Source organism: Campylobacter showae CC57C (genome assembly GCF_000344295.2).
Classification (GTDB): domain Bacteria; phylum Campylobacterota; class Campylobacteria; order Campylobacterales; family Campylobacteraceae; genus Campylobacter_A; species Campylobacter_A showae_B.
Genome location: NZ_AOTD01000211.1, coordinates 1 through 55,973, shown reverse-complemented (window position 1 = coordinate 55,973; position 55,973 = coordinate 1). Strand labels below are relative to the sequence as shown.

At 44.5% G+C, this 55,973-nt stretch carries 64 protein-coding genes, 1 other RNA gene and 2 pseudogenes (1 of these 67 running past the window's edge); 38 read left to right on the top strand and 29 right to left on the bottom strand.

Annotation, left to right across the window (positions count from 1 at the left end):
- From H740_RS08200 to H740_RS08170, 7 genes and pseudogenes are all read left to right on the top strand, one after another.
- Positions 1-281 carry the 3' end of an ABC transporter substrate-binding protein gene (locus H740_RS08200; protein ID WP_002953165.1) on the top strand. The gene continues 541 nt to the left of window position 1, outside the view, so 281 of the gene's 822 nt are visible here — the last part of the coding sequence; the start codon falls outside the window, past its left edge; it ends in the stop codon at positions 279-281.
- Entirely contained in the window at positions 281-1,054 is a 774-nt protein-coding gene (locus H740_RS08195) for an energy transducer TonB (RefSeq protein ID WP_002953163.1), read from the top strand. Before H740_RS08200 ends, H740_RS08195 begins: the two co-directional genes overlap by 1 nt.
- Positions 1,055-2,278 carry a radical SAM protein gene (locus H740_RS08190; RefSeq protein WP_002953161.1) on the top strand — a complete coding sequence of 408 codons (1,224 nt, stop codon included), beginning with the start codon at positions 1,055-1,057 and terminating at the stop codon, positions 2,276-2,278. It begins immediately after the preceding gene.
- On the top strand, positions 2,275-2,784 hold the full coding sequence (locus tag H740_RS08185) for a flavodoxin family protein (RefSeq protein WP_002953158.1): 510 nt from the start codon (positions 2,275-2,277) through the stop codon (positions 2,782-2,784). Before H740_RS08190 ends, H740_RS08185 begins: the two co-directional genes overlap by 4 nt.
- Positions 2,785-3,328: 544 nt before the next feature.
- Positions 3,329-4,162, top strand: a complete 834-nt coding sequence (gene galU / locus H740_RS08180) for a UTP--glucose-1-phosphate uridylyltransferase GalU (RefSeq protein ID WP_002953156.1) — start codon at positions 3,329-3,331, stop codon at positions 4,160-4,162.
- Positions 4,149-5,385, top strand: a pseudogene (locus H740_RS08175) (glucose-6-phosphate isomerase). The gene galU and the pseudogene H740_RS08175 overlap by 14 nt, the downstream one beginning before the upstream one ends.
- Positions 5,386-6,158: 773 nt before the next feature.
- Complete coding sequence (locus H740_RS08170) at positions 6,159-6,596, top strand: Dps family protein (protein WP_002953154.1); 438 nt, start codon at positions 6,159-6,161, stop codon at positions 6,594-6,596.
- Between the two features lie 248 nt (positions 6,597-6,844).
- Here the strand turns inward: H740_RS08170 and H740_RS08165 are convergent, their stop codons facing one another.
- From H740_RS08165 to napA, 12 genes are all read right to left on the bottom strand, one after another.
- Positions 6,845-8,035, bottom strand: coding sequence for a major outer membrane protein (locus H740_RS08165; RefSeq protein ID WP_002953151.1), 1,191 nt, complete (start codon positions 8,033-8,035; stop codon positions 6,845-6,847).
- Positions 8,036-8,216: 181 nt separating this feature from the next.
- Positions 8,217-8,813 carry a cytochrome c4 gene (locus tag H740_RS08160; RefSeq protein WP_051052718.1) on the bottom strand — a complete coding sequence of 199 codons (597 nt, stop codon included), beginning with the start codon at positions 8,811-8,813 and terminating at the stop codon, positions 8,217-8,219.
- A 48-nt stretch (positions 8,814-8,861) separates the two neighbouring features.
- A complete protein-coding gene (locus H740_RS08155) occupies positions 8,862-10,049 on the bottom strand; it encodes a porin (RefSeq protein WP_002949637.1) in 1,188 nt (395 codons plus the stop codon).
- A gap of 304 nt (positions 10,050-10,353) precedes the next feature.
- Positions 10,354-10,821, bottom strand: a complete 468-nt coding sequence (locus H740_RS08150) for a hypothetical protein (RefSeq protein WP_002953141.1) — start codon at positions 10,819-10,821, stop codon at positions 10,354-10,356.
- Positions 10,808-11,443, bottom strand: a complete 636-nt coding sequence (locus H740_RS08145; RefSeq protein ID WP_002953139.1) for a hypothetical protein — start codon at positions 11,441-11,443, stop codon at positions 10,808-10,810. The genes H740_RS08150 and H740_RS08145 overlap by 14 nt, the downstream gene beginning before the upstream one ends.
- Before the next feature lie 69 nt (positions 11,444-11,512).
- Positions 11,513-11,860: a chaperone NapD gene (locus tag H740_RS08140; protein ID WP_002953138.1), complete on the bottom strand. Its 348-nt coding sequence runs from the start codon at positions 11,858-11,860 to the stop codon at positions 11,513-11,515.
- Positions 11,857-12,828 carry a WD40 repeat domain-containing protein gene (locus H740_RS08135; protein ID WP_002953137.1) on the bottom strand — a complete coding sequence of 324 codons (972 nt, stop codon included), beginning with the start codon at positions 12,826-12,828 and terminating at the stop codon, positions 11,857-11,859. Before H740_RS08135 ends, H740_RS08140 begins: the two co-directional genes overlap by 4 nt.
- Entirely contained in the window at positions 12,825-13,295 is a 471-nt protein-coding gene (locus H740_RS08130) for a 4Fe-4S dicluster domain-containing protein (RefSeq protein WP_002953136.1), read from the bottom strand. Before H740_RS08130 ends, H740_RS08135 begins: the two co-directional genes overlap by 4 nt.
- Entirely contained in the window at positions 13,292-13,891 is a 600-nt protein-coding gene (locus H740_RS08125) for a nitrate reductase cytochrome c-type subunit (RefSeq protein WP_002953135.1), read from the bottom strand. Before H740_RS08125 ends, H740_RS08130 begins: the two co-directional genes overlap by 4 nt.
- Positions 13,888-14,688 carry a quinol dehydrogenase ferredoxin subunit NapH gene (gene napH, locus H740_RS08120; protein WP_002953132.1) on the bottom strand — a complete coding sequence of 267 codons (801 nt, stop codon included), beginning with the start codon at positions 14,686-14,688 and terminating at the stop codon, positions 13,888-13,890. The genes H740_RS08125 and napH overlap by 4 nt, the downstream gene beginning before the upstream one ends.
- A complete protein-coding gene (napG, locus tag H740_RS08115; protein ID WP_002953129.1) occupies positions 14,685-15,449 on the bottom strand; it encodes a ferredoxin-type protein NapG in 765 nt (254 codons plus the stop codon). Before napG ends, napH begins: the two co-directional genes overlap by 4 nt.
- A 2-nt stretch (positions 15,450-15,451) precedes the next feature.
- The gene (gene napA / locus H740_RS08110) at positions 15,452-18,238 is read right to left on the bottom strand and encodes a nitrate reductase catalytic subunit NapA (RefSeq protein ID WP_002953128.1); all 2,787 of its coding nucleotides are present in this window, start codon (positions 18,236-18,238) and stop codon (positions 15,452-15,454) included.
- 598 nt (positions 18,239-18,836) lie between these two features.
- On the opposite strand from napA, the gene H740_RS08105 reads away from it, so the two are divergent.
- A complete protein-coding gene (locus tag H740_RS08105) occupies positions 18,837-19,316 on the top strand; it encodes a ClbS/DfsB family four-helix bundle protein (RefSeq protein WP_002953124.1) in 480 nt (159 codons plus the stop codon).
- A gap of 161 nt (positions 19,317-19,477) precedes the next feature.
- Positions 19,478-20,233 carry a hypothetical protein gene (locus H740_RS08100; protein ID WP_002953122.1) on the top strand — a complete coding sequence of 252 codons (756 nt, stop codon included), beginning with the start codon at positions 19,478-19,480 and terminating at the stop codon, positions 20,231-20,233.
- Positions 20,234-20,551: 318 nt separating this feature from the next.
- On the opposite strand, the gene H740_RS08095 is transcribed toward H740_RS08100, so the two are convergent.
- Both H740_RS08095 and H740_RS08090 read right to left on the bottom strand, forming a co-directional pair.
- On the bottom strand, positions 20,552-21,886 hold the full coding sequence (locus H740_RS08095; protein WP_002953120.1) for an OprD family outer membrane porin: 1,335 nt from the start codon (positions 21,884-21,886) through the stop codon (positions 20,552-20,554).
- Positions 21,887-22,037: 151 nt separating this feature from the next.
- A complete protein-coding gene (locus tag H740_RS08090; RefSeq protein WP_002953119.1) occupies positions 22,038-23,078 on the bottom strand; it encodes an AI-2E family transporter in 1,041 nt (346 codons plus the stop codon).
- Between the two features lie 277 nt (positions 23,079-23,355).
- On the opposite strand from H740_RS08090, the gene H740_RS08085 reads away from it, so the two are divergent.
- Together H740_RS08085 and H740_RS08080 are read left to right on the top strand one after the other, a co-directional pair.
- Complete coding sequence (locus tag H740_RS08085; protein WP_002953117.1) at positions 23,356-23,649, top strand: hypothetical protein; 294 nt, start codon at positions 23,356-23,358, stop codon at positions 23,647-23,649.
- Positions 23,646-24,089: a hypothetical protein gene (locus H740_RS08080; RefSeq protein ID WP_002953115.1), complete on the top strand. Its 444-nt coding sequence runs from the start codon at positions 23,646-23,648 to the stop codon at positions 24,087-24,089. Before H740_RS08085 ends, H740_RS08080 begins: the two co-directional genes overlap by 4 nt.
- A gap of 331 nt (positions 24,090-24,420) precedes the next feature.
- Here H740_RS08080 and ruvB read toward each other — a convergent pair whose 3' ends face one another.
- The 3 genes from ruvB to panB form a co-directional block, all read right to left on the bottom strand.
- A complete protein-coding gene (ruvB, locus tag H740_RS08075) occupies positions 24,421-25,440 on the bottom strand; it encodes a Holliday junction branch migration DNA helicase RuvB (RefSeq protein ID WP_002953114.1) in 1,020 nt (339 codons plus the stop codon).
- A 299-nt stretch (positions 25,441-25,739) separates the two neighbouring features.
- Complete coding sequence (locus tag H740_RS08070; protein WP_002953111.1) at positions 25,740-26,627, bottom strand: tetratricopeptide repeat protein; 888 nt, start codon at positions 26,625-26,627, stop codon at positions 25,740-25,742.
- A gap of 183 nt (positions 26,628-26,810) precedes the next feature.
- Positions 26,811-27,614 (bottom strand): 3-methyl-2-oxobutanoate hydroxymethyltransferase, encoded by an 804-nt coding sequence (gene panB / locus H740_RS08065; protein WP_002953108.1) that lies wholly within the window; start codon positions 27,612-27,614, stop codon positions 26,811-26,813.
- 85 nt (positions 27,615-27,699) lie between these two features.
- Between panB and H740_RS08060 the strand changes: the two genes are divergently transcribed.
- The 12 genes from H740_RS08060 (at position 27,700) to H740_RS08015 (ending at position 33,962) form a co-directional block, all read left to right on the top strand.
- Entirely contained in the window at positions 27,700-28,107 is a 408-nt protein-coding gene (locus tag H740_RS08060; protein WP_002953104.1) for an Hpt domain-containing protein, read from the top strand.
- A gap of 66 nt (positions 28,108-28,173) precedes the next feature.
- Positions 28,174-28,531, top strand: a transfer-messenger RNA (tmRNA) gene (gene ssrA, locus H740_RS11545).
- Positions 28,532-28,813: 282 nt separating this feature from the next.
- A complete protein-coding gene (locus H740_RS08055; protein ID WP_002953103.1) occupies positions 28,814-30,031 on the top strand; it encodes a tyrosine-type recombinase/integrase in 1,218 nt (405 codons plus the stop codon).
- A complete protein-coding gene (locus H740_RS08050; RefSeq protein WP_002953101.1) occupies positions 30,032-30,841 on the top strand; it encodes a hypothetical protein in 810 nt (269 codons plus the stop codon).
- Positions 30,842-30,999: 158 nt separating this feature from the next.
- Positions 31,000-31,191 carry a helix-turn-helix transcriptional regulator gene (locus H740_RS08045; protein WP_002953098.1) on the top strand — a complete coding sequence of 64 codons (192 nt, stop codon included), beginning with the start codon at positions 31,000-31,002 and terminating at the stop codon, positions 31,189-31,191.
- Position 31,192: 1 nt separating this feature from the next.
- Entirely contained in the window at positions 31,193-31,453 is a 261-nt protein-coding gene (locus tag H740_RS08040) for a hypothetical protein (protein ID WP_002953095.1), read from the top strand.
- Positions 31,446-31,676, top strand: a complete 231-nt coding sequence (locus H740_RS08035; protein ID WP_002953093.1) for a hypothetical protein — start codon at positions 31,446-31,448, stop codon at positions 31,674-31,676. The genes H740_RS08040 and H740_RS08035 overlap by 8 nt, the downstream gene beginning before the upstream one ends.
- Positions 31,673-31,909: a hypothetical protein gene (locus H740_RS08030; RefSeq protein WP_002953090.1), complete on the top strand. Its 237-nt coding sequence runs from the start codon at positions 31,673-31,675 to the stop codon at positions 31,907-31,909. Before H740_RS08035 ends, H740_RS08030 begins: the two co-directional genes overlap by 4 nt.
- On the top strand, positions 31,906-32,679 hold the full coding sequence (locus tag H740_RS08025) for a phage antirepressor KilAC domain-containing protein (RefSeq protein WP_002953089.1): 774 nt from the start codon (positions 31,906-31,908) through the stop codon (positions 32,677-32,679). The genes H740_RS08030 and H740_RS08025 overlap by 4 nt, the downstream gene beginning before the upstream one ends.
- Positions 32,680-32,741: 62 nt before the next feature.
- Positions 32,742-33,104: a hypothetical protein gene (locus H740_RS12225; protein ID WP_002953087.1), complete on the top strand. Its 363-nt coding sequence runs from the start codon at positions 32,742-32,744 to the stop codon at positions 33,102-33,104.
- 242 nt (positions 33,105-33,346) lie between these two features.
- On the top strand, positions 33,347-33,487 hold the full coding sequence (locus H740_RS12220; protein ID WP_231679335.1) for a hypothetical protein: 141 nt from the start codon (positions 33,347-33,349) through the stop codon (positions 33,485-33,487).
- Between the two features lie 76 nt (positions 33,488-33,563).
- Complete coding sequence (locus H740_RS08015) at positions 33,564-33,962, top strand: type II toxin-antitoxin system PemK/MazF family toxin (protein ID WP_002953085.1); 399 nt, start codon at positions 33,564-33,566, stop codon at positions 33,960-33,962.
- A gap of 1,430 nt (positions 33,963-35,392) precedes the next feature.
- Here the strand turns inward: H740_RS08015 and H740_RS08010 are convergent.
- Entirely contained in the window at positions 35,393-35,608 is a 216-nt protein-coding gene (locus H740_RS08010) for a helix-turn-helix domain-containing protein (protein ID WP_002953083.1), read from the bottom strand.
- Positions 35,609-35,754: 146 nt separating this feature from the next.
- Between H740_RS08010 and H740_RS08005 the strand changes: the two genes are divergently transcribed.
- The 10 genes from H740_RS08005 (at position 35,755) to H740_RS07960 (ending at position 39,563) form a co-directional block, all read left to right on the top strand.
- Entirely contained in the window at positions 35,755-36,027 is a 273-nt protein-coding gene (locus H740_RS08005; protein WP_002953081.1) for a hypothetical protein, read from the top strand.
- A 12-nt stretch (positions 36,028-36,039) separates the two neighbouring features.
- On the top strand, positions 36,040-36,285 hold the full coding sequence (locus tag H740_RS08000) for a hypothetical protein (RefSeq protein WP_002953079.1): 246 nt from the start codon (positions 36,040-36,042) through the stop codon (positions 36,283-36,285).
- Positions 36,279-36,626, top strand: coding sequence for a hypothetical protein (locus H740_RS07995; protein WP_002953077.1), 348 nt, complete (start codon positions 36,279-36,281; stop codon positions 36,624-36,626). The genes H740_RS08000 and H740_RS07995 overlap by 7 nt, the downstream gene beginning before the upstream one ends.
- Positions 36,623-37,000: a hypothetical protein gene (locus H740_RS07990; RefSeq protein ID WP_002953075.1), complete on the top strand. Its 378-nt coding sequence runs from the start codon at positions 36,623-36,625 to the stop codon at positions 36,998-37,000. Before H740_RS07995 ends, H740_RS07990 begins: the two co-directional genes overlap by 4 nt.
- Before the next feature lie 239 nt (positions 37,001-37,239).
- Complete coding sequence (locus H740_RS07985) at positions 37,240-37,431, top strand: helix-turn-helix domain-containing protein (RefSeq protein ID WP_002953074.1); 192 nt, start codon at positions 37,240-37,242, stop codon at positions 37,429-37,431.
- Positions 37,428-37,874 carry a hypothetical protein gene (locus H740_RS07980; RefSeq protein ID WP_002953073.1) on the top strand — a complete coding sequence of 149 codons (447 nt, stop codon included), beginning with the start codon at positions 37,428-37,430 and terminating at the stop codon, positions 37,872-37,874. Before H740_RS07985 ends, H740_RS07980 begins: the two co-directional genes overlap by 4 nt.
- Entirely contained in the window at positions 37,871-38,176 is a 306-nt protein-coding gene (locus tag H740_RS07975) for a hypothetical protein (RefSeq protein WP_002953072.1), read from the top strand. Before H740_RS07980 ends, H740_RS07975 begins: the two co-directional genes overlap by 4 nt.
- Before the next feature lie 298 nt (positions 38,177-38,474).
- The gene (locus H740_RS07970; RefSeq protein ID WP_002953071.1) at positions 38,475-38,840 is read left to right on the top strand and encodes a hypothetical protein; all 366 of its coding nucleotides are present in this window, start codon (positions 38,475-38,477) and stop codon (positions 38,838-38,840) included.
- A 151-nt stretch (positions 38,841-38,991) separates the two neighbouring features.
- Complete coding sequence (locus tag H740_RS07965) at positions 38,992-39,291, top strand: hypothetical protein (RefSeq protein ID WP_002953070.1); 300 nt, start codon at positions 38,992-38,994, stop codon at positions 39,289-39,291.
- On the top strand, positions 39,285-39,563 hold the full coding sequence (locus H740_RS07960) for a type II toxin-antitoxin system RelE/ParE family toxin (protein WP_002953069.1): 279 nt from the start codon (positions 39,285-39,287) through the stop codon (positions 39,561-39,563). The genes H740_RS07965 and H740_RS07960 overlap by 7 nt, the downstream gene beginning before the upstream one ends.
- 636 nt (positions 39,564-40,199) lie before the next feature.
- Here H740_RS07960 and H740_RS07955 read toward each other — a convergent pair.
- The 8 genes and pseudogenes from H740_RS07955 to H740_RS07920 all read right to left on the bottom strand — a co-directional run bounded on the left by H740_RS07955 (position 40,200) and on the right by H740_RS07920 (position 48,086).
- A complete protein-coding gene (locus tag H740_RS07955) occupies positions 40,200-40,919 on the bottom strand; it encodes a fumarate reductase iron-sulfur subunit (RefSeq protein ID WP_002953066.1) in 720 nt (239 codons plus the stop codon).
- Positions 40,912-42,930 (bottom strand): fumarate reductase flavoprotein subunit, encoded by a 2,019-nt coding sequence (locus H740_RS07950; RefSeq protein WP_002953065.1) that lies wholly within the window; start codon positions 42,928-42,930, stop codon positions 40,912-40,914. The genes H740_RS07955 and H740_RS07950 overlap by 8 nt, the downstream gene beginning before the upstream one ends.
- Before the next feature lie 18 nt (positions 42,931-42,948).
- Positions 42,949-43,647, bottom strand: coding sequence for a fumarate reductase cytochrome b subunit (locus tag H740_RS07945; RefSeq protein ID WP_002953063.1), 699 nt, complete (start codon positions 43,645-43,647; stop codon positions 42,949-42,951).
- Between the two features lie 105 nt (positions 43,648-43,752).
- Positions 43,753-44,568: a prolipoprotein diacylglyceryl transferase gene (lgt, locus tag H740_RS07940; RefSeq protein ID WP_002953062.1), complete on the bottom strand. Its 816-nt coding sequence runs from the start codon at positions 44,566-44,568 to the stop codon at positions 43,753-43,755.
- Positions 44,565-45,122 (bottom strand): hypothetical protein, encoded by a 558-nt coding sequence (locus H740_RS07935; protein ID WP_002953061.1) that lies wholly within the window; start codon positions 45,120-45,122, stop codon positions 44,565-44,567. The genes lgt and H740_RS07935 overlap by 4 nt, the downstream gene beginning before the upstream one ends.
- 50 nt (positions 45,123-45,172) lie before the next feature.
- Positions 45,173-47,332: pseudogene (locus tag H740_RS07930) on the bottom strand (heavy metal translocating P-type ATPase).
- Positions 47,332-47,535: a heavy-metal-associated domain-containing protein gene (locus H740_RS07925; RefSeq protein WP_002953060.1), complete on the bottom strand. Its 204-nt coding sequence runs from the start codon at positions 47,533-47,535 to the stop codon at positions 47,332-47,334. The pseudogene H740_RS07930 and the gene H740_RS07925 overlap by 1 nt, the downstream one beginning before the upstream one ends.
- Positions 47,532-48,086: a GNAT family N-acetyltransferase gene (locus H740_RS07920; RefSeq protein ID WP_002953059.1), complete on the bottom strand. Its 555-nt coding sequence runs from the start codon at positions 48,084-48,086 to the stop codon at positions 47,532-47,534. The genes H740_RS07925 and H740_RS07920 overlap by 4 nt, the downstream gene beginning before the upstream one ends.
- Before the next feature lie 117 nt (positions 48,087-48,203).
- On the opposite strand from H740_RS07920, the gene H740_RS07915 reads away from it, so the two are divergent.
- The 3 genes from H740_RS07915 (at position 48,204) to H740_RS07905 (ending at position 50,907) form a co-directional block, all read left to right on the top strand.
- Positions 48,204-48,911, top strand: coding sequence for a YebC/PmpR family DNA-binding transcriptional regulator (locus H740_RS07915; protein ID WP_002953058.1), 708 nt, complete (start codon positions 48,204-48,206; stop codon positions 48,909-48,911).
- A 14-nt stretch (positions 48,912-48,925) separates the two neighbouring features.
- On the top strand, positions 48,926-49,420 hold the full coding sequence (locus tag H740_RS07910; RefSeq protein WP_002953057.1) for a peptidylprolyl isomerase: 495 nt from the start codon (positions 48,926-48,928) through the stop codon (positions 49,418-49,420).
- A 116-nt stretch (positions 49,421-49,536) separates the two neighbouring features.
- Positions 49,537-50,907 carry a cation:dicarboxylate symporter family transporter gene (locus H740_RS07905; RefSeq protein WP_002953056.1) on the top strand — a complete coding sequence of 457 codons (1,371 nt, stop codon included), beginning with the start codon at positions 49,537-49,539 and terminating at the stop codon, positions 50,905-50,907.
- A 49-nt stretch (positions 50,908-50,956) separates the two neighbouring features.
- Here the strand turns inward: H740_RS07905 and H740_RS07900 are convergent, their stop codons facing one another.
- A complete protein-coding gene (locus tag H740_RS07900) occupies positions 50,957-51,667 on the bottom strand; it encodes a DUF6882 domain-containing protein (protein WP_002953055.1) in 711 nt (236 codons plus the stop codon).
- A gap of 136 nt (positions 51,668-51,803) precedes the next feature.
- On the opposite strand from H740_RS07900, the gene pepT reads away from it, so the two are divergent.
- Positions 51,804-53,039, top strand: coding sequence for a peptidase T (gene pepT / locus H740_RS07895; protein ID WP_002953054.1), 1,236 nt, complete (start codon positions 51,804-51,806; stop codon positions 53,037-53,039).
- A gap of 208 nt (positions 53,040-53,247) precedes the next feature.
- The gene (locus H740_RS07890; protein ID WP_002953053.1) at positions 53,248-53,817 is read left to right on the top strand and encodes a tetratricopeptide repeat protein; all 570 of its coding nucleotides are present in this window, start codon (positions 53,248-53,250) and stop codon (positions 53,815-53,817) included.
- Positions 53,818-54,002: 185 nt separating this feature from the next.
- On the opposite strand, the gene dcuC is transcribed toward H740_RS07890, so the two are convergent.
- Positions 54,003-55,310, bottom strand: coding sequence for a C4-dicarboxylate transporter DcuC (gene dcuC / locus H740_RS07885; protein ID WP_002953052.1), 1,308 nt, complete (start codon positions 55,308-55,310; stop codon positions 54,003-54,005).
- 193 nt (positions 55,311-55,503) lie between these two features.
- A partial coding sequence (gene pepE / locus H740_RS07880) for a dipeptidase PepE (protein ID WP_002953051.1) occupies positions 55,504-55,973 on the bottom strand: 470 nt, incomplete at its 5' end.

Sequence of the window (55,973 nt, the reverse complement as noted above, 5' to 3'; positions counted from 1 at the left end):
TCTTTACCAAACTCGGACTAAAAAACATCGCCGATAGCGTAGAGGGCTCAACTCCGATCGTCTCGACCGAGTTTATCTTATCGCAAAATCCAGACTACATCGTCGTTATCGGCGGTATGGGCGGCGACGGCGAAAATTTCCTAAAACAAAATCCGGTGCTTAAAAAAACGACCGCCGCAAAAAACGGCAAAGTACTCACCGTGCCCTCCTCGCTGCTACTTAGAGGAACGCCTCGCATAGGCGAAGCCGTAGATAAATTTTACGAGATGCTAAGCAAATAATGCGTTATTTTCTAGTCTCGCTCGTCTTAAATTTAGCTCTGCTTTTTTTGCCGTTAAACTCGCGCCCAATAGAGAGCGCAAAACCGCAAGAAACGATAAATATAAAGCTAAATTTGACGCAAGAAGAGCCTAGTAAAGAGACTAGAGAGTACGTGCCGCCTCAAAGCGCCGAGCCATTTGAAAGGCCGAAAGAAACGCAGCCCGAGCCGGTCAAATTTGAGCCCGAGCCGCAACCAGAAATTTTACGACCCGAGCCAAAGCCGGTAAAGAGCGAACCCATAAAACCCAAGGAGGAGAAAAAGCAACCGCCAAAACCGAAAATAAAAAAACAAATCTCGCCAAAGCCCGCGCAAGCGGTAAAAGACGAGCCTAAATTTGAACCCACACTCGCGCCCGCGCCGACTCAAAATTTACCCGCCGAGCAAAGCGCGCAGCCTAGCTCAAATTTAACTCCCGCAAAGCAACCCGCCGCGCAAAATAACGGCGAAGCAAAAGAGCAAAACGCGTGCAAAGAGGGCGTCGGCTTTACCGTGGCGCGCGAGCCTGAGGCCAAATACCCCAAAAAAGCGATCATGCTGCGGCTAAGCGGGACGTTTAAGGTCGAGGTCGATTTTAAATTTGACGGACAGATACAGATCGTCGCCGTTCGCGGGAAAAACAAAATTTTTAACGACGAAGCGGTGAAAATAACAAAGGAATTAGAAATTAAAGCATTAAAAAATATTTCGCATTGTATAATTACCAAACCTTACGAGTTCAAAACGGAGGAATAGATGTTTGAAACCAGGCAAAAAGGGCACGCCGGACCGACGCGTCCTAAAAAGATAAAGATGGCGACTAACGCCGAGGTCGAGAAATTTTTAACCGAGGAGCTACCGACGCAAAAGGACGGCGTGATATACATCCACGTGCCTTTTTGCGATAATATCTGCTCGTTTTGCTCGATGAACCGCACGAAGCTAGAAGACGAGCTAGACAGCTACACGCAGTATCTGCTGGGCGAGATCGAGAAATACGGTAAATTCCCGTATCTACAAGCTAAAAATATCCGCAGCGTCTATTTTGGCGGCGGGACTCCGACGATACTAAAAGAAAAGCACCTAGAGCCGGTTATCACGGCTCTGCGCTCAAATTTTAATATCTCGGACGACTGCGAATTTAGTCTAGAAACCACGCTGCATAATCTAAATTTGAGCAAAGTGCGCCTACTAGAAAGCCTAGGCGTAAACCGCTTTAGCATCGGCGTGCAGACATTTTCGGACAAAGGTCGCAAACTGCTAAACCGCGTCCACGACAAAAAAGGCGCGATAGAGCATCTAAAAATGATCAGGCAAAATTTTAGCGGCATGGTTTGCACGGACGTTATCTTTAACTACCCTGAGCAAACGATAGACGAAGTGCTAGAAGACGCTCGCCTAGTAGACGAGCTAAAGATCGACAGCACGAGCTTTTATTCGCTTCAGCTTTTTGAGAAATCAGAGCTCGCAAAGACGGTCTCGCAGGACTACTACGACGTGAACTACGAGCATAAGCTGCACAACGCTTTCTTTGAAAAGCTGCTAGGCACGGGCAACTACGAGGTGCTAGAGCATACTAAATTTAACCGCATCGGCCGCGACCGCTATCAATATATCCGCCTAAGCCACGAGGGCGCCGATATACTGCCGCTAGGAAGAGGCTCTGGCGGAAGGCGAGGCTACTACGACATATATAACGCTAAAGAAAAAATGCGTATGATAAACAAAGTAGACGATAAACAGCGTGCCGAAGCGCGGCTAAAAAGCCTCTTTATGTACCCAAAAATCGACCTCGCGCAGGTAAAAAGCCTAGTTAGCGACGAGACCTTTAGCGCGCTAATGGAGTTTTTCAAAAAATGCGAAAGCAAAGGCTATATGCACATAGAAAACGGCTTTTTAAACTACACGACCGACGGCGTATTTTGGGGTATGTCGATCGGCACCGAAGTAGCAAATATCTCACAAAAGGACTTTGAATGAAAAAAATAGTTATCTACACGAGCGCGACTGGAAATACCGAGAAAGTCGGTCTTGCCATCGCAAACGAGCTTGGCTGCGAGGCGGTCAAATTTAGCGAGAATCTACACCTAAATTTGGACGGCTACGACTTTATCGCGCTTGGATTTTACGTCGATAAGGGCGATGCCGAGCCTAAATTTAAACGCTTTTTGCGAGAGATAAAGGGCAAAAAAGTCGGCCTGTTCATGACGCTAGGGATGGATCCTGAGCACGAGCACGCGATGAACTGCCTAGAAAAGGCAAAAGTCGTGCTACGCGAGGGCGAAAATGAAATTTTACGCGAGTTTTACTGTCAAGGCGCGATCGATCCAAAAGTCATCGAGCAGCTACGCAAAATGGGCGAAGCAGCGCCTAACGACCCGCGCTACGCCGTAACTCCAGAGCGCGAAGCCAGATGGGCTAGAGCCGCAACTCACCCTGATGCAAACGACCTAGAAAATGCGAAGGCGGCGTTTAAAGGGATATAAATTTGCCGCCGCCTGGCGGTCAAATTTGCTAGTCAAATTCGGCGCATTTTAAATTTGTAAATTTGCGCCCTATTTTTGGCTTTACTTTAAATTTTACTCACCCAGACCTGCATCTTGAAAGTGCTAAATTTGGTTTTTAAATTTGATGTCAAACCCTTAACTTGCCTTAAATCTCTTTACTTTTATGTGCCAAGAGGGGGTGCGAGTACAAAACGAGTGCCGTAAAGCAAAAGCTCTCTTTTCTGTCAAGCTTTTTATTTTTTTGGGCGGCGGAAGGGGCTCTACTTACGGTCTGGCTTGTAGCTGCTAGCGCAGCGACGCAGAAAACTCCACCATCCCCACTGTACGTTCAAGGGGTGCGTTAGCGCTGTCGCGCCGCATGTTTGTAAATTTGATGGAGTTAAATTTTACGTTTTCAAGGTGCGGGTCTCGGTAGGTAAAAAGCGCTCAAAAAAGAAGTCGCAAATTTATCGCCAAATCATCCTTAATACTCCAAATAAGCCAAAACTCGCTATAATCTCCTAAAAAATTAAAAGGAAAATTTATGATACAGACTTGTTTATTTCCGGCTGCGGGCTACGGCACGAGATTTTTGCCTGCAACCAAATCGCTACCAAAAGAGATGCTGCCGATCCTCACAAAGCCGCTCATTCACTACGGCGTGGACGAGGCGCTGGAGGCCGGCATGAAAAATATGGCATTCATCACAGGTCGCGGCAAACGCGCGCTGGAGGATTATTTTGATATCAGCTACGAGCTAGAGCATCAAATCTCGGGCACGAACAAAGAGCACCTACTCGTCGATATCCGCGAGCTGATGGCGCGCTGCACGTTTTCATTCACTCGCCAAGAGAGCATGAGAGGCCTAGGCAACGCCATCCACACGGGCAAAGTCCTCGTGCGAGACGAACCATTTGGCGTAGTGCTAGCTGATGACCTCTGCATCAACGAAGAGGGCGAAGGCGTGCTATCTCAAATGGTAAAAATTTACGAAAAATACCGCTGCAGCATCGTTGCCGTAATGGAAGTGCCGATCGAGCAGAGCAAAAACTACGGCATCGTCACGGGCCGCGCGATCGAGGATGATTTGCTCATGGTTAGCGACATGGTCGAAAAACCGGACCCAAAAGAAGCTCCGAGCAACCTAGCCGTCATCGGCCGCTACATCCTGACGCCTGATATTTTCACGATCCTAGAGCGCACCAAGCCCGGCAAGAACGGCGAAGTGCAAATCACCGACGCACTAAAAGAGCAAGCCAAAGACGGCATGGTGCTGGCGTATAAATTTAAAGGTAAACGCTTTGACTGCGGTAGCGTCGATGGCTTCGTGCAGGCGACCAATTTCTTCTACGAGCTAGGCAAAAATGCTAAAAAATGAGCTATTTTTCGAAAAAACGCCGCTAAGCGCAATCGGCTCCTACGCCAAACGCATGAACGACGAGCTAAAAGGCGGCGAGATCGGCTACTATCATTTGCCCGAAATCGGCGCAAATTTACTAAGCGAAATCGCCGAATTTGAAACGACGCTCGCACACGTAAAAAGCGTCGTGCTAGTAGGCATCGGCGGTAGCAGTCTGGGCGTCAAGGCGCTAAAAACGATGTTATCTGGCGCTAAAAGGAACCGCGAGCGTGAGCTTTATTTTCTCGATAACGTCGACGCCTTTAGCTTCGAGCAAGTTTGCGAAAGCATCAAATTTGACGAAACGCTTTTTATCATCTCATCAAAATCAGGCACCACGATCGAGACGATTACTCTGTTTAAGTGCATTTTGGGAGCCCTTTAACCCCTCAAATTTGAGTACAAATTTTATCGTCATAACAGACCCCGCCTCGCCGCTAGAAGCCTACGCCAAGCAAAACGGCATCAAATTTTTTAATATCCCTAAAAACGTCGGCGGCAGATTTAGCGTGCTTAGCGCGATCGGTCTGGTACCGCTAATGCTATGCGGATACGACGCGGCGGCGCTGCTAGAGGGTGCGCGGGCGTGTAAAAAGCGTTTTTTAGAAGACGGCGACGATACGCTGCTACAAAAAGCCTACCACTACGCGACGCATAAAAACGCCAAGATCAACGTGATATTTAGCTACGGCGATAGATTTTTGGAGTTTAACGACTGGTACGTGCAGCTATGGGCGGAGAGCCTGGGTAAGAAAAAGGGCTACAAACGCTACGGACTCACGCCCGTCGGACTCATCGGATCGCGCGATCAGCACAGCTTTTTGCAGCTCATCATGGACGGCGTGAAGGATAAAACGGTAAGCTTCATCAAGGTGGCGGCCGCAGGAGCAAACACTGCGATACCGAGCATTAGCCTAAACGGCCTTGAGGGCTGCGACTTCGTAAACGGGCTAAATTTGGGCGAGCTAATCAACGCCCAGTGTAGCGCCACCATGCATGCGCTCGTGCAAGAAGGCATCAGCGTAGACGTCATCGAGCTTGAGCGGTTAGACGAGGCGAGCGCGGGATTTTTGATTTATTATTTTGAGCTTCTCACGTCAGCTACGGGCATAATGCTAGGCATAAACACTTACGATCAGCCAGGCGTCGAGGTCGGCAAACGCATACTAAAGACGATGCTAACGGCGGGCAAGCAAGACTAAAGTGCGGCTCTAGAGAGTGCAAATTTGACGCGAATTTTGCTTTGTAAAATTACAACGTTAGCTCACGTAAATTTTTAGCCTACAAGATTGTGTTTGCAGTATCGCTAGCAATTTTGGATTTAAATTTGCACAGTTTTGTTTTAGCAAATTTGAGGCGGAAATTTAATGCGTATCCGTCAGTGTTGGCGAACAAAGTAATAAGCCGCCTCGCGACACGACTTTTTTATTTGCTTTTATTTACAGTGCTGCAACGACTCTAACTATAAAATTTGCGTAACATTATGCAACTTTTTAGCACTTTCTAAGGCTAGCAAACTGGCTTGTTTTGCAATAATTTTACCTTGCCTGCTTACCTACGCCAGCAAGCATATCAGAGAGACAGCTTTAACACAAACCAATAGTTAGTCGAATTTGTCTGTAAAATTCTAAAATTTTACTTATCAAAATGGCATTCAACAAACGCAATTGTAAGCAAATTTAGGCTTTCGTCATGTATCATCTTATGATTTTCAAACCCGCGCTATCTAGTTACAAAATTTACATTCTTACATACTCTAAATTTAATGTATGAATTCTCAGAAGAATTAATTTTGCCTGATCAAAAGTTAAACTTGTTTTTTATACCGGATAGCAATGCTTGTCTATATCCAGCAAAACAGTATAAGCAAATTCCAAAATTTACTCACAAATAATAATTTTTGTTATTTGCAAATTATTTTTCTTTAAGTTTTATATGCTATAATTTCATCATAAATCAAATCAAAGGAGACAAAATGTCAAAAGTTGTTACCCAGTTAAATCAGATTCAGGCCGACGCTCATGCGTTATTCGTTAAATTTCACGACTATCACTGGTATGTAAAAGGCATTCAGTTCTTTAGCGTTCACGAATACACCGAAAAAGCTTATGAAGATATGGCGGAGATATTCGACGACGTCGCTGAGCGTGCTATACAACTAGGCGGTAGAGCTATCACCAAAATAGAAAAGCTAAACAAGCTAGCTCATCCAAAAACAGATAACAAAGATAGCTACACTCCGACCGAGGTTTTAAAAGGCGTTTTGGCTGAGTACGAGCACTTGCTGGGCGAATTTAAAAAGCTAGAAGAAGTCGCTGAAGAAGCAAAAGACAGCACGACTGTAACTATGGCGCAAGATCAAATCGCAAAATATGAAAAAGCTATCTGGATGCTAAAGGCTACTTTGGCTTAATTTTTGGGGCGCAAGCCCCTTTCTCTATTCTTTTTTCTTTTAAATTTTAATTTCTACAAAATATCAACTTAGTTATCTTTAACATTTTCAAAATAAGCAGAAACCCAATACTCCGAAAACTAATTCAAATTTAGATTCTAAAGTGGTGATTTAACTGCTTTATCGAGGTATTAAAGAGCGTACTCAAAAAATAAACTTTAAATAGAGAAAAAGAAGAATATCTCGGGATAAACCCGAGATATTTAAAATTAGAATGTGTATTTAGCTTGGAATCTTAGCTGTTTAGTTTTATCTTTTGAGTCATCTTGGTGTTTGTTGATCTCATACGCATAGAAGCTTGAGAACTGAAGTTTAGCACTGTAGTCGTAAGTTAGTCTTGCTACATACTCTTGATATTTCTCTTTATCGCCTGAAGCAAGCTTAACTTTACCGTTAGAGTAATCGCCGCCCACTCTAAATTTCTCAGCAAAAGTGTATCCTGCCTTTAAGAACCAGAAGTTTGCTTTACCCTCAAGAGCAGTATAGTCAAGAGCAGATTTTATCTCGCCTACATCTATAAATGAACCTTGATCCTCTAGGCTTACAAAACCTTTAGCTTTGTCGTGAACCTTGTAGCCTATATAACCGGCAGCTACATCAGCGCCAAATACTTTTGTACCAAGTTCACCTGCATAGAAATCCGTATCTTTAAAGTTAACGCCAACATTATTGTCTATATCAGCATGTGCATATTGAACTTGAGCACCGACATTTACATCATCAGTAACATTAAGACTAAAGTTTACGTCACCTATGATGAGGTTAACGGAATCAACCAAAGATGCATACCATAGTTGGAAGCTTACCGGATCATAAGAGCCGATAGCGGCTACCGCATATAGGTTGTTATTAAAGATACCAGGGACATTAGTGTAAATAGCGCCATCGCTCTCGCCATTATTTTCTAATGCATCAAAAGCAAATGCAGTTAGAGTCAAGCCTGTAATATCTCTATTTTCAACTCTGACGCCAGTGCCTACAGCATCATCAGTAAAGAATGAACCTATGGTTTGCTTGCCTGCAGTTATTGTAGTGTTACCTACGTTATATCCAAGGTAAAATTCTTTTACGTTAAATGGACTTGTTGTATCTGTTCTATCGCTGCGTCCATCTGCATTAAAAGCAGAGCTGTCGTTGGAATTATATCTAAGTGTTAAAACACCAAAGAAATTATCATCTAAAGCAGCTTTAAAAGAAAATTCTGATTTAAATTGATGATGTGCAACAGTATTGTCTTTTTGCCCAGCACTATCTTTGACAGCAATATTATTATATCTATATCTAGCATATCCTGATAGATCTACATTTTTAATAGCTTCTTCAAGCGGTGTAGCGCTCGCTACAGTTGAAAAAGCACCTAGTGCAACCAAAGTTGCCAATGAAATTTTAGCAATTTTCATTATTTTCTCCTTAAGAAAGATTAAATATGTGAGAATAGTAGCATAATATAACCTTTGATAAGCTTAAAAATATATAATTTCAGATGAATTATTACCGAGTGTTTACTAAAATATACTATATGAATTAAATTTTATAGTGCAATTTGGGGATACCGAGTTAAATTTAACTCGGTAAATTTGATTATTTTAGGTAGCTTCCCTGTGTGGGCGTAGTGGAAACGTCGGTATTTTCCTGGACACCATCTTTGTACAATAAAGCATCTTTACCTTTTAAGAAGGCAATGATAGCTCCTAGATCTTTATATGTAGTTTTTGCTGCAACGGTTTTCATTAGATTTCTCATATTTCCGCCGTATTCAGGATCATTTAAATAGCCAGAAAAAGCGGCCTCTATATTCTCTGCGCTTATCTTGGTTAACTTCTCAGATGCACCATAGGCCCTTTTGTTTCCATCTTCACCATGACAAGAGGCGCAATTTTTAGCATATAGCTCGCGACCCCTTTCTACACTATATTTTCTTTTACCGTCTACGCCGATATTTAAAAACTTGCCGCCGCTATCAGTCTCGGGTGCTTTTTCATAAACATTTATACTTATATTTTCGTCTTTAGAATATTTTTCTACCAAGCTTTTTAGCTCTTTTGCAAATTCGCCTTTTGCCTCAAATATGTAGCTCGGCTCATCAGCAGCATTTAAAGAAAAAGTAAAAAGACACGCTAAAAGCGAAAAACGCACAAATTTCATAAAAAACCTTTTTGATAAATTTAAAAATCCCAAGCAAATGGAAATTTGCTTGGGATTATAGCATAAAACTAGCTTTTTTGATTAGAAGCTGTATTTGGCTTCAAATCTTATGCGGTCGTGTTTATTTTTATGATCTCCGTCTTTTTCTTTAGCTGCTGCATAGAATGTAGAGAAATTAAGTTTTTTGCTGTAAGCATAGCTACCGCCGACGTTCCACTCGTCTCTATCAACTCTCTTATTATATCTATAGCTATAGCCCTTACCGTCTATATAGTTAGCATACAAGCCAAACTCGTTAAATTTATATGACGCTCCGACAAACCAATAGTCGTTTTTGTCTTTAATGTTATTATAGTATTGAGCGCTACCGTTCATGACCGAGTTAAGTAGTTTGCCTGGGTTGATTAGTTTGCCGTTATCTTCAACAGTTACGAAAGATGTTTTATCGTCTTTAGCCTTATAGTAGATATAACCTGCATTTAAACCGACTCCGGCAAATCCTACATCACCTTTAGCTGCAAAGAAATTTGCATCACCAAAGTTATTGTCGTCTGACTCATTGTGAACATATTGTGCTTGTAAGCCTAGTTTTACTGCATCTAGGTCAAATTTCAAAGCCGCATCAGCTGCAAATAAATTTGCGGTATCCTCAAGATATGCCCACCAAGCTTTAAAGTTTACAGGATCATAGCTTCCCATTGCACCCACGCCATAGTAGTTAAGGCTTTTTGACCCTGCTAGGCCTGATAGTAGTCGACCGTCATAGTCAATGCTATCTGTTTCAAGTGCGTCAAAAGCAACACCAACCAAAGTAAGACCTGATATATCAGTGTTTTGTACTCTTAAACCAGTTCCTACCAAATCATCGTCAAAATATGTTTTAACAAATTGCTTGCCAGCTGTTATTGTAGTATTGTTTATATTGTAGCCAAGATAAAATTCTCTTACACCAAATGAGCTTGTAGTATTGGTGGTATCGCCATTAAATCCAGAACCGTCATTTGCTGCATATCTTAGACCCAAAACACCAAAGAAGTTATCGTCAAGAGCAGCCTTAAAAGTACCTACGAATCTGAAGTTATGATTTGCATTATTTTTATTGAATGCGCCTGGCATACCATTCCAGCGGACTTTATTGTGAGTATATCTATATCTTGCAAATCCTGAAAAATCTACATCTTTAATAGCTTCTTCAAGTGGAGTAGCATTTAAAGTAGAGAAAGCGCCTAGCGCAACCAAAGCAGCTAAAGAAATTTTAGCGAGTTTCATAAGTTCTCCTTTATAAAAGTTTTATAGGCATAATTTTAGCACAAAATCGGTCGTGGTAAGCTTAATGCAAAAATTTAACATAAATAATCATAAAACACGAATATATCAAGCTATTACAAGGCTATTTTTGATACTTAATATTATTAAAATAAGAATACTACCAACAAAGCTTAAATATGAAAGCTTAATTTCAAGGATTTTCGCGAGATAAAAAGATAAAAAAGGGGACGCACATCCCCTTCTTAAAAGGAGTTCTAACTTTGATTGCTTGTGAGAATTATAAAATATTTCGGTAAATCAACGGCTAATCAAAGCTGATATTTTCACTTTTCGGAACTTCGATTAGAATTTTTTTGTTGCTTTCTTGCTGTTGTGGGCTTTTTGCAGGACTTGTACTTTTAAATTTCGGCGTTTTATTTCCTTTATGCGTAACGTGGTGCGTTCCGCTTTTTATGAGTAGCATCTCAGTGACGAGTCCGCCTGAAACGCTTGCATAGACGGTATCTCCGCTAGAAAAGTAAAATTTATCCGCACAGTACTTGCCGCTAGGCAGTTTGCCGTTTGATACGTCGATTGATTTTATATCGTAACAGTATCTGCTGCCGTCATAGGTTACGTTTGATATTACGCCGCGTAAAGAGCCTTTAATGGGTGCGGGTTTTTGCGCAACGGGTTTTTGGACGACTTTTGGTGGCGGTTTTTTCTCAAAAAATGCACAACCGCTAAAAACCAGCAAAACGGCGGCTAAATTTAAAAACTTAAGCCTGACCACTAAGGACGTTCCCGCCGAGTTCGGCTATTCTTTTATCTACGGCTTGAGTCGCCTTTTCTATCGTTTTTTGCGAAATTTCAGGCAGTTTACCACCCCAAATTTTCTCAGCCTCTTTAAAGCCCCTTAGCATGCCTTCTTTTCCGGCTTCGAGCTTTTGCAAGTCGTCTCCTGCGGCGCTAATAATAAAATTTGAAATCCTATCCGCAGTGTTTGCGATACCGAAAAATCCATTCTCGCTCACTAAATCGCTGGCTTCGCTTTGGCTTAGCTGCGTTATAGGCTTGCCCTCGTAGCCGATAGATTTAAAATCGACGCCCGATAAGATATCGTTTAGAGAATTTATGCTTTTGTTTTGAGCGCCGAAAATGTCGTTAAATTTTGCAGAGCCGTTAAAGGCCGAAACCTGAGACAAGAAATTTGAGCTCGCATTTGAGTCAGCCCTAGCTTGAAAATGCGACAAATAGCTATTTGTTAGCTGTTTTGCGTCGATATTTGCATAGGCTTCTTGCATTCTTTTGATATTTTCATTTTGATCTACGCTTGCCGAGTTTTGGACGTTCTGCACGTCGTAGCGAGGTTGCGGGATGTATGGATTTTGGCTTAAACCGTTGATGCTTTGCATGTTTTATCCTTTAGATTTTACTCTGTATTATATATCGTCAAATTTAGGATAAAGTTAATGGGTAAAAAATTATTTTACCCTATCGCCGACGTGGCCGTTATATACGATGTCCTTGGCATCGACGTTTTCGTCAAGTAAAATTTCGCTTATCTTACCGCTTTTTTTAATGCTTTCGATATCTTGTTGCAAATCCTCTTGATAGCTGTATATCATCGCGGCTCCTGAGACGCCCTCTACGCCCTCTAGCGCCTTAAAGAGCTCTATCTCGCCGTCTAAATTTTCCGCGCTCATCACGACTACGATCTTGCCGTCTTGCGCGGCGATGACCTCGCAGCCTTTTACTTGCTCGATTCTTTTAGCCACCTCGGCGGCTTCGTTTCCGTCTTTGGTATATACTATCGCACTTGATATGTTCATTTTACGCTCCAAAATTTAACCTCTTTTTCGTACGCGACGCTGATTAGCCTGCCGCTATCGGAGAGGTAAATTTCATTTAAAATTTGCTGTCCGGTTTTTACGGTCGCGAGTTTTGTTTTGCTTGCGATGTCGTAGACCAGGATATCGCTCTCTTCGCCGTTCATGTAGGCTAGAGTTTTGGCGTCGTCGCTAAGCCCCGTCGCATAAACGATAAAATCGGACTTAAAATAGCTCACCGAGCCGTTAAAAACACCCGCTTGTTTGTCGATGCAACCCACGGCTACGACGTCATTTTTATAGTCGATGTCATACATATTGTCTTTAAAGAAATTTATAGTTTGTTCGGTTTGGCGAGTTTTTAGATTGTAGATATAAATCACGCCGCTTTCGGCACCGATAGCGATTTTATCGCGGGTTTTGTTGATCTCAAAATCAACGTAAAGCGCGATGGAAAATTTATGTTTAAAGACCGCTTTTTTGCTCTCTAGATCGATGTAGTAAATTTCATTGCCAAAGTCCGATACTACCGCAGTTTTTTCATCTATAAAAAAGGCTTTTTTAGCAGATTTATTGGCTAGGTGCATATTGCTAACCTCGCTCCAGCTATCGTTTTCTTTTTTAAAAACGTACAAATATCGCTCGTTATAGTCCATCTCTGTTAAAACCAAAAGCATATCGCCCAGCCGGTCGATGCTAAAAATTTTTGCTGGCTCTTCGTCGCTAAAGTGTGTTTTGACCGTGCGAAATTTGATCGGTTCTAAAAATTTATCCGCCTTTATGTCGTAGATATCAAGCTCGCTGCCGTCCGTACCCAGATATAAAATTTCATCTATCAAATTTGAGCTTATCACGTTTGCGCCCGCTTTTATGACCTTATCCGGTTGCGAGATCTCAAGCGGTGCCGCCGCTAAATTTGCGGTCAAATTTAAGCAAAAAATCGCCGTAAAAAATAAAATAAATTTTCTCATAACGTCTCCATTTTGATACTATTCGCGAAGCAAACTTCCATACACTGCGCGCAGCCCGTGCATTTTTGATTTACGCTCGGACGAAAAACGCCTAAAAAATCGATCGCTCTAAATTTGCAAATATCCTGACAGCTACAGCAAATCGTGCCGTTCCACGCAAGACAGCTATGCACGTCGATAAAAATTTTAGCTTCTATAGTAGCCGCGAATTTTAAATTTAAAACCTCTCGTCCCGCCTCTTCGCAAGCGAGCGCGCACTCTTTACAAAAGTTGCATCCCAAGGACTTAAATTTAAAATTTATTCTTTCATTTTCAAAGCTTAAAAGCTCTCTATCGCAAGCACTAACGCAAGGCGCTTCGCAATCAGCACAGTTAAATTCTCCACAAAAATAAGGCGGAGCGATAAATTTTTGAGCGGTTTTGCCGCCCAAAAATTTAGTAAATAGCTCGCGTCTGGATACGCTCACCTAACGCCTTCGTTTAGTACGTCTAACAGATTGGAATGCTGAGACGAGTTAGCATCGCGGTACTCCGGCTTAAAGTTATTTTTAAACTTAGCCTCTACGTTCGCCTGCGGCACGTGGCAAACGGTGCAGTTAAAGCGGTCGTCGCTAAGCTTACCGTCGAGGTCTTTTTTGTTTCTTATGCTATAAAGGTGCGATTTTGGGATCGCAGTCGCGCCGACGTCTTTTGCGACTTCAGGCATATGGCACGTAACGCACATATTATTATCCGCAGTTATCGGTATCAAACCCTCTAAATCATGAGGTATCATCGGCGGTGCGTTTTCAAAAGAACGCTCGTATCTTTGCGCTTCGCCCGCGGCAGGTTTCGTCCAGTTGATATCGGCTAGCTTTACCTCTTCTTCGTCCATAACGTCGTTAGCCGAACGCAAAATGTTTAGATCCTTAGCTTCTTTGCTATCGGCTAATTTTGATTTATTTTTTTGCTCTACTTTTTGAGTTTGTACGGAGCTAGAGGTTTTTTGTTCTTCTTTAGCTTCGGCATATCCCGAAAATACGAGGACGGCGCACGCCAATCCCGCCAAAATTCTCGCCTTCATTGATTTTTCTCCTTTAGTAAATTTCTAATGTTAAATTTGAGCGCGTCGTCATCGCAGACGTCGATACAGCGTCCGCAGCTGATGCACTCGCTCGAGGTTATAAGCCCGCTTTGCTTGCCGATGATGCCGAGCACTTGGTTTTCCGGGCAGATTAGCTTGCATTTCATGCAGTTAGTACAGCTAGCCGCGTCGTGCTTTACTCTGATAAGGGCAAATTTGCCTGCTATCGCGTAAAAAGCGCCCAGCGGGCAAAGCTTTGAGCAGACTAATCTATCACCGATAAACGCGTCTATCGCAAACACCCCAAACGCCACGAATAGCCACAGCGTGCCGCCGTAGATGACGCCGCGCTGAATAATGCCGATAAAGCTAATGCCCTCAAACGCCGGAGCCGAAGTGACTAGCGAGATAAAAAGCGTAAATCCCAAAACGTAATATCTCGCGCTTCTCGTGAAATTTACGAATTTTTTATCTTTATCGTAACCAAGCTTTACTCTGACCCAGCGAGCGGTTTCGGTGATGATATTTACCGGGCAAACCCAGCTGCAAAAAGCGCGCGGAGCGACAATCGCGTAAAAAGCAAACACGATAGCAGCTCCCACAAGCGCGCCCGAAGCGATACTAAAACTAGCTAGATATAGCTGCAAAACGGCAAACGGATCGCTAAGAGGAACGACTCCGAAAAGCAAAGACGAACTGAGATTGCCCTGTAAAATTTTAACTCCGTAGTAGTTGCTCGCAAAAAACAGCCCTAGGATTAAAATTTGACTTATCCTTCTTAAAATCAAATATTTCATAGCAAATCTCCGCTATTTAGATAGTCGTTTAGCTTTTTCTCGTCGGTTTTAAACTCTTTTGGCTCAGCGTCTTTTAGTTTTTTATCAGCGCCCTCGACCCAGCCTTTTACGTACTGTTCGTTGCTAGAGCCCAGTCCGATCTCGCGCGGAAGCACGAAGATAGAAGCTTTTGGCGTCACGCAAACTTGCTCGCACATGCCGCAGCCCGTGCAGTAGTCGGCGTCCACGACCGGTTTAAAAAACGCGTGCTTTTGTGTGCGTTCATTGCGGACGTACTCAAGCCTTAGCGCTTTATCTATCAAAGGACAGGCGCGGTAGCAAGCGTCGCAGCGAAGTCCTTCGTAAGCGATGCAAAAATTCGGATCCAGCACAGCGATACCCATTTGCGCTTTGTTTATATTTAGCTTGCCGTTATCCTCGCTCACTAGCTTTGTATCTAGCGCGCCGGTCGGACAGGCGACCGTGCACGGGATGTCCGGACACATATAGCAAGGGATATTTCGCGGAGTATAAAACGGAGTGCCATAAGGCAATCCGTCGTCTAAATCCGCAAGCTTAAGCGTATCCCAAGGACAGGCTTCTACGCAAAGCCCGCAGCGTATGCACTCGCTAAGGAAATTTTTCTCCTTCAAAGCACCCGGCGGCCTGATGAGTAGAGTTTGGGCTTTAGCCGTCGTTTGCGTACTCCAGATAAAGCCGCCTGCGAGAACCAAACTAATCGCTTTTAACCCAAATTTTAAAGCCTCTCTTCTATTTTGCATTATTAAGCCTTGTAAATTTTAACCGCACATTTTTTATAGTCGGTCTCTTTTGAGATCGGGCAAGTCGCATCTAAGCAGACTTTGTTGATATATACGTTTTCATCGAAAAACGGCACGTACACTAGGCCCGAAGGAGTTTTGTTTCGTCCGCGCAGATCGATTCTTGCTTTTACCTTACCGCGGCGAGACTCGACCCAAACTACGTCGTTATGCTGTAAATTTAGCTTCTGCGCGTCGCCTTCGTGCATGTAGCAAAGCGCTTCAGGTACGGCGCGGTAAAGCTCAGGAACGCGCATAGTCATAGTGCCTGTGTGCCAGTGCTCCAAGACGCGGCCCGTGCATAGCCAGAAAGGATACGTAGTATCAGGCATCTCGCACGGATCCATATAAGGACGGAAGAAAATTTTGGCCTTATTAGCGATAGAAAATTTCTCGTCTCCGCTAGTTACTTTGGTCAAATCGCCTTTTTGCAACTTGGCTTTTTTATTGCCGTAGAATGCAAACTGCTTGCCGTCTTCGGCGTATTTTTTGGCATACGGATCGTATTTGGCGTTAAATCTCCACTGAGTTTCTTTACCGTCTACGACGGGCCACCTTAGTCCGCGCACTTTGTGATAGGTATCAAAGTCCGCCAGATCGTGTCCGTGACCCGAGCCAAATTTGCGGTAGTCTTCCCAAAGATATTTTTGAACGAAAAATCCATAGCCCTCAAACACCTTGCCGTCTGAGCCGACTACTTTTCTGCTGTCGCCAAAAACTTCAGAGTTATCAAAATCTTCCATTACCGAGTCTTTTGCAGGATAACTCTTAGCCTCTTCGTTTGCAAAAAGCACGTCAAATAGCGTATCTTCTTCGCTATAACCCATGGCTTTTGCCTCGTCTAGCACGCTTGGGAGCGTTAGCTTATCGTCCACTTTTTGTTCGCCCCAGACCTCTTTTAGCTTAAAGCGCTTAGCAAATTCCAGCATTTGCCACGTGTCGCTCATCGCTTCGCCTACCGGAAGGACTTGCTGACGCCAGTGCTGCGTTCGGCGCTCGGCATTACCGTACGCGCCCCATTTTTCGTAAATCATCGCAGTAGGCAAGATTAGATCGGCAACCTTAGCCGAGATGCCCGGATACGGATCTGAGACGATGATAAAGTTATCCATCTCGCGAGCGGCTTTGATCCAGTGGTTTGCGTTTGCGGTGTTTTGCCACGGGTTATTTACCTGTACCCACGCCCATTTCATCTTTCCGTCTTCCATATCGCGCATCATTTTTACGTAGTGGGAAGCGACTTTCGGATTTAGCGTGTTTTTAGGCAGTTTCCAAATTTTCTCGCTTATTTCGCGGTGTTCGGCGTTATCTACGACCATATCCGCAGGCAAGCGGTGGACGAAAGTACCGACCTCGCGCGCCGTTCCGCAGGCGCTTGGTTGTCCGGTTAGCGAGAAAGCGCCCTCACCAGGTTTTGCGTGTTTGCCAAGTAGCATATGCACCATATAGGCTTGCTCGTTTACCCAAGTGCCGCGTTGGTGCTGGTTAAAGCCCATAGTCCAAAAGCTGACTACTTTTCTACCTTTTTCGATGTACCAGTCGGCTAGCTGCTTTAGTTTTTTCTTAAATTCTTCCAAATCCTCGTTTGGATCGCCTTTTATTAGCGGAGCGGAGAAATCAAGCGTATAGGGCTTAAGCGCTTCTTTAAATTCTTCAAACGTGATTTGCCAGTGTTTGCCCGCAGTAGCCGTATTTTTATTTTCCATCACGTCACCCTCTTTATAGCCTAGATAGCCCAGAGTCACGCCCTCGTTTTTGCTTAGTTTCTTATGAAGCTCCGTCTCTACGACGTCTTTTTCGTTTGAGTAGTTAGGATGATTTGGATTATTTCTAAGCCCGTAGCCGATATCGGCAGGCCCCGTCGCAAATACGCAGTGGCTATTTTCGTAGTCCCAATCGATGGCTTCAGGATGATTATAAACGATCTCGTGAGCGATGTAGTTCCAGATAGCTACGTCGCTTGAAGGAGCGAAAATAATCTCGGAATCGGCGATATTTGACGTTCTAGTCGAATACGTGCTTAAATTTACGACCTTTACGCGCTCAGGATCGCTTAGCTTCTTATCGCTGACGCGCGCCCAAAGTATCGGGTGCATCTCGGCCATATTCGCACCCCAAGTTATGATAGTATCGGTTAGCTCTATGTCGTCGTAGCAGCCCGCAGGCTCGTCGATACCAAAAGTCTGCATAAAACCCGTAACCGCGCTAGCCATGCAGTGGCGAGCATTCGGGTCTATGGAGTTGCTTCTGATACCCGCTTTCCATAGTTTGACGGCTGCATAACCCTCTAAAATAGTGTATTGACCCGAGCCAAAAACACAGGCTGAATGCACGCCGTTTTTAGCCATGGTTTCTTTATATTTTTCAGCCATGATGTCAAAGGCTTTTTCCCAGCTAATCGGTTTAAATTTGCCCTTTTTGTCAAATTCGCCCTTTTCGTTTACGCGTAAAAGCGGCTGAGTGATACGGTCCGCGCCGTACATGATCTTGGCGTTAAAGTAGCCTTTGATGCAGTTTAGGCCGCGGTTTACCGGCGCTTCAGGGTCGCCCTTGACGGCTACGATTTTGCCTTCTTTGGTTGCGATCATTACGCCGCAGCCCGTTCCGCAAAACCTACATGCAGCCTTATCCCAGCGCCAGCCCTTTTCAGCTGTGTTTTGCGCAGCTGCCATAGAACTAGGCAGCGCTATACCGGCACTCGCGCAAGCAGCCGAAGCGGCGGCGCTTTTTATAAAATCTCGTCGATCCATTTTATCTCCTCGTTTATTTTTCAAGATAGCTCTTAAAAATCAAGCGGATATTAACTGTTACAACCTAAATTTAAGTTGATTAAAAACAATTAGTTCTTTGGCAATATTTGGAATTCAAATTAGGACCAAAATTATCTTTATTTTACATATTTAAGGGGTAAAGCTTGAAATTACGAATAAATATATTTTATTATATTTAGTAAATTTGATATTCTTTTTGATAACAAAACCCATAATATTTCGGAAACTATTTATAAAATATAAATTTAACGTGTAAAATCGTAACATTTTTTCATTGTAAATATAAAGCTATATATCAAGTAGAAAAACAGTGGTCTATTTTTAAATTTAACCTTTTCAAAACGCTAATTTTAGGCTAAATTATCATAGGTATAAAATTGATTAAAATTCAAGACCGTATAGCTCATAAATTAAAAATTTAATCAAATTTGCGTTCTATATTTAAATTTTATTTTTAATTTTTAAAATATAGATATAAATTAAATTTTACCTTTTGTTTTTGGTGATACCCGCACCTTTAAAGCGCAAATTTAAAAACGCGCTGTAAAATTTGCTCAAATTTAGCCAAGGATAAAAAATGCCGCGACCGACGAATAAAATAGACCTGCTAAACGCTTCGGAGACAAATTTCAAAAAGCTTTTGTCGCTAGTTGAAAGTATGAATGAGGCAGAGCAAGAGGCCAAATTTGACTTCGAGGATAGAGATAAATGCGTCCGAGACGTGCTCGCACACCTTTACGAGTGGCACTTGCTTTTGATAAATTTTATCCAAAAAAACCTAAGCGGTGAGCGGGCTTCATTTTTACCGCAGCCGTACAACTGGAAAACCTACCAGCAGATGAACGTACAAATTTGGCGCAAGCACCAAGATATGCCGCTTTGCGAGGCTAAAACTCTGCTGGCGCAAACACACGAAAAAGTGATGCAGCTTACGGCATATTTTAGCGATGAGGAGCTCTTTGCTCGTGGGCATTTTGATTTCACTGGCGACCTAAATCTCGCCTCCTACATCACCAGCAGCGCCTCATCACACTACGACTGGGCGATAAAAAGATAAGAAAGCACAAAAGAAGTCTAAAAACTAGCTTGAGATCTGCCGCTTTACTAGTCAAATTTAGGCAGGCAAATTCGCCAAATTCGGTCGCCCATCGCTTTAAATGCGTCTTAACATTAAGCTAAATTTAGCCAGATTTAGACTTTTAAATTTCAGGAGAACGAATGAAAATAAAATTTTCTCTCATAGCTGCCGTTTTGGCGCTAACGGGATGCGGCGATAACAACATCGATATCGTGAAAAACTACACGCTACCGATAAAAAAATCAATGACGATAGGCACCGCCGTAGACGGGTACAAGGGCTGCCAAAAGGTAAAATGGGAAGACGTTAGCGGAAACGATCTAAAGCTAGTCAAAGTAACTTGCGAGGTTAGTAACGACGTACTTAAGGCGGAATTTGACAAACAAAACGCTCGCTACGAAGAGGCCGTGCAAAAAGCCAAAGACGACGCGCAAAAAAGTCTAGAAAAGACGCTAGAGCGGATAATGAATAACTACAACGAACTAAAAACCGAGGGCAGCAGCGACGCAAACAAAGAGGAGATGCTGGCGTTGGCAAATAAATTTTGCAAATACGACGAAGAAAAAGCAAAGAAAAGTAGCTTCAGTGCGCCCGTAAACTGCGATAACGACGCGATCGCGGACGAGCTCGCAAACAAATACAAGCTAAACGGCAATGCCTTTTTATTTAGCACCTTCGTAAGCCAGTTTCAATGGGTCGCGTTTGATTCGCAACGCCCGCCAAAACCGATATTTTTCGGAGATATGCCAAAACAGATAAACTCGCGCTCGTATGAGCTCAAATTTATCATCAATACCGATAAAACCGTCGATATCGACCGCAAAGCCGTGATGATAGAAAACGGCGAACGCAAGGAGATCGGCAGCGGCGTACTCGGTAAATTTTACGAAAGATAGGCCTTCATTTATAGCTTGCACGGGACAAACGATTTGTCCTTGCAAGCTGTAAATTTGCTTTTATTTTCGGCCGATCCATACAAAGCGCGAAAGTAATTTTAGATCGCTACGGACAAATTTCAGCCTTTAAGTCCACGCTATTTTTTCAAATCTCGTTTTATCAAATTTAACTGTTCTTGATTTTATCTTTTAAATTTAAGTGCAAATTTGCTCAAAAAGATCAAATTTATGCCGGTTTTACGAAGCTAAATTTGCGACAATAAAACAAAATAAAAAGAAATTGCGGACGCGTCAAATTTGCGTCCGCATTAAAAGTAGCTAGTTTAGAAGGTTAAATTTATATCCTACTTGCAACCAAAGCTCGTTGTTGTCGGTCTTTTTAACGGCACCCATAGCGTCAAAGTTTTTTCTCTCAAGAGCCGTGTACGTGACGCTTGCGCTTAGTCCCTTAACCCACGATATATCGTAGCTAGCCTGAGCTGCCCAACCCTTGACGTTCATATGCGTGTTAGCTGCGGTCGGACCGGCGTTGCGATGAGGAGCGTCTTGTTTGCCTTTTACTAGATGCAGTTTTGCTTTTAGGCCTTCGGCACCCGCCTCTTTAAAGTCGTATTCAAACAAAAGCTTATGCGTATTCATGCCCGCATAGCCCGTAAATACGAAAGGTCCGCGGATAGGAAGTAGCGTGTATGAGCCGGGGCCATTACCTAGACCAAACGCCAAGGCGTCGTTATCGCCGACGGTCGTATAAGCATAAGAGGCGCTAAAGCCCACGAAATCATAAATGCCCGCTCTTAGGCCGATCATATTTCCGTCGTAGTTTAGATCTTCTAAGCCTCTTGTAGTGCGAGAGCCCTTATACATCGCGTCAAAACCAAGCTTAAAGTCGCCGACGGGTACTTTGTAGTTAACCTCGGCTAGGTAGAAGTTGATGTCGCCCTGCAAAGCGCCGCGCCTAAGATCGGTCACTCTAGCGTATGCGCCGGTTAGTTTTAGATTCGGGATGCCTTGATTTATGACCGCGCCGGTAAAGATATTATCAAACTCATACGCCACAGGCCCCATGCCGCCGACGATTACTCTGTCTTTAAAATGCGGAGCGCGTCCCTCTTTGCCGCCTGTTACGACGGCACTTCTGCCTTGAAATTTATAATACCAGCCGCCGATCAAAGTTGTGTTTGGTATGTCTTTATTTACGATCGTTAGACCCTCAAATGCCTCTTTAAATGCGCGAGTCGGGTTGCCCGCTACTAGCGGAGTATTTACGTATTGACGGCCGAATTTTATATCGGTCTGGCCTATACCGTAGCCTAGATACGCTTCGGACATTACCGCGCCTTGCGTTCTCCACTCTTTGTCGTATAGAGTGCCGCTTTTTCTCATGCTGTTAAACGGCAAGAAGTTGCCTTGTCCCGTAACGCCGAGCCTAAAGCCGTAAAACGGATCGGTCACGTATCCAAGCTCAAGCTGTATAGACGTCAGCTGCTCGTCGTGTATCGGCGCGCGTTCGTCTTTTTGATCGACGTAGGTAGCCTGGGTCTTGCCCGCTAGTTTTCCTTTGGTAAACGCTTCCCCAAAAGTGTCGGCTGCGTTTGCGGCGCCTAAAAAGCCAAGCGCCAAAACGGCGGCTAAACTTAGTTTTGCTAGTTTCATACAAACTCCTTGGTTAAATTTAGCAAATTTACGTTCCGCAAATTTAATGCGGAACATTAATTTTTTTATTTAAGGATTATAGCACAGAAAATAATAAAATTCGCGTTAGATTTGTGATATTTGCTAAAAATATCGCCGATTTTAGGCAAATTTACACGACGGCGCGCTCTTTAAGCAATGTATAAAGCTTGATCGTCGAGATAAAAAACGTCACGATCGCAGGACCCAAAATAAGCCCCCAAAAGCCAAAGGTCGTTATGCCCGCAATCATCGAAAAAAATAGCAGCAGTTCGTTTATTTTAGTCGGGATTTTGACGAGTCTATCGTTGATAAATTTAATCACGATCGGCTTTAAAAACGTATCTGCGACGATGGAGATCACGACGATGGTATAGACGGCGATGACGATCGCAGCCGCTGTGTTGCCGTTAGCAAACTCGTAAAGGCTAATAGGCCCCCAAGCAAGCAATCCGCCAACGACTGGCACGAGCGAAGTAAAGGCAAAGAGTATGCCCATCAAAAAGCCGTTATAGCCGTAGGAAATCGTGATGATAGCAAAGAGGCAACCCTGCAAAATCGCGTTTATCACGATAGAATAAAGCACGACGCTCATGACGTTGGCCACTTCGCTGAGGATAAACTCGCTCTCGCTCTCCTTCATCGGAAGCGCGCTTTTTAGGTAGCCCACGAGCTCGCTGCCGTAAAGCACCGCAAAAAAGAAAAACACGAGGATAAAAATCATGTCTACGAGAAAATTTACGCTTGATTTTCCGATACCGGCTAAATTTGCGATGAGATTTGCCGAGATGGCCTTGACGTCGATATCGGCGACTATCTCTTTGATTTTTGGTTCTAGAAATTTGATCGGTTCTGGTAGCTGAAATTTGCCGCTTTGAAAATAATCTAGCGTGTTTGTTATGTAGCCGGTGTTAAAGCTCGCCGCGTGTTTAGCCAGCTCGATCACGGCGTACAAAAGCGGCGCGATAAATAGCGAAAACAGCGCAAGCGTGGTAAGAGCCGCCGAGAGCGTCCTTTTGCCCTTGGTTAGCTGTAAAAATTTGACGTTTACGTTTGAGGTGGCGACCGCGAGCAATGCGGCGATAAAGATATTTAGCAAAAATGGCTTAAAAAGGTACACGACCAGCGCCAATGCACAAAGAGCGAAGATGCCGAAAAACACTCGATTATTCATTTTTTTCCTTTGAGGGGCTTATTATATCAGATTTTGCGGGGTTTTGCAGACGGGCAGGTGTGCGGCGGCTTTGGCACGGCTGGGTAAATCAGGCGTAAATTTAGATGCGCGCGGGACAGCGGCGGACATCTAAGCGCATACGGCAAATTTAACGCTATTTTTGGTCGGATCCGGCAAGCTTAAGAGAAAAATTAGGAGGCAAATTTGAGTGCAAGATTAATTGGTTTTTAAGGGGGGGGGATAGAATGCCTTTTTGTATTTCATTTAAAGGAGATTAATGAGCGGTTTTTATCCGTTTGACGTTAAGCCCGAAACGTTTTACGAAAAGGGTGACTTTGAGGTTGTTTATGGTTTTAGCGGTAGTATGGGCGGCTGGCGCGTAGGTATGAGGTGGAAAAGCTCCATGGAGGGCAAAAACGGCTATCCCGTTACTAGAAGCGGCGATCCTTGCTATTTTTTGATTTCCGAGGAGCTTGCTGCAGGGCTTTTAGAAACTTTACCTAGCCTTGGCGAGCCCAAAGACGGGCAAAGAAAAGAAGCTATCAAAAAACTAAAAGGAGAAGACAAATGACGAAGCTAAGTTTAGCGTTAGCTGCGGCGATACTCATAGGCTGCGGCAGCGAAGGAGCAAAGGCGGCGGATGAGGCGCCTCTTGAGGTGCAGGTTAGAGGAGGAGCGGTTATCATAACCTCGCTAGAAGACGGACTTAGGATATATGGACTGATTGTAAACAGGGGAAACTGTCCTGCATTTTGGTATAAAACATCTAAAGATAATAAATATTCTTTTAGGTTTATTGCTAGGAAGGATAAATACAGCGTGGTTGTAAATGACGCTAAAAAACACGAAATGATCGAAACTCTAGCTATACCGGATTTTTACGATAAATACGGCAAGGATAATGCGCTTGAGCTTAATTTTGGAGAGAAAAGCGGAATTAGCGTAAACTGCGATCCTCTAGAAACGCAGATTGAGACAAATAAAGGCACTTGGTCGTTTAGTTTTAGATAAAATTTCAAATTTCGGCGCTTTGGGTTTTTGCTTTTGCGCCGAAATTTACCACCCCATCGCACGATTCCAAGCCGTAAATAAAATCAAATTTTCGCGCGATTTTCGCTCAAATTTTACCAAACCTACGACTTTCGTTTTAAAATTGACAAAATTTCGTAGCGGCTAAATTCACGCCCCTCTTAATTTTCAACAAAAATACGATCAAATTTGACACGCGCGCAAACGACGACGATTTTTATGCTCGTTAAATTTAAACCCGAGATAAAATCCCGAGCAAAAAAGCGATTAAAATTTGACGATTAAAATTTATGGTTGAGCCCAGTTTCCCACCTCAATCCTCAAACAATCCTTTTTGCGCATTGCCGTCAAATTTGAGCTTAAACACCTCGTAGGCTTTGGCGCTAGCTAGCCTGCCTTTTGCCGTGCGCTCGATGTAGCCGTTAGCGAGCAGATAGGGCTCGATCACGTCCTCGACCGTGCCCTCGTCCTCGCTTAGAGCCGCCGCGATCGTGCTTAGCCCCATCGGGCGGCGCTTGGCGGCGAGCAGGATCTCTAGATACTTGATATCCATCTCGTCAAAACCGATGTCGTTTACGCCAAGCGCGTCCAAAGCCTCTTTGGCACGAGGTTGCGAGATGATAGCTTCGTCGTTTACCTCGGCAAAATCTCTTATGCGCTTTAACAGCCGCAGTGCGATCCTAGGCGTAGCGCGCGAGCGAGCAGCGACCTCGAGAGCTGCGGCCTTTTCGCACTCTTTTCCGAGCTTTACCGAGGCGATCTGCACGATACGAGCCAGCTCCTCACGGGTGTAGAACTGCAGCCTAAAATCCATGCCAAATCTATCTCGCAGAGGTGCTGAAATCATACCCGCGCGCGTCGTAGCGCCGATGAGCGTAAATTTAGGCAGGTCGATCTTGATAGTCTGCGCCGCAGGACCGGAGCCTATAATGATATCCAGGCGAAAGTCCTCCATCGCGGGATACAGCACCTCCTCGATCGCGGGGCTTAGGCGGTGTATCTCGTCGATAAACAGCACGTCGCCCTCTTGTAAATTTGTTAGCACCGCCGCCAGATCGCCGCTTTTTTCTATCATGGGTGCGGCCGTCATCTTGATACTCACACCCATTTCGTTTGCGATGATGTGCGCCAGCGTCGTCTTGCCAAGGCCCGGCGGTCCGTAGAAAAGCACGTGGTCCAGGCACTCGCCGCGCTTTTTGGCAGCCTTTATAAATACGCCTAAATTTTGCTTGATTTTTTCCTGCCCGATATAGTCCTCAAAGCGCGTGGGGCGCAGCGACACCTCAAAATCGTTCTCGAAGCTTATTTTTTCTATTTCGACTATTCTATCCATTTTTTCGGCTCTGTTTTTCGTAAATTTGCCGCATTTTACAAAAATTTGGGTAAGTTTTGGCTTTGAGCTTTGTTTAAATTTGACTCGGAGTTCGACAGTAAATTTGGGAGATGAGGTGATTAAATTTGAATAAAAAAAGCAAATTTAAGACGGTAGCGTCAAATTTGGCGCCGTAAAGGCTAGGGTTTTAAAATCAAACAAAGCTTAAATTTATCCGCCTCGCCGAAGCGGATAAATCTCAAAAATCAGCTTAAATTTGACAGAAAAACGGCCGAGCGTCGCCGAAAATCAGCCCGAGCTTAAAACTCCGCTATCCTCGCTTTTAAAAGCTTGCAATCGCTATCGTTGCCAAATTTACACCCCTCCGCGATAGACTCGAATTTTTCGTAAATTTCAATATTTTTTTCGTAGTTTTCAAAACCGAGCGCCCTGCAGCCGTCGTCGTTGCCGAGCTTGCAAGCGCGCGAATAGCCGTCGTACGCGTCATAAACCGCGAACTCCACACCCTGCGCGTGCTCATAAACGTAGCCCAGGGCATAGCAGCCAAGCGCGTTTTTCATGTAGCACGAGGTGTCAAAAGCCTTGTACGCGCTTGCTAGATCGCGCTCCGCTCCAAGACCCTCGTGCATCATCCTGCCGTAGTTGTAGCAGCCCGCGCCGTCAAATTTCCTGCACGCTTTGGCGTATAAATTTACGGACTTTTTGAGATCGTTTTGTGATTCGTAGATGAGGCCGAGGTTGTTGCAAGCCGCTTCAGAGCCTAGCTCGCAGCCTTTTTCGTAGAGGCGAAATATTTTATTTTCATCCTTGGCGCCAAAAACCTCCTTGACGTTTAAAAGCGCCAGATCAAAGCACCCCGTGCCATTTCCCAGCTCGCAAGATTTTTCAAAGAAAAGCTCGGCTTTTTCGTTGCTTTTCTGGGCTCCTAGCCCGCTAAAATGCATACTACCCAGCGCCGCGCAGCTCATCGCGTCGCCCTCCTGGCAAAGCGGCGATAAAATCTTAAAAGCTGCGTCATAGTCGGCATTTTCGATAGCCTGTCTAGCGGCCTCCTCGCGCTTAGAAAATCGCTTCTCGTTCTGCGCTTGCTCGCTTTGCTCGCCAAGACTGTCGATGCCTAGCCCAAAATTCGGATTTGAAGCCGCTAGTGCGCTAAAAAACGTCGCTAAAATCAATAAAATTTTCAAAACTCGCTCCTCGTTTTCAATCCAGTCTTGTTTTGATAGCTAAATTTGCCCGTCAAATTTGACGGGGAACGGGTAAATTTTAAACCAACCTCCGTTCATCAAATTTAACGCCTAAGGACCAAATTTGCCACCTTTTACCGGATGATCAAATTTGCCCCGCCGACGAGATTTGCTCGAAACAAGCTAAAATTTATACTCGAACTCCTTGCTCGGGAAGGTCTTTTCTCTAACCTCACAAGCATAGGCTTCTACCGCAGTTCGCACCAAATTTGCACCGTCGAGATAGCGCTTTACGAATTTAGGCTTAAACTCGTCGAAAAACCCGAGCATATCGCTCCACACGAGCACCTGTCCGTCCACGTCGATACCCGCGCCGATACCGATGATAGGCATCTGCACGCTTTTTGCGACCTTTGCCGCAACCGGACTTAACGTACCCTCGACCACGGCCGAGAACGCTCCAGCACGCTCGAGAGCTTTTGCCTCCTCGATCAAGCGTGCTTCGTCAGCCTCGCTACGTCCTTTTATCTTGTAGCCGCCCTCTTTTCGCACAAACTGAGGCATGAGTCCGATGTGGGCCATCACGTTTATACCCTCGCCCACTAGCCTTTTTACGATAGGAGCGGCTTTTAAACCGCCTTCAAATTTGACTGCGTCCGCACCGGCTTTGATAAATTTAGTCGCGTTTTTTAACGCGGATTTTTCATCCTGATAGCTGCCAAATGGCATATCGGCCACGACAAAAGCGCGCTTTACGCCCTGCAAAACGGCCTTAACGTGATAAAGCGCATCGTCCATTTTTAGGCTTAGCGTGTCTTTTTTGCCGTTAAAACTCATATTTAGACTGTCGCCCACTAAGATAATGTCGACGTAATCATCAAAAAGCCGTGCAAAAAGAGCGTCGTAAGCCGTGATCATAACGATAGGCTCTACACCCTTTTTATTAATTATATCATAAATTGTAACTTTTTTGTCATTTTTTAACATAAATTTCATCCTTAAATTTAGGTATTTTATTTTTAATTTTATCAAAAAAATGATACAATCAGGCCAACAATTTTAAGGAAAATAAATGGGAATACTAAAAAGCCTCGAGATAGACTACTCTTACGATATTGTGGAGGAGTTTTTGTCGCATTACTCCTTGATGTGCGACCTGATGGAACCTCTCATCATCGGGCTAGCTAGAAACGATAGATATAACGCCAACATCAACGAGCTTTTTAGAATTTTTCACAACATAAAATCCGCCTCGAGCTTTATGAAGCTCAATCCGATATTTAAACTAACGACATTAGCAGAGGAAATTTGCGGCGAGGCTAGAGAGCTGCAAGGGCCCGCAAATGACGATTTTGTAGACTGGTTGCTTTTGGTGAGCGATCAGTTTGAAAAATACAAAAACGATATAGAAACCGATGCGGAGTTTTTCGGGGTTTTAGATGCAAACATCGTAAAAATCCCCCAAAAACTAGACGTTTGACAAAAAATACAAAAAATAATATAATCCACAACCTTTAAAACAAGGCTAATTTTAGCCTATTCTTACGGGAGCGACTTGGCTTCGACAGGAGCAGAGCGGTCACGGTGGCACGTCGCTTTGAGCAAAGCGTAAAAAGCTCAAATAAATTTAAACGCAAACAACGTTAACTACGCTCCTGCTTACGCTAAAGCTGCGTAAGTTCAGTTGAGCCTCGCCTAGTCCGATACTAGCTAAGATAACGGCGAGTAACCCTAGCTAGCGTAGGTTGGCGGCCTGACGAGCTGCTAGCCGAAATCTTGTCTTAGTCTAAAATAAGGTTTTGGAAAGTGAGCCCTTTTAGATGAAATTTTCACTTTTGCTAAGCGTGTAGAGGCTGTGATCGGTTTGTTTTTGGACAGGGGTTCGATCCCCCTCGCTTCCACCAAGTGTCATTTTCACGAGATTTCAAAAGCTTTCAAAAAGCCCGAAAATACGAGCTTTAAGCCGCTTTTAGCATTTCATAAGATTTCATACAATATCATACATTTTCAAGAAAATAAGTGTGTTTTTGAGTGTGGGCGACTAAAAACCGAGATTTTTACACACTCAAAAAACGGGCGAAGTGAAAACCCCTAAAAATCGCACGCTTTGACATTATTAAAGTGGAGAATTAAAGAGATACCGAACCCTAGCCCACTTTTTAAAAAGGACTTAAAAAGGCGAGAAAATGGCGACATTTGCGAAAGATAGTCAGCTGAAAAATTATGCGCTTAAAAACGGCAAGGCTAGAGAGTGGATAAAAGATATTTCTACTCCATACCTCTACGTTTATGCGACGCAGACCAAAAACGGCGTAAGCAAGACCTTTATTTTTAGATATGCCGACGAGGAGCGCAAAACCAATCAAATCATCATAGGTAAGTATCCTAGTATCACGCTAGCCGAAGCAAGAGCCAAAGCGACCGAGCTAAAAAGGCTAAAAGAGCGAGGCGAGGACATCAAAAAAGCCGTGATAGCTCAAAAGGCGGTTAAATTTGAGGACGCGGCGCGCGAATGGGTAGAAAAAGAGCAGACAAAAAGCACCTCATCGCTAAGCAGAGAAACGGGGCGGATAAATAACTACCTTATGCCCTATCTAAAAGACGGCGACATTAAAACGCTAACACGCAGAGACTACGCGCAGGTCATCGAGCGCATACAAGAGACCGAAACCAAAAAAGGCATAAGCCACGACACGAGCAAACGCACGTTTAGGCTACTTCGCAAGATTTTAGACCTAGCCGTCAATAAAGGCTACATCGAACATAACCCGACGAGGGATATTATTTTCGCCAATACCTTTAAAACATCAAAATGCGAGAACTTTAGAGCGATAACAGACCCCGAGAGGCTAGGCGAGCTTTTAAGGGCGATTGACGGCTTTAGAGGCTCAAACAGCACCAAGCAGGCGTTAGTATTCGGCGCACACACCTTTTTACGCAGCGCGAACGTCAGAGAGCTAAAATGGCAATACGTTAGCTTTGATAAAAACCTCATCGTATTTCCCGCTAGCGATATGAAAATGGGCGCAGACTTCGCCGTGCCGATCAGCAGGCAAGTAAAAGAGCTTTTAAAAGCTCAATACGAGATAAGGCGGGGCGAGTTTGTATTTCCTAGCGACATAACGAGCCTAAAACCGCTAAGCGAGAATACGCTCAACTACGCACTTAAACGGCTAGGCTTTGGCGATGAGACGGTATTTCACGGGCTAAGGGCGACCGCCTCGACGCTACTAAACGAAAATATCAAACGACACGGCAAAGACGCGGAAATAATAGAACTTTGCCTAGACCACAGAGAGCGCAATAAAATAAAATCAATCTACGACAGAAGCCAAAGACTAGAGGAGCGCGCCGAGCTTATGCAGTGGTGGAGCGATTATTTGGACGAAGTGAAAGGAAAATAAATGGCTAGATTAATTTTATTAGATGAACTTAAAAGCGCATTAGCCAATAGCACGCCCTTATTGCTTATGCAACCAAACATAATTCAAGCCCCGACGCCATTTATTAGTTTTAAATTAAAATTTAAAGCCATTGCAATTACTGAGGCTCTTAGAATTGCAAACAAAAAACACGCCTCTTTTTTTTGGAGTGTATCTAGGGATGAGATTGATAATATACTAGATGACGCAGAAAGCTACTTTTGTTTTTTAGACCATCCAAGCGAAAAAGAAACCATAAAAAACGAAATGACAAAAATGGCTAAACTTTTTTTATCTTATGTTTATGATGATTTTATCTACAAAAATAAACCCCGCACAAAACCCCAAAAAGAGATAATTAAAGATATTAAGATAATAGATGACTTCATAAATTTTTTAATTAACAAAACCACTTTACCCTGCGCTGATTTAATAAAAGCAGGATTAAAATTAAACCTTATTGATTTTTTGCGTCGCCCATTTTCCGATAACGGAACAGAAATTGATAGTGTGCTAGCCGACTTAAAAAATGAAATGGAGAAGATTAAAAAAGATGGGTGCGCCTCAACAGTGGGCGCAGAGATGACGGGCGAGAGATTTACAATAAAAAAAGGCGTCGTCAAGATGGACGCATACTACAAAAAGCCGCCAAGCAGGGCAAAAATAGAAAGCTTTTTATTTACAATAAATAATAAATATGGGCTAAAGGCGACAGACGATATTAGGGAACTAGCCAATTTATTAACAAAGATAAAAGATAAAATAATAACATCCATAAAACCATTAAATTAAAAAATATTCTGAAAAAGTCCAAAAATGGTAAATCCTAGAGAATAACCCAATTTTAGACATTTTCAGAGTTTTACACTATCCGCATTATCTGCTAAATTTTCGCTCATATTCATACGCTAGCAAATGAATAAAAACAACACCTTAGAGGAGTTTTTATTATGAACCTATTAATCACAAAGAACGCCACGCTAAGCCCAAAAGAAACGGCGCAGTATTTAGGCATTTCGACCGCTACGTTATGGCGATTTATGAAACGCGACGATTTCCCGAAGCCAAAACGCTTAACCGAGCGCACTATCCGCTTTTTAAAGAGCGAGCTAGACGCGTATTTACAAGATAGGAGCGCGTAATATGAAAGCCTTTGAAAACGAAACCGAAAAAGGGCTTTATTCGGACTTTGCGCGAATGCTAGGCGAAGTTTATCCGGGCGTCTTAAAATCTGCGATAAGCGACGAGCCTAGCGACTACAAAGAGGGATTAAATCAAGGGCTCGCAGTAGCCTTTAATTTATTTCAAGTCCTACACGAACAGCGCGATCAACCCCAAGCACTCCAAGCCGAAAATCAACGGCTAAGAGAGCGATTTTTTCAAAGGAGCGCAAACAATGAGTAAGCTAGTATTTACGCCTAGCAAACTTTGCTTTAGCGCGGGCGATGAGGTTATGCTAAAGGCTTTTAAAAAGCATTTACATACCTACAAGGTGGCGAGCCTGGACGGCGCCACTCAACCTTTGCTAGATTGCGCTTATGATTTGTTTCATATCGTGCAGACGCAGAGCAAGAGCATAAAAGAGCTAGAAATAAAAGCAGGCATAAGAGAGGAAAATAACCGATGATGCGAAGCAAACATAAAACGGCATTAATAAAAATGATGTGGGACGGAACGGAAATAACCGCGGGAAGAGTATTTGGCATAAGTAACGCCAATCAGTATTTAGTAGAGCTTTTTAGAGAAAAAATCGTTAAATTTAGATGGTGCACGGAAGCAAATACCCCTAAAAGGCGGTTTAAATTATGGCGTATCGACGATTTCCAAAAAGCTAAAAGATATTTAGGGGGCAAAATATGAGCGCAATAGTAGCATTTAACAATCTAAATTTAGAGATTTCGGAGTATCAAGACACTTGGAGTTTATCAAATAAACAAGTAGCCGAGGGATTTGGCGTAAGCGAGGAGGCTATCCGCTCACAAAAAGCTAGGAACGAGTTTAAAGAGGGCGTGCATTTTTATCTGTTGCAAAATGCAACAGATAACGCAAAGCAGACTTTTTGGACTAAAAAAGGCGTAATAACTCTAGGCTTTAAACTGACGGAAACGCCCCAAACCGTAGCTTTTAGAGATTGGGCAAGCGATTACATCTTAACCGGTCACGATCGCCCCGTTACTATTCAAAGCGTATTAGCAGACCCGCGAGCGGCTGCCGATATTCTTTTGAGGCTAGCCGATACGCAGGACGAAGTAAAACGCCTAGAGTGCAAAGTAAAAGCCGATGAGCCTTACGTAGATTTCGCGCGAGCCGTTGAGGTTAGCAAGGGCGATATTAAAATAGGCGAGTATGCGAAAATACTTTGCGATAAAGATAAGGGCATAGACACGGGCGAGATACGTTTATTCGCTCTAATGCGCGAGCTGGGGATTTTAATGCTCAATAACGAGCCTTTGCAAAAATATCTAAATATGGGCTATTTTAGACGCAAGCCGCAGACGTTTACAAAGCCAAACGGCGAGCGCGGGCTAAACCTCATCACTCTAATAACGCCAAGGGGTCAAGTAAAGTTAGCTAAAAAGCTAATCGAGGCGATAAAAGCAAAAAATGCGCCTCAATTAGCAGAGGGTTAATTTTAAAGACTTCTAGGGGGGCGGTTAGTGTCAAGCGAGCCGCCCCCTTTGGATTGTAAAACGTGGAAATATTACCCCAAATTACCCAAATACTAGCTGAAACGCCTAGCATAGCCATAGACACCATACGCGCGAGTTTCCTAAAAAACAGAGTAACGCACAAGCACTACACCAAAATAGAGCTACTTAAAAGCATAGCCAAAAATCACGGCTTGAAGTGGCGAAAAATGCAAGATACAAAAGAGATAAAAATATCCAATCGTTACGAGTTTCGAGGGCTAAAAATAACCGAGCTTTACGAACTCGAAAATCTAAGCATATTCTACGCTACTACAAAAGCCCCGAACGAGTGCAGGCAGCGCGCCGTGATTGAGTTTTACGGGCAAAGCAATATCAAAAGCCCGCCCCGCCCTTTGACCTCGTAGCGGAGCTTTTAAGCGCGGTTAATAACGTCTCGAGTATCGATTTATGTTTCGACCGCCCCGAGCCGTTTAACCTGGACGTATTCGACAAAATCCAAATAGGCGATACGACGTATATAAAAACGGGGCTTACGGCACTAGAGCGCGTTTATTTTTACGACAAAGCCAAAAAGAATAATCTAAATTTACCGCTGTATCGCGCCGAAGCTACCGCCCCGATAATCGACTTAAATAAGCCTGCGTTATTGCCTAGAGCCGAGCGCCTAGAGCTACAATTACGCCAAGCCGTGCGCGATTTTTCGCAAATAATCGACATCGCTACCAAGCAGACCGCGCCGAAGCTCGCATGCAAGGCAAAGAATAACAAAAGAGAGCTAAGGGCGTGATAACCTCTGATAGCTTGTGAAAAGATTTTAAGCCTGATTTTCGTAAAATTTAGCTCAAACACTAAAAAGGCTACTAATGAATAACGAAATATTCGACGAGTGGAACGAGATTAAAAAAGAGCTAGACGGCTCAAAGCAAGGTTACGTAAAAGCAGGTAAAATCTACTGGATAAGCATAGGGCGAAATATCGGCACGGAAATTTACGGTAAAGGCGATAAGTTTTTAAGACCCGTGCTAGTCGTCAAGGCCGTTTTTAAAAAAGCGTTTATCGGCGTGCCGATAAGCCCAAAGACCAAAAACAAAAGCGGTTTTGCGTATCATAAATTTACCGACACCGACGGCAAAGAGCAAGTAGTGCTACTTACGCAAATAAGGCTATTTGACACGAAAAGAGTGATTAATGCGCGCAAAGGCGGAATAACAAGCGAGGATTTTAACGCCGTAAAAGAAAAGCTAAGGGATTTTTTTAGATGATTACCCCGGGTGCTAAGCCCGGGTAGCCGAGTGATTAAACTCAACCCAAATCCAAAGCGGGGGCTTTGGTAATTTTCGAATTATACAACCTAAAGCCTAAAAAGTCAAGTAAAATAAATCTATCTGATAGCTTATGATAGCAAGAGAGTATCAAATAAAGCCGTAATGTTACATCGTAACGCGCCCGTAACCTCATCGCCCGCAAATCAACCCGAATTTACCAAAAACCGCACCCGAACCTTAAGCTATTTTTTGCCCGTTTTATTTACTTTAAGAAACGCTAAAACGTGTATCGCTTTTCGTTGTCACCCGTTATCAACTCCAATAACGAAAAATAAACGGATTTTGACACCTCGATAAAGCGTAAACTAGCACGCACACGGGGCTAGCTCGCACTCGCACAGAGAGTAAAAAAACGCAATTTAAGTTTCAGACCCCCTTAGTATGTAGGGTATCATTTACCTTTCATCCCTCAAAAATCCCGCCTTTTTGATAAATCTTGCCTCTTTCCCTTAAAGTAGCGAGCGAGTGAAACAAGCGAGCGGGGAATAAAATCAAATAGTAGCCATAAGTGTAAAAACCATAGCCTACAATCAACGGAAAGCACTCGCCCCATAAAGACATTAAAAAGAGTTAAAATCAAATAGCTGGCTTTATTTTGCATTTAAATAGGGCAAGGTTATTTTTGATGAATACGCCCCGCCCCTCAAAGGGCGGAGGCGGATAGCTTGACGCGATCAAAAGCTTTTTAGCCTAGTATGTCAGCGCAATTTTGCACCGTCGAGCGAGCAGCCTCAAAATCGTCATTCCACAAAAAAATGGAACGCAAAACCAAGCCGGGTATTTGCCATTCTCAAAAAAGAGAAACACACAAGAACCTTAACCGCATAGCCAAAGCGATGAGGTAGATTTAATCTAGCCCATAGGCGCATTATGCCCTAAGTCAAATTTAGCCCATAGGCGCAAAGTAAAAGGATGTAACCACTACTGACACCCCCCCTGAGTTTAAAGGGGGTGGCATTCAATTCACCCCCTTTTTTTGGATTTCACGAAAAAACGAAAACGGACTTATTCAAGAAAATCTGAAAAAGGGTTATCCACAAAAAAGAGGAAAACCTAACCAACGCAATTTTACGTCCGTTAAAGCTAGATGAGAAACAATCAAGCATAAAAGCTAGGTAAGTTTAACATAGGGAGCTTATTTACGTAAATGACAAGGTGTTTTAGGTTTCTTAACCAACGCAATTTTACGTCCGTTAAAAGCTAGGCAAGCTACCGAGATCAGAAAACGGCATTTTTAGTCACAAATAGATCGCAAAGCCTTAATAAACCGAAGTTATGAACCGCGATCGGAGCTAGGGGAATTAATACCGGTAGCTGGGTATATTTAATCTAGGTAGCTATCGGAGAGGGATTTAAAGCGGTAGGGTTTAGGCGTCAATATCAAGGCTTTTAAACATTTCGCCTATTTTGTCGAAATTGCCAGCCTTAATGTAGTTAATAAGCCAGCTCTCGACCCAATACGGCACATTTTGAGAACCGCCCCAATTGTTAACCGAGCTTGGCAAAACTCCGACCAATTCGGCAAACTCTTTTTTAGAGAGATTGGCGCGCTTAAGCAAGCTATTAAACTCTTTTTTATCCATACCGTAGCCTTTTCATACTTATTCGATTATGCAATTATACCAAAAACTATTTAAATAAGTATTTAAAGACTTGACAAGATATTTATTTAAGTGTATAATATGCCATATTAATACTTAAATAAGTAACTTACCACAAAGGAGACCCAATGCAACCAACCAGACAGAAATTTACCGAGTATCTATCCAGCTACCAATTTAAGCTAAACGATACCGACGAGGACGTGAGCTACAAGGTGCTTGACTGCGCTTGTGATTTATTCTGCGCTTTAGAAGCTTTAGCAAAAAATCATAAGATACTAGAGGCTAAATACAAAGCTGAACAAGAAAAGCGCGAGGATTTGCAAAGAGCGATCAGGCTTTACGGCATAGATAGGCTAAGTAAAAAAGACCTATTGATAAAAGCAAGACCTAGTTTTTAGAAAGGAGACCCCATGCAATTAACATTCGACATAGCCGACGAGCTAGACTTAACAAACGAGATACCAAGCGCGCTAAATGCAATAAGCACGCTAGTGTATTCTTTGCCTTATCTGCAAAAAGGCGTAGGAACCAATGCCGCCGCAATGGCAAACGCCTCTTATTTCCTAAGCGTGGCGATAGACGACGTAGCCCAGGCGGTGCGAGATTATGCAGATAATAAAATAGCCGAACAAAGAAAGGAGATAAAGAAATGCTAATACTAGCCAACCAGGACAGACCGACGACCAAAGAGGGCTTTAACGCCCTTATCAGACAAAATAGCGGCGGCAGCGATGAGGTAAGCGAGCAAATAATATACAACGTGGGCTATTTAGTCTATTGTAGCAATATTTATGCGCTAAGACGGCTAAAAGAAAGCGAGAATGCGCGCCTAAATTTGCTAGCCGATAAGATGATACTAAAAAGCGAGAACGAAAGGCTGCATAGCAGGATAAAAGAGCTAATCGAAATTAACGACGAACTTCAAGACGAGCTAAACGAGAGGGGGCTAGAGATAGAAAATTTAAACGAGGAACTAACCCAAAGGAGCGAACAATGAATAAAAGAGACTTTAACCAAGCTTTGAGGTATTTAACTAAGGGCGCAGACGCGCCCAGCTACTCTCAGTTAAAAGATTTCGCTTTTAGGTTATGGACTAGCTTACATAAGCGAGGTATCGAGCTAAACCGGGCAAGAGGCGACAAGGCGCGCGAAGCATTTCAAGCAGAGGTAGCAAAGAGAGAAGCAAAGGGAATGTCAGACGCCTTATTTGAAACGGGCTTACAAGCATACCGCCTTTTTAATTATTATGCCAAAGAGTGCGAAAAGCTAGAGGAGCAAATAAAGCACCTAAGCGAGCTAAACGACAGGCTACAAGAGCAAATCACGCCAAAAGGTAGCTACACGTGGCATAGCGATCTAAAAGGTGCGTAGGCTTATCAAAGGGGGCTTAATAGTCCTCTTGAATAAGCTTATTTTATCGGACACCCCCCCCCGCCCTATTTCTCCGTAGCGTATCATACAACCGGGACGCACTGTGACGACTTGTCGCAGTGAAATTATTACGCCTCCTTTTTTTATGGAAGCGTAGCCGAGCAGCCGAGACCTCATCACAAACCAACAAACACCCCGATACACGTTAAAATACCTCTAAACGCTAAAAAAGGCAAACAATGGAGCTATTAACGCCAAAGCAGGTGGGGCAAATTTTAAACTTATCGCAAAGCACGCTTACTAAAATGAGAAGCGACAAATACAAAGACCGCTTTAACTTCGTTTTGCCCTTTATCAAGATAGGGCGCGCCGTAAGATACGAACGCGAAGCGGTAAATCAAGCCGTAAGCGAGCTAAAGGCGGTAAAATGAAAATAACGCCCGAAGTAAGAGCGCAGATATTAGCCAAGCATAAAGCAGGAATGAGCCAAAGAGCACTACAAAAGCTTTTTAATCTCAGCGCAGGCGCGATAAATAACATCACTAAGGGCATAAGCCAAAACCTAAAAAGCACGATAGCCAAAGGCACGCAGTATCTAACCGAACTATCCGATCTAAACGAATACGAACGCGAAGCCGTGACGCAGGTAGTAAGCGATAACGCAAGGGCGGTAACTTTTTTTAAGCAAACGGCGATCAAAAATCAAATAATGGCTAATAGGCTACTACAAGAAGCGGGCGATCTGGGCGACATTGAATTACATAGCAGGATAACGGCTAGAAACAAAGAGACCATACTAGGTAAAAATTACGAGCTACAAGAGCAAGGCACGTTATTTGCCCCTACTCAAATCATAATAAAGCGCGACGATTGAAAACATACGACATAGACCTATTTTATGAGTTATCGCTATTTTTCAAAGACGACTTACGCCTTATGGCTCACGCCGTAGCATACAAGCTAAATTTAGACCCTAAAACGATTTACAAGGATTTTTCATTTGGGCGATACAAGGATGAATATTTAAAAGCTTTGCTAGACGTGAGCGATAACCCAAAAGAAGCTTATTTAAATTTACTGATGAGGTTTAGAGATAAAAGCCCGATATTTGAGCGTGACGACTTTGCGAACGCAGAAGCTTACAGCGTATTTAATAGGGAATACAAAAAGAAGTAAAGGGCGGCAGGAGTTGAACCTGCAATAGCACGGCGATTAAGCCGTGTAGCGTAACCCTATGGCACATCTACCCTTTACTAAATAGGCGGTGAGACCACCCACACCCTCACACGGATAGACCTCCGCAGGAACACTGCGTGCTAAACGGGGCGGTAATGCTTTGCTAGGAAGCTGGGTCATTTTCCTTGCGGTCAGACCTTTCGCCTATTCACGGGCAGATTATGCCATATTTTTACCAAATTTTACCAAAGGCGTAAAAAAAGCTATCATACTAAAATCTATTTCAAAAGGATAAATAATGCTAAATGACAAGGCGCAACAGACGGCGTTTAAATTGCTCGATAAATTTGGCAAAGTAGGCACGTATAAGCGCAAGGGCGGTCAAATTTACGACCCCGAAACGGGCGGAATGACCGAACAGACAAGCGAATACAAAGTAAAGGCGTATATCGATAGCATAAAAAGCTATTTAGCACCAATAGAGCGCGGATTAATAAACGAGGGTAACGTCGTGATCTTAATAGCCGCCAAATCTCTGCCTTTTATGCCGCAAAACAACGACTTGATAGAGTTTCCTCACTGCGCCTATACTATCAAATACAATGACGCGGTATGGGGCGGCGAGGATGTGGCGCTACATCAGCTAATCGGGGTGGCGAAGTAAAAACCGAACGCTACAACACAGTAAAAACGCTTAAATTTAGCGCAATTAAACCCTATTTCGCTAATACGGACGAACGAAAAAACGAACACTAATAAAACCCTAAGCCCCAAGCGGTTAAAATAGTGATGGATTTTAAAACAAAGGCTAGGATATGCAAACTCTAACCATACGGACGGATAACGCCGATTTCATAGAAAAAGCAAGAGAGATACTAATCACGCTAGCTAAATTTGACGGCGTGAAGCTAAGCCTAAGCGATGATTACACAAAAGAGCTAAACGCGCGAGCCGATGAAGCCCTGCAAGGCAAAGGGCTAATAGATGAAGCTCAGGCGCGCAAAAAGCTAGAGGCTATCAAAACCGAGATATTATCAGACATTGAAGCGATCAGGCGCGGAGAGTTTGAAACGATAAGCCACGACGAGCTAAAAGCGCGGGTTATGCAATGGTAATAAAATACAAGCCTAAATTTGAGCGCGAGTTAAAGACGATATTTGACTTCATAGCTAAAGACAGTCTAAACAGGGCGCGAGAGTTTAGAAACGAGCTTATCACAAAGATAGAACGCACGGCGCAAACGCCTCTTATTTGTCGCAAGTCCATTAATTTTGACGATGAGAGCATAAGGGATTTAATTTTTAAAAGCTATGTAATACCGTTTGCAATAGAGGACGAGGCTATTTACGTTTTAGGCATTTACAAAGCCAACGAGTGGCAAGCGTGAAACGAATAAAAACGGCTTTTGTTTCACAAACGAAGCTTAATTAAGTTTCGAGCCAAAAAAGCCGTGAAACATCTCAATTCTTAAGAAAATTTAGCCGTTTAAGCGTTTGAAACTTAAAAACGGCGAATGCTTAAATCACAAAGTGCCTATTTTAGGGCATATCTGCGTTTTTGTATTGAAAACTAAACTTTTCATTACCGATTTTTTATCTCCGAATATCTTAAATTTTTTATTACATCATAAAATATCTCGGATGTGTTTTTAAGTGTGTAAAAATTGACTTTATTTTTTAATAAAATATGATAAAAACGATATTAAAAGCAAAATTTCGAACAACCTCGCTTCCACCAAGTGTTATTTTTGCAACGTTTCAAAATCCACTAAAATACAAATTTAAAAATATTTTTACCTTATCATACTTCTAAAAATAAGCCTAATTAGACCAAAGATACTACTATCAAATCAAATTTTTATTAAAGCAAAATTTGACGTTTTTTATATGTCCATATTTTTCAAATTTGAACAAATTTAACCAAATTAAAAAAATAAATTTGACGCTAAAATTTGAGAGAAGTAAAATAGAAATAAAAGTAAAATTTGAAGTTAAATTTAAAAAGGGGTCTTACGACCCCTTGGCTACTTTATTACAGCCATCTTTCTGCGCATATACGCGATCCTGCTTTGTAGCGGGAGGTGTTTAGGGCAGTTATCCTCGCAGCCTAGCAGCGTCATACAGCCAAACACGCCGTCATCGTCGCCGATAAGCTCGTAAAAGTCCTCGTCGGTTCGTTTATCTAGCGCGTCGATTTTAAATCTAGCTACGCGGTTAAGTCCGACCGCACCGATGAAATCAGGCCTCATGATAGCCGTACCGCACGCAGCGACGCAGATACCGCACTCGATGCAGCGGTCAAGCTCAAATACTTCCTGCGCCACTTCGGGCTCAACCTTTTCCTCAAGCTTAGAGATATCGGTCTCGTGGTCGGTGTGTATCCAACTCTCCACGCGCTTACTCATCGCGTTCATCCAGTTGCCCGTGTCTACGCTTAGGTCTTTTAAAAGCTTAAATACCGGCAAAGGCATAAGCTCGATCACACCGTTTGGATAGTCTTTGGTTAGCGTACGGCAAGCAAGCTTTGGCGTACCGTTAACTAGCATACCGCAACTACCGCAGATACCGGCGCGGCAAACGAAGTCAAAGCTAAGATCCGGGTCAAATTTCTCGCGAATTTGATTTAACGCTATAAAAAGCGTCATGCCGTCGGTTTCTTCTAGCTCGTAGGTCGCGAAATGCGGCTTTGAAATTTTGCTTAACGGATTATATTTAAATGCTTTTATGGTTATTTTTCTACTCATATCCTATTCCTGCTCTTTCGTTTGGTGCTTTATATTTAGGCTGAAGATCATAGTGCATTAGCGCTTCTTGGATCTCGTATCTGCCTTTGCCTTCGGCTTCCATTTTAGCGCGGATCTCATCGACTTGCGCTTGGCGCACGGCGCTATCCGGGTGCTCGATAATGTTACCCTTAGCTCCGTATCCGCGGAATGCCGGCGGAATTTCCATTTTCATAATATCAAGCGGCTCATACACGATAGTCGGTAGCGTATCGCCCTCTTTCCAGCTAGTTAGAGTTCTGTTTAGCCAGTTTAGGTCGTCGCGTTTCGGATAGTCCTCGCGACAGTGCGCTCCGCGACTCTCGGTGCGATCAAGCGCGCCTTTTGCGATACAAAGGGCTAGTTTTAGCATCTTCGGTACGCGGTAGGCCTCCTCAAGCTCAGGGTTGCCAAATAGCGCCTTGTTTGTGACTTTGACGTCTAAAGATTGTTTATAAAGCTCTTCTAGCTCTTTTACCGCTACGGCTAGACCTTCGCCGGTTCTAAAGATCGCTACGTGCTCCCACATGATGTCTTTCATCTTGTTTTTGATCTCAAATACGTTAAATTTGCCCTCTTTTTCGACCAGGCTCTTTAGATAATCTTCCTCTTTTTTAACGAATTTTTCGATGTCGTTAGTGTTTATTTCGATCTCGTGTTTACCGCAGTAGTCGGCAAAATAATCACCCACGATCATGCCTGCGACGACCGTTTCAGAAACGGAATTGCCGCCTAGACGGTTAAATCCGTGCATATCCCAGCACGCAGCTTCGCCAGCACTAAATAGACCTGCTAGCGTCGGGCTCTCGCCTGTAGGCTTAGTTTTTATGCCGCCCATAGAGTAGTGCTGCATAGGTAGGATCGGCGCCCAGCCTTTACCGCGCTGTCGTCCGTTCTCGTCAGTATATACTTCGGTATCGGCAGGGTCGATGCCGTTAAAGATTTTGCAAATTTCTTGAACGTCGCGTAAGTTTTTCTCGATGTGCTCGCGTCCTAGGATCGAGATATCCAGCCAAACGTGATATCCGTATGGGCTAGGCACGCCTTTACCTGCACGGATATGCTCCATAATGCGGCGGCTTACGACGTCGCGGCTAGCTAGTTCTTTCTTCTCAGGCTCGTAATCAGGCATAAAGCGATATCCGTCCACGTCGCGTAAAATTCCGCCGTCGCCGCGGCAACCTTCCGTTAGCAAGATACCGCTTGGAACGATCGGAGTCGGGTGAAACTGCACCGCTTCCATATTTCCTAGTTGCGCAACTCCCGTTTCAAGAGCGATAGCAGCGCCGATACCTTCACAAACTACGGCGTTTGTGGTGTGTTTATAAACCCTTCCGTAGCCGCCCGTAGCTATCAACGTGCCTTTTGCGACGTATGCCGTGATCTCGCCGTTAACTAGATCGCGAACGATCGCACCGTAACAGCGGTTGTTTGCGTGGATTAGCGCGATAGCTTCTTTTCTATCGTGGATTTCGACGTTATGTTTTAGCGCTTCGTTTGCTACGGCAAAAAGCATAGTGTGACCGGTGGCGTCCGCCGTAAAGCATGTTCTCCATTTTTTAGTTCCGCCAAAGTCGCGAGAGTGGATGAGTCCGTGAACCTCTTCTTTTTCTACGATAGTAGTTTTTTGAGCGTTGATGATAGCGCTTCTCTCGCCTTTTGTGATACGAGTCCAAGGCACGCCCCAAGCGGCTAGCTCGCGGATAGCCTTAGGCGCAGTTTGACAAAACATACGTGCAACTTGCTGATCACAGCCCCAGTCGCTACCTTTTACCGTGTCGGCAAAGTGCACATCCTCGTTGTCGCCTTCGCTCATTTTTGAATTTCCTAAAGAGGCTTGCATGCCGCCTTGCGCAGCTGCAGAGTGCGAGCGCTTAACCGGAATTAGGCTTAAAACTACCGTACTTAGCCCCTTTTCTCCAGCGGCAACGGCAGCTCGAAGCCCCGCTAGACCGCCTCCGATAACTAATGCATCATAATATTTTACGTTCATTTTTTAAAGCTCCTTTTCCTAAAGACTGATCCACACGAAATCGGCGATCAGCGCGATGACCGCGAGCACTCCAAAAACAGCAAATATCGCGGTTTTGGCTTTATTTCTTTTTGCGAACATCTCTTGTTTGTTTACTCCGTCGATACTTACCCATTTTACATATAGGCGGTACATTCCCACGCTAGCGTGAACAACCATAAATAAAAGTAGAGCGAAGTAGAAAATTTCTAGTTGATGAAATGCAGCCGCTGATTTATCGGCAGTGATGTGCCCGCCGAAGATTATATCGACTAGGTGCGCGCTAGCTGCGAAAAATAGAGCAAAACCGGTCAAAAACTGAAACCACCAAAGCGTAGTGTCAAGATGCTTCATGCGGTCTTTATGACCTTTAAACATAATGTATTGTCTGTAGTTTGCAGGGAATTTCCTCATCGCTAAAAACGCGTGAGCGATAAAAACGGCAAATATTACCGCAGCGATAACGTTAGTGATCCACCACGTAGCCTCGCCGAATAAAAATTTAGCCTCCGCAAAACCTACAATGGCGTTAAATGCGCCCTTGCCGAATAAAATGGTAGAGGTAAATACCATGTGACACAAAATAAAACAGGCCAAAATCAGTCCCGTTATACTTTGCCATCTGTCCCAAACGGCAGGAGTACGACTTTTTTTCGTATCCGCTTGCCTACCTAAGAAGCCCTCGATTAGCCCACTCATGAGCCCTCCTATAAAATTGAAATAAATTATCATAACTTAAGAGAAAATTAAATTATGATACTAGAAAAACGGTGTAATAGTATCGCAAATTACTTTAAAAACCTTTTAAAATTTTGTATATTTTTTATTTAAGATAATATAAAGGAAAATGCCGCACGCAAACATTAAAAAGGATAGTATCTGCCCCATAGATAAATTTAAAAACACAAAGCCGATGCCGAAATCAGGCTCCCTAAAGAACTCGCAGACAAATCTGGCAAAGGTATAAAGTATGGCATAAAGAGCGATGAGTTCGCCGTCAAATTTTTTAAATTTTCTATAAACAAAAATGATAGCAAAAACCGCAAGCCCTTCTAAAACGGCTTCATAAATTTGCGACGGATGGCGCATCTGTCCCGCGACGTTGATCGCCCATGAGACGTCCGTGATACGACCGAAAAGCTCTTGATTTAAAAAATTTCCTATGCGACCGAAAAAATATCCAAGCGGAATACTAAGCGCGACGAGGTCCAAAAGCTGCCACAAATTTTGCTTAAATTTACGGCAAAAAGCCCACGTCGCTATCAAAAACCCAACTACAGCGCCGTGATAGCTCATGCCGCGGATACCGACGAATTCGCCGTTATGAAAGGGGTTAAAAATCTGCCAAGGATGAGTGAGATAATAAGCGGTATTTGGATCATAAATGACGATGTAGCCGAGCCTCGCGCCCAGTATCACGCCGATTTCCACCCAAAAGAAATAGTTATCAAGCAGCGAATTTGAAATTTGCATATTATCGCGCTTGACGATAAATTTAGCCACTCCGAGTGCCACGAGTAGCGCCAGGACGTACATTATCCCGTACCAGTGCACCTTGATGCCAAACAGCTCAAACGCGACCGGATCAAAATTTATATAAAAGTCGTTCCACCAATTCATCTAGGTACGACTTTGACTTTTAGCGTATTTTCGATGCCGCTCGCAAAATCCTCAAAAAGATGCCCCATCGCGCGGTAAAATTTGCTTCCCGCTTCGTTTTGCAGGACTGGAGCTAGTTTTTTAGCGTACGGTAGCAGATACGAGCTTAGCAAAACGCCCAAAATCTCCTTCGTCTGCTCGTCTTGTTTTAGCTCGACGACGGAGGAGAAAAACGAGAGCTCGTTTGTTACGCTATCAAGCACGCTGACATTTAAATTTGGGCTAAATTTGCACTTTTTATAAAAGCCTTCAAGAAGCGCCTTATCACCCTCGAAAAAAAACTCCGCGTTAAAATATTTTTTCAAATTTGCAAAGTCTTTCGAGATCTCTAGGGTGCTTTCAGTTTTGATCGACTCCTCGTATAGCGCGCGCCCTTTGGCGTTTGCTTCGCTATCGTTTGTTATTATCCATTTTGGATTTTTATTTAGCTCGCCAAAAAGCTTCGCGCTCGGCGGCAGAGCGAAATTTAGCGCAAATATCCTTGCGATCACGGCGTAAAATTTACCCAAATTCATCGTTTTCCTTTGTGTTTTTTTGCGGGATTTTACAAAATTTAGGCTAAATTTTAGATTTGCTTAAATCGTAATCTGATCGAATTTAATACGACAGTAACCGAGCTAAAGCACATCGCAGCAGCCCCGTAAACGGGCGTGAGCATGAGTCCTAACGGCGCTAGAACTCCAGCCGCGACGGGAATGCAAACGGCGTTATAAACAAACGCCCAAAACAAATTTTGCTTTACCGTTTTCATCGTCTCGTTGGCTAAATTTATCGTAGCGACCGCGCTTTTTAGGTCGTTTTTTACCAGCACTACGTCGCCGGCCTCTTTTGCGATATCCGCGCCGCTACTCATCGCGATGCCCGCATTTGCTTGCTTTAACGGGGCGGCATCGTTGATACCGTCACCGACAAACAGCACCGCACCCTCTTCTTGCAGGCGTTTTATGGTTTAAAATTTTTCATTAGGCAGCATGCCGGCAAAGACCTCCTCTACGCCTAGCTTGCCCGCCACGTTTTTAGCGGTGAAGGCGTTATCTCCTGTTAGCATTACTGGCGTTATACCGGCATCTTTTAGGCTTTGTATGGCCTGCGCGGCGTCGTCCTTTACCCTGTCGCTAAGGGCTATAAATCCTACGTAAATTTTATCCACGGCCGCGAGTATTACGCCGTTTCCTTCGTTTTGCGCTTTGGCGATTTGCTCTTTAGCCTGCGCGCTTATCTCCACGCCAAGCTCGCTTAAAAAGGCCTCGTTGCCTGCTATTACGCTGCCGTCCTCGCTCTTTACGCCACGTCCGGCGATATTTTCAAAACCCTTTTCGTCGCCTAAAATTTTAAGCCCCAGCTCGTTTGCGTATCTAACGATAGCAGTTGATATCGGGTGCGAGCTTTTGGCCTCTAGCGCGGCGATTTTGGCTAAATTTTCATCGTTTATATCGGTAAAATTTACCGAAATTTCGCCCTTGGTTAGCGTTCCGGTTTTGTCAAATACCGCGTATTTCACGCCGCCAAGAACCTCTAAAACTTCGGGATTTTTAATCAGGATTCCGTTTTTAGCGCCTAGAGATAGCGAGGAGACGATAGCTATCGGGGTAGCTAACCCCAGCGCGCAAGGACACGAGATAATTAGCACGCAAACCGCGCTTAGCACGCCTTGCAGCGCATTTCCCGTAAGCGCAAACCACGCAAAAAACGTAACGATGGCGATAGCTATCACGATAGGCACGAAGATATTTGCCACGCGGTCGGCAAAGCGGCTAATAGTCATCTTTTTGCTCGACGCATCGCTTAAAAGCTCTAAAATTTGCGACAAAAGCGTTTGATTAGCGAGCTTTGTAACCTTTACGTTGATGTAGCCGTTTAAATTTATCGTTCCGGCATTGACCTCGTCGCCTTGTTTCTTGTAGACAGGGAGGCTCTCGCCCGTTAGCATCGAGGTATCGATCTCTGCGCCGCCGTTTATCACGACTCCGTCGCAAGGCACCGCGTAGCCGCTCTTTACGACCGCGACGTCGCCTATTTTTAGGCTCACGGCATCCACTTCCAGCGCGCTACCGTCTTTTTGTAGTACGAGAGCGGTCTTTGGCGACATATTCATGAGCGATTTTATATAATCGCCTGCGCGAGCTTTTGAGCGCTCTTCTAAAAATTTACCCAGCAGCACGAAAGCCGTTATCATGGCTGCGCCAGAAACGTAGAGGTGGCGCATGTTTTCGGGTAGGTGCTCGCCCGCGATAAAAACTCCCAGCGAATACGCAAACGCCGTGCTTGTTCCCAGCGCGACGAGTACGTTCATATCGAAATTTTTATTTTTTAGCGCGCCGTAAGCATGGATGAAAAAATCCCGCCCGCACGTAGCTATCGTAATAAAGGCAAGCGCGAGCATAATAGCTGATTTTGCCGCGCTTGGCTGCTCGCTCATCTCAAGCGCCATGATCACCGCGCTAAAAGCTGCAGCGGCTAGGAAATTTCGGCGTAAATTTAAAATATGTTTCTCGCGTTTGGCTTCAAATTCCGCCAAATCCTTTGCCACGCCGTAGCCTAGTTTTTTTATTTTTTCCTCTATCGCGGCTTGTACTTCGGCGCTTTCTATGATAAATTCGCCCGAGCCGTTTGCGAAGCTGACCTTCGCGTCTATCACGCCGGCTATCTTTTTAGTTACGCGCTCGATGGCATTTGAGCAGTTTACGCAGGTCATGCCCGCGATGTTTAGTTTGATATTTTGCATCAAATTTTCCCTATGACGCTAAATCCCAAATCATCCAGCTCCTCTTTAAATTTCGCCTCGTCCTTGCCGTCTAAATTTACGCTCACGACCCTCGGCTCTACGCTAAGATCGACCTTTATCTCGCCGTATTCGTCGCCAAGAGCGTTTTTTATGGTGTTTGCGCAGTTTTCGCAGTGGATATTAGCAACCTTAAATTTAGTCATCCTATCTCCTTTGTCATATGATAGTATTTGTGAGAATTTATGAACATTTCGCAATCGGTTTTAAAGCCCAAGCGCTCGTAAAAAGCCATGGTTTTGGGCTTTTTCTCATCGACGATGAGGGCTACTTTTTTGATATTTCGTTTTGACGCGAGGGTAAAGATAAATTTGATTAGCTCTTTTGCGATACCTCGTCCTCGAAATCTCTCGTCCACGGCAAGACTATCAATATATAGCTCGTCCGCAAAGCACTCCGTCTGCGGAAATTCGCTTGAACCAAGCATCCGCAAATGCTCCCTAATGGGTCCATCTAGCGTTTCGATCTCTCCTCCGTCGTAAGCGCAAATCGCACCCGCGATCTCGCTGTCAAATTTGAAAACAAAAACATTGCTGTAGCTTAGGCGGTTTATCTCGCTGCGGAAAAATTTATGCAAAATTTCATCGCTCTTAGCGGGATCGCTCACGCCGCTAAGCGTAAAAGCGATGTCCTCCATGGCTAAATTTAACAGCTCTATGCAGCGCGCGGCGTCGTCTTTTCGGGCATTTAAAATCATACGCGGATTATAGGACTTAAAGCTAAATTTTTTGCTAATACGCTCAAAACCTCGTGTTTTTAAAAAAATGCAAAATTTTTTTAGATATAATTGAGCAAAAATTTTTAAAGGAATGAAATGGGACGAGCGTTTGAATACAGGCGTGCCGCAAAGGAAGCGCGCTGGGACAAGATGAGCAAGGTTTTTCCAAAACTTGCCAAAGCCATAACCGTGGCTGCTAAAGAAGGCGGCACAGAGCCTGATATGAACCCAAAACTCCGCGCCGCGATAGCAGCGGCCAAGGCGCAAAATATGCCAAAAGACAACATCGACGCGGCGATAAAACGCGCTAGCGGCAAGGATAGCGCTGATATCAAGACGATATTTTACGACGGCAAAGGCGCGCACGGCGTGCAGATCATCGTCGAGTGCGCTACTGATAACCCGACTCGAACGGTCGCCAACGTCAAGGCGATATTTAGCAAAAACGGCGGCGAAATTTTGCCTAGCGGAAGCTTAAATTTCATGTTTACGAGAAAGAGCGTTTTCGAGCTTGATATGCCCGCAAAAGAGCTTGACGAGATCGAGCTAGAGCTCATCGACTTTGGTCTAACCGAGATCGAGGAAGAAGACGGCGTGCTTTATATCTACGGCGATTACGCGAGCTTTGGCACGCTTAGCGAAGGTATCGAAAAGCTGGGGCTTGAAGCCAAAAAAGCTAGCCTGCAATACATCGCAAACTCGCCCGTAAGCCTAGACGAAGAGCAAATGAACGAGCTAGAAAAACTGCTCGACAAGCTTGAAGACGACGACGACGTGCAAGCGGTTTATACAAATATAGAATAAATTTAAGGAACAAAATGAGAAACGACGAACTAAAAATCTACGACATCGATGCAGCCGAGCTTGCTAAGCTCAAATTTGCAGTGATCCACACCGAAAAAGGCGATATGAAGCTCGAGCTCTACGGCGACGAAGCACCGCAAGCGGTAACAAATTTCGCCCAGCTAGCTAAAAGCGGCTTTTACGACGGATTAAATTTCCACCGCGTGATACCAAATTTCGTGATCCAGGGTGGCTGCCCGCACGGTACGGGCACTGGAGGTCCTGGCTGGCGCATCAAGTGCGAGTGCGTAGGCCAAAAACACAAGCATAAACGCGGAGCGCTATCTATGGCGCACGCGGGTCGCGACACGGGCGGCAGTCAGTTTTTCGTCTGCCACAGCGCGCAGCCGCACCTTGACGGCGTACATACGGTGTTTGGGCAGATCGTGGACGAGCCGAGCCTAAAGACGCTAGATAGCGTCAGACAAGGCGATAAGATAAACTCGATCGAAATTTTAGAGAGTTTGTAAAATTTGATGAAATTTGCGGCGGCGGATAAAATTTGACCAAAATCGCTGCAATTTTTATCTTTTTATATAAATTTATTTGTTAAAATACCTTTTTAATAATTTTTAAAGGACACCTCTTGAACCCAAGCGTTTCAAACGCGGCAAAACCGCAAAAACCTTTTCTTATTAGAATGTTTACCAACCTAGCGTTTTGGGTGGTTTTCGGCATCATCGCCGGTATCGCGGTCGGCATGATCTTCCCGGATCTAGGCATCGCGAGCAAGCCGGGCATCGACTACTTTATCAAAGCTTTAAAAGCCCTCATCGGACCGATCATTTTCCTCACGATCGTCTCAGGTATCATCGGACTTGAGAGTATGAAGGAACTAGGCTCCATCGGACTTAAAGGATTTATTTACTTTGAAGTTGTGAGCACGCTAGCGCTTGCTGTGGGAATAATCTTTGGTGAGACGCTAAAACCGGGTCACGATATGCACCTTGACTACACGCAGCTTGATGCCTCTAGCGTAGAAAAATTTACAAGCCAAGCCTCAAATATAGACGCAAATAGCGGAATTTTAACGCATACGCTTCATATTTTGCGCGGCGCGGTACCGGTTGACGGCATTTTACCTTATGTGCATTTGCTTGATCCGTTTATCAAATCAAACACGCTTCAAGTACTATTTTTGGCAATCGTTACGGCTGTTGCGATCTCGTTTTTAAAGCACGACTATAAAAAGAAGATCCTAAAACCGCTTGAGATAATTCAGCACTGGGTGCTAAAACTGCTTACGATTTTGATGCTATTTAGCCCGGTTGCGGCGTTTTCCGCGATGGCATTTTTGATCGGTAAATTCGGCATTAACTCGCTTTTGGGTATGCTTGAGCTACTTTTCGTTATGGCGATTGCAAGCTTATTTTTTATATTCGTCGTTCTGGGTATAATTTGCTATTTTGCGAAGGTCAATATCTTTAAATTTATGCGCTTCATCGCAAAAGAAGTCCTGATCGTATTTGCGACGAGCTCCTCAGAGACCGCGCTAGCTCCGCTCATGCAAAAGCTCGAAGCAGCAGGCATCCACAGGGGCGCAGTAGGGCTCATCATACCGACTGGATATTCGTTTAACCTCGACTGCACGAACATCTACCTATCGCTTAGCGTTATTTTCCTCGCTCAAGCCTTCGGTATCCCACTAACGGTCGAGCATTTGATACAAATTCTAGTCATATTGATGGTAACGAGCAAGGGCGCGGTCGGCGTCACGGGCTCCGGATTTATCATACTTGCCGGTACGCTTGCCGCGCTTCCTAGTGCAGGTATCCCGGTCGTTACGGTTGCGGTGCTGCTTGGTGTGGATAAATTTATGTCCGAGATGCGTGCGGTCGGAAACCTCTGCGGCAACGCCGTAGGCTGCCTAATCATCTCGATCTGGGATAAAAAAGTAGATATGGAGAAATTCCGCTACGCCCTCGATCACCCGGACGAGTTTCACTTCCATTCGTAAATTTAAGGCGGTGGGCTTTTAGCTCATCGCCTTGCTCAAACTACCCAAATTAAAATTCATACTTAAACCCCGAAATCCTACCCTTGTCGTCAAATTTGATCAAAAGCTCTTTGTCAAATTTAGCGACGATTTCGTCTTTCGCTTTCTTAAAAAGTCCACCCTTTTCAACGTTTTCATCAAATTTGACCCCGTTAAATTCCAAAAAACTTTTGATAAAAATTTTGTGATCTACGTCGTGATTTTGTATGCAGCTACTTGCTGTTTTGACAAACTCGTGCGCGCCAAGAGGCTCAAAAACCGAAGCCGGCACATCCATGATCGCTACAAACGCGCAGCCCTTATCGTACTCGCAACCGTAGTAGCATAAATTTTCGCCCGCCACTCCGCACGCGGCGATGGATAGATTATGCCCGTTAAGCATCTCATCAAGCTCAAAGCTAGGTTCGCTAAAAGCCTGTAAACCCCACTCTCGTCCCGCGCGTAAAATCTCGTGCGAAAACGCCGTCGCCTCGGGGCTAAGGCCGCTTTGATTGGCAAATCCCCACAGCCATGTGTCGCTCACATCCGACTCGCTGCCGATAAACTGTATCTTGTAAATTTGATCGCCGAAAGCTATCTCGCATCGATCAAAATCAACGTTCCAGTCGAGGTTACCGACGATATCTGCAAATCTATTTTGCACGGTCGCCATCTTGCCCAGCGTAGCCGAAAAAACCTGATGAAAGTCCGAAAAGTCGCTTACGTAGCGTAAATTTCGCATTTTTGCTCCTTTAAATTTGGTTTGCGAATTATACCGATTAAATTTTAAACTTGCCCGAAAATATTAAAATTTTATTTTAAGCTTAATTAAAAGATAGTATAATTTCATAAATTTTATCTCAAATTTAGGAGCAAACATGGACATAGTCGAGAGATTTTTACGCTATACAAAGATCAACACAACGACAAACCGCGAAGCGGGCGCGGCAGGCATCATGCCATCTAATCCAACCGAGCACGATCTAGCAAAGCTGATAGAAAGCGAGCTAAAAGAGCTTGGCCTGCAAAATATAAAAAGACGAGAAAACGCCATAACTACGGCTGTTTTGCCGTCAAATTCCTCTAACAATCTGCCCTCCGTGGCGTTTTTTGCACACCTTGACACGAGCGCGGAGCAAAAAAACGACACGAAAGCGCAAATCGTGCACTACGAGGGCGGCGACATCACGCTAAACAAAGAACTAGGCATAGCGCTAAAACAAAGCGAATTCCCAGAGCTTGCCAATTACGTCGGAGACGACCTCATCGTGACTGATGGCACCAGCCTGCTAGGTGCGGATGACAAGGCTGCGATCGCCGCCATCGTAAACGCCGCGCAGTTTTTCGTACAAAACCCGCAGATCGAGCACGGCGACGTGACGTTTGGCTTTTTGCCCGACGAGGAGCAAGGCCTGCGCGGAGCCAAAGCGCTTGATATCTCGGAGATAAAGGCCGATTTTGCTTACTGCCTAGACTGTTGCGGTATCGGCGAGCTAATTTACCAAAACTGGAACGCAGGCGACGCGGTCGTGACCTTTATCGGACAGTCCGCGCACCCGATGAACGCCAAGGGCAAGCTCGTAAACTCCTTGCTGCTTGCGCACAAATTTATCTCGATGCTACCCGGCGGCGAAGCACCCGAATACACCGACGGCGTCGAGGGCTACTACTGGGTTAAGGAGCTATCTGGCAACAGCGCAAAGACCGTGCTAAAGCTCGATGTTCGCGAATTTAATGAGGCGAAATACGCGCAGCGTATAGCGTTTTTACAAGATCTAGCCGACTCGTTTGCTAAAATTTACGGCGCACACAGGGTACAAATCAGCCTAAAAGACCGCTACAAAAACGTATTTAACTACCTTGCGGACGGCGAAAACAGCCTGCCCGTCGTCGCGGCAAAGCAGGCCTACGCGCGCCTAAATATCGAGCCAAAAGTGATCCCGATGCGAGGCGGATATGACGGCGCGGTCATCTCGGAAAAAGGTGTACCGTGTCCGAACCTATTTACCGGCGCGCACAACTTTCACTCCATCTACGAGTATCTGCCGGTAAAATCGCTACGAGCGGCCAGCAACGTCATCTGCGAGATCGTAAAAATCATAGCCGAGAAGTAAATTTAATCAAATTTGAGGGCGAATTCGCTCTCAAATTTGCAAATCACAATCGCCCGCTTACTACCTTTATCTACGTTTACGAGACCCATCTCTTAACGGCGCTAGCTCAAATTTACGTCAAATTTGAACCGTAAATTTGACCGAGTCGCCCGAATTTAAGCTCGCTTTGCGTAAAATGTGAAAGCAAATTTAAATAGGAGCAAATTTGATGAAAAAGATATTTTTACCGCTGATCGCCGCTTCGGTTTTGGCTGTCGGCGCCGATATAAACGCGCTACAAAAAGAGTGCGACGACGGAAACGGCGCAAGCTGCTACGAGCTTGGAGTTTTATACGATAACGCGGGAAACGGAGCCGCGCAAGACTATCAAAAAGCGGCAGAGCTCTACTCAAAGGCGTGCGAGCTAGGCAGCGGTGCAGGCTGCTCAAATTTGGGCTTTTTATATGGCAACGGCAACGGCGTGGCGCAGGATAGCAAAAAAGCCGCCCAGCTTTACGCAAAGGCCTGCGATATGGGCGATGAAGCGGGTTGTTCAAATTTGGGCTTTGCCTACGCAAACGGGCGCGGCGTCGAGCAAGACCACGTAAAAGCAAGCGAATTTTACGCCAAAGCCTGCGAGATGGGTAACGGCGGCGGATGCTACAACCTAGGCAATCTATACGCGCAAGGACGAGGCGCCAAAGAGGACGCAAATGCGGCTGAAAAATACCTCAAAAAAGCGTGCGATATGGAGCCGGAGCTAGCCTGCGACCGCTATAAAGAATTTACTCAAAAATAACATTGACCACCTTTGTGCGGTAAATTTGATGGGAAAATTTGCTGTTTTAGCCTTAAATTTTAGCGGCAAGCTGCACGTATGAACATCTCTCGCAAAAACCAAATCATGAGCCAGGACGACAGGCGTCGCCCCGGCAAATGCAAAGTCGGCAAGGCGCCGACTTTATCAAATTTGACTCCGTAAATTTAGAGCATAAAAAATGCTATGACGCACACGGCTATCGCCATCGCAGGAGCCGTTCGCTTAGCTATCTCAACCGGGCTAACCATAGCTAGACCCGCGCACACGATCGCTGCACCAGCGATAGGAGACGACGAGCGGCCTAGAGCGCCTGAGATCGCAGCGGCCATGCCTAGTTTATCCTGCGCAAAGCCAAGGTCTGAGGCGTGAATGGTGATAGCTTGGTTGAACGCCATAGTAGCGGCGTCGCCCGAGCCCGTAACCGTACCCATGAGATACGGTACGAACGTACCGCCGTAGCGTACGAAATCCTGAGAGTGCTTTAGCCACTCGGTGACCGCATCGATCGCGCCGCACGCCTTTAAACCCGCGACGAAAACGCCGGCGGCGATGATGATACCCATGACCTCAGCGTAGGCGCTACCCATACCGTTAAAAAACTCCTTGGTGATCTTTTCCGGGCTCGTCCACGTGATGAAAACCGCGATGATAGCGCCAAGAATCATAGCCTCGGCCACGCCCATCTTCGTCCATGCTAGCCATGAGATTTTATTTAGGCCCGTACCGCCGACGACTAGGATAACTAGCGGGATGAGAGGCGCTAGAGCAAACAGCAAATTTACCTTCGTCTGCGTCGCTTCGCCGGAATTGCTTGTAGATTTAGGCGAAAAATCCTGCCCTTTTTGATAATCTTTAAAGATAATCGCCGTCAAACTAATCACGATCAAAACGACGATACCAGCGGCTACGGCGTTTGGAAACTGTACGCTGATGACGTCTTGGACGGTGTAGGCTTCGTTTGTCTTCTTAACCATGTCGGTTACAAAAATGTTGTGCGCAGAGCCGGGGCTTAGCACGCCGCCAAACGTACCGGCAAATACCGCAGCTCCCGCCATCGCAGGACGTACGCCAGAGGCCATCAAAAGCGGTATCATCGTAGCTCCCACCGCAGCCGAGCAGCCCGCAGCCGACGGTATCGCGATGTTGATAAAATAAGTCAGCACGAATGTAGCCGGAATCAGCAAAAATCCGATATTTTTCATCGGCTTGGTAAGTAGCAAAACCCAGTGCTGGTCGCACTTAGTCACCTTCATAACGTAAGCAAAGCCCATGCTGGCGCAAATCGCCTTGATAAGGCCGGCCGAAGTCATCGACTTCGTAAAGCTCTCAAGCGCTCCGAGCGGATTTAGACAGATGACGCAGAGCACGAGTCCCACGCCGATGAGCACGGTTTTGGTCTCTCTTTTTTTGACCAGTAAAAACACGACGGCGATCAAGCCTATGACCGCACAGATTAGCTTAGCAGTAGCCATTTTGTCCCCTTTCGTTTTGTTTTTTTATTCCTGTTTCAAATTTGACTCAAATTTACGCCGTTTGGGTTTTGCGCGCTAGTTTCGAGACAAATTTAATCTTTTTATTTTTGTCGCCGATCAATGCCAAATCCAAATTTGAAGGCTCTTCTAAAACAGTTTCAAATTTGAAATTTGAGCCACGAACCGAAAACGACTAAAATTTAAAGCTATCTCCAACCTTTATGAGCTCGGTTTCTTTTTGGTACGCCATTTTTAAAACCGGACTATTTTCCATACCCATCACGGTCGCATTTTCGCCCTTTATCCTTAGAGCCGTGCCTTCAGGTAGCGCGTAGATCAGGCTTTTTTGATTTACTATCAAAAACTCCTCCAGCCTCTCCTCCCTGCTTTCGCCGTTGTGTCCGGCGATCTTGCCACTTATAAAATGCGGATTTATCTGGTGCGGGAAGATATTTAACGCGTCAAAGCTTTTTGGCATGATGATAGGCATATCGTTTGTCGTCATCATCGTGCTTCCCGCGACGTTTGCGCCCGCCCTCCAGCAAAAATACGGCACTCCCGCCTCCACTCTTTGCCTGATAGCTTCGACTAAATCAAATTTATAAAGATAGTAAAGCAGTGCAAATGTGTTTCCGCCGCCGATACAGATGGCTTTAGCCTCGG

Bases quoted from the DNA above. Each gene is read 5' to 3' on its own strand.
- H740_RS08195 (WP_002953163.1), top strand. From the start codon at position 281: ATGCGTTATTTTCTAGTCTCGCTCGTCTTAAATTTAGCTCTGCTTTTT.
- H740_RS08190 (WP_002953161.1), top strand. From the start codon at position 1,055: ATGTTTGAAACCAGGCAAAAAGGGCACGCCGGACCGACGCGTCCTAAA.
- H740_RS08185 (WP_002953158.1), top strand. From the start codon at position 2,275: ATGAAAAAAATAGTTATCTACACGAGCGCGACTGGAAATACCGAGAAA.
- galU (WP_002953156.1), top strand. From the start codon at position 3,329: ATGATACAGACTTGTTTATTTCCGGCTGCGGGCTACGGCACGAGATTT.
- H740_RS08170 (WP_002953154.1), top strand. From the start codon at position 6,159: ATGTCAAAAGTTGTTACCCAGTTAAATCAGATTCAGGCCGACGCTCAT.
- H740_RS08165 (WP_002953151.1), bottom strand. From the start codon at position 8,035: ATGAAAATTGCTAAAATTTCATTGGCAACTTTGGTTGCACTAGGTGCT.
- H740_RS08155 (WP_002949637.1), bottom strand. From the start codon at position 10,049: ATGAAACTCGCTAAAATTTCTTTAGCTGCTTTGGTTGCGCTAGGCGCT.
- H740_RS08145 (WP_002953139.1), bottom strand. From the start codon at position 11,443: ATGCAAAGCATCAACGGTTTAAGCCAAAATCCATACATCCCGCAACCT.
- H740_RS08140 (WP_002953138.1), bottom strand. From the start codon at position 11,860: ATGAACATATCAAGTGCGATAGTATATACCAAAGACGGAAACGAAGCC.
- H740_RS08135 (WP_002953137.1), bottom strand. From the start codon at position 12,828: ATGAGAAAATTTATTTTATTTTTTACGGCGATTTTTTGCTTAAATTTG.
- H740_RS08125 (WP_002953135.1), bottom strand. From the start codon at position 13,891: ATGAAGGCGAGAATTTTGGCGGGATTGGCGTGCGCCGTCCTCGTATTT.
- napH (WP_002953132.1), bottom strand. From the start codon at position 14,688: ATGAAATATTTGATTTTAAGAAGGATAAGTCAAATTTTAATCCTAGGG.
- napG (WP_002953129.1), bottom strand. From the start codon at position 15,449: ATGCAAAATAGAAGAGAGGCTTTAAAATTTGGGTTAAAAGCGATTAGT.
- napA (WP_002953128.1), bottom strand. From the start codon at position 18,238: ATGGATCGACGAGATTTTATAAAAAGCGCCGCCGCTTCGGCTGCTTGC.
- H740_RS08105 (WP_002953124.1), top strand. From the start codon at position 18,837: ATGCCGCGACCGACGAATAAAATAGACCTGCTAAACGCTTCGGAGACA.
- H740_RS08100 (WP_002953122.1), top strand. From the start codon at position 19,478: ATGAAAATAAAATTTTCTCTCATAGCTGCCGTTTTGGCGCTAACGGGA.
- H740_RS08095 (WP_002953120.1), bottom strand. From the start codon at position 21,886: ATGAAACTAGCAAAACTAAGTTTAGCCGCCGTTTTGGCGCTTGGCTTT.
- H740_RS08090 (WP_002953119.1), bottom strand. From the start codon at position 23,078: ATGAATAATCGAGTGTTTTTCGGCATCTTCGCTCTTTGTGCATTGGCG.
- H740_RS08085 (WP_002953117.1), top strand. From the start codon at position 23,356: ATGAGCGGTTTTTATCCGTTTGACGTTAAGCCCGAAACGTTTTACGAA.
- H740_RS08080 (WP_002953115.1), top strand. From the start codon at position 23,646: ATGACGAAGCTAAGTTTAGCGTTAGCTGCGGCGATACTCATAGGCTGC.
- ruvB (WP_002953114.1), bottom strand. From the start codon at position 25,440: ATGGATAGAATAGTCGAAATAGAAAAAATAAGCTTCGAGAACGATTTT.
- panB (WP_002953108.1), bottom strand. From the start codon at position 27,614: ATGTTAAAAAATGACAAAAAAGTTACAATTTATGATATAATTAATAAA.
- H740_RS08060 (WP_002953104.1), top strand. From the start codon at position 27,700: ATGGGAATACTAAAAAGCCTCGAGATAGACTACTCTTACGATATTGTG.
- H740_RS08055 (WP_002953103.1), top strand. From the start codon at position 28,814: ATGGCGACATTTGCGAAAGATAGTCAGCTGAAAAATTATGCGCTTAAA.
- H740_RS08050 (WP_002953101.1), top strand. From the start codon at position 30,032: ATGGCTAGATTAATTTTATTAGATGAACTTAAAAGCGCATTAGCCAAT.
- H740_RS08045 (WP_002953098.1), top strand. From the start codon at position 31,000: ATGAACCTATTAATCACAAAGAACGCCACGCTAAGCCCAAAAGAAACG.
- H740_RS08040 (WP_002953095.1), top strand. From the start codon at position 31,193: ATGAAAGCCTTTGAAAACGAAACCGAAAAAGGGCTTTATTCGGACTTT.
- H740_RS08035 (WP_002953093.1), top strand. From the start codon at position 31,446: ATGAGTAAGCTAGTATTTACGCCTAGCAAACTTTGCTTTAGCGCGGGC.
- H740_RS08030 (WP_002953090.1), top strand. From the start codon at position 31,673: ATGATGCGAAGCAAACATAAAACGGCATTAATAAAAATGATGTGGGAC.
- H740_RS08025 (WP_002953089.1), top strand. From the start codon at position 31,906: ATGAGCGCAATAGTAGCATTTAACAATCTAAATTTAGAGATTTCGGAG.
- H740_RS08015 (WP_002953085.1), top strand. From the start codon at position 33,564: ATGAATAACGAAATATTCGACGAGTGGAACGAGATTAAAAAAGAGCTA.
- H740_RS08010 (WP_002953083.1), bottom strand. From the start codon at position 35,608: ATGGATAAAAAAGAGTTTAATAGCTTGCTTAAGCGCGCCAATCTCTCT.
- H740_RS08005 (WP_002953081.1), top strand. From the start codon at position 35,755: ATGCAACCAACCAGACAGAAATTTACCGAGTATCTATCCAGCTACCAA.
- H740_RS08000 (WP_002953079.1), top strand. From the start codon at position 36,040: ATGCAATTAACATTCGACATAGCCGACGAGCTAGACTTAACAAACGAG.
- H740_RS07995 (WP_002953077.1), top strand. From the start codon at position 36,279: ATGCTAATACTAGCCAACCAGGACAGACCGACGACCAAAGAGGGCTTT.
- H740_RS07990 (WP_002953075.1), top strand. From the start codon at position 36,623: ATGAATAAAAGAGACTTTAACCAAGCTTTGAGGTATTTAACTAAGGGC.
- H740_RS07985 (WP_002953074.1), top strand. From the start codon at position 37,240: ATGGAGCTATTAACGCCAAAGCAGGTGGGGCAAATTTTAAACTTATCG.
- H740_RS07980 (WP_002953073.1), top strand. From the start codon at position 37,428: ATGAAAATAACGCCCGAAGTAAGAGCGCAGATATTAGCCAAGCATAAA.
- H740_RS07970 (WP_002953071.1), top strand. From the start codon at position 38,475: ATGCTAAATGACAAGGCGCAACAGACGGCGTTTAAATTGCTCGATAAA.
- H740_RS07965 (WP_002953070.1), top strand. From the start codon at position 38,992: ATGCAAACTCTAACCATACGGACGGATAACGCCGATTTCATAGAAAAA.
- H740_RS07960 (WP_002953069.1), top strand. From the start codon at position 39,285: ATGGTAATAAAATACAAGCCTAAATTTGAGCGCGAGTTAAAGACGATA.
- H740_RS07955 (WP_002953066.1), bottom strand. From the start codon at position 40,919: ATGAGTAGAAAAATAACCATAAAAGCATTTAAATATAATCCGTTAAGC.
- H740_RS07950 (WP_002953065.1), bottom strand. From the start codon at position 42,930: ATGAACGTAAAATATTATGATGCATTAGTTATCGGAGGCGGTCTAGCG.
- H740_RS07945 (WP_002953063.1), bottom strand. From the start codon at position 43,647: ATGAGTGGGCTAATCGAGGGCTTCTTAGGTAGGCAAGCGGATACGAAA.
- lgt (WP_002953062.1), bottom strand. From the start codon at position 44,568: ATGAATTGGTGGAACGACTTTTATATAAATTTTGATCCGGTCGCGTTT.
- H740_RS07935 (WP_002953061.1), bottom strand. From the start codon at position 45,122: ATGAATTTGGGTAAATTTTACGCCGTGATCGCAAGGATATTTGCGCTA.
- H740_RS07925 (WP_002953060.1), bottom strand. From the start codon at position 47,535: ATGACTAAATTTAAGGTTGCTAATATCCACTGCGAAAACTGCGCAAAC.
- H740_RS07920 (WP_002953059.1), bottom strand. From the start codon at position 48,086: ATGATTTTAAATGCCCGAAAAGACGACGCCGCGCGCTGCATAGAGCTG.
- H740_RS07915 (WP_002953058.1), top strand. From the start codon at position 48,204: ATGGGACGAGCGTTTGAATACAGGCGTGCCGCAAAGGAAGCGCGCTGG.
- H740_RS07910 (WP_002953057.1), top strand. From the start codon at position 48,926: ATGAGAAACGACGAACTAAAAATCTACGACATCGATGCAGCCGAGCTT.
- H740_RS07900 (WP_002953055.1), bottom strand. From the start codon at position 51,667: ATGCGAAATTTACGCTACGTAAGCGACTTTTCGGACTTTCATCAGGTT.
- pepT (WP_002953054.1), top strand. From the start codon at position 51,804: ATGGACATAGTCGAGAGATTTTTACGCTATACAAAGATCAACACAACG.
- H740_RS07890 (WP_002953053.1), top strand. From the start codon at position 53,248: ATGAAAAAGATATTTTTACCGCTGATCGCCGCTTCGGTTTTGGCTGTC.
- dcuC (WP_002953052.1), bottom strand. From the start codon at position 55,310: ATGGCTACTGCTAAGCTAATCTGTGCGGTCATAGGCTTGATCGCCGTC.